Source organism: Bacillus sp. REN16 (genome assembly GCF_020731355.1).
Classification (GTDB): domain Bacteria; phylum Bacillota; class Bacilli; order Bacillales; family Bacillaceae_L; genus Ferdinandcohnia.
The window spans coordinates 1-53001 of record NZ_JAJFZK010000020.1; the positions used below are offsets into that span (position 1 = coordinate 1).

The following is a 53001-nucleotide window of genomic DNA, read 5'->3' on the forward strand; positions in this document are numbered from 1 at the left end:
CTTATTAACTCGGTAATTCTAAATCCCCCGCACCACCACCACAAAAAAGGAGCGAACACATGAAAATTATTCAACCTACTTATGAAGTGAACCCCCAAACAATGGCAATCCTTCCTGCAAGGGAAATCGAGTACTCGGCGATTGTCAAAGAGGAACACAAAATCATCTATGTCCGGCAAACACCATTACAAATCATCAAAGCAGCCTGCCTAGAAGGCGGCGCCACATACGAAGGCAGGCGAAAGGCCGTCACTCACTTAACTGGTGCGATTCAAAAGGTACCCATCCCTATTAACCCACGTAGAAACATCTTCGCGTTCCCCACTCACTCACCTACCGCTTTTGAGTGCAACTGGATCTTCTACCACCATATAAAAGCAATCGTGCCATCCCAACAAACAAGCAACACTATCCAATCCATTATCCATTTCAAAAATCAACAAGTGCTACCCATGAATGAATCTCACTATCTGTTAGAAAAGCAATACACACGAACCGGCATGTGCATCTTACAATATGCACCTCAAGAAAAAATGCACCCGTATACATTACTAGGAATCTAATCAGGTGGGACGATCCTGTCCCTCCGTCCTACTTATGGAAAAAAATAGGGGAACGGCGGAACCGTCCCCACGTTCCCCCCGGTGTATTTCACTTACGATGAAATGATGGAACAAATTCCTTTCCTCTCAAAAAGCACCATTCAAAGAACCATTCTAAAATTAGAAGACAACGGCTACCTGCATTCCGATAACTTCAACAAGTTGAAAATAGACAAAACAAAGTGGTATACAATCCTTTATGAAAATATAGAGAAACTAAAAATTGATAAAATGACCGATGACCATGCAATCGTTGCAGAAGAACCTTCCTCTTCAGACCATCCTGAACAAGTGGAGTATTCAGAATGGACAGACGAGATGGTCGATATGGAATGTCCATCAAGTAAAATTGGCACGCAGAGGAATTCAATCTGACCACACCAATACCAGAGACTACAACAGAGATTACTTCAAAGATTACATCAGAGACTTCTTCTTCTTCAGAAGATTTACAGCAAAACAGTGAAAAAGAAGACCCGTTCCAATTCTTCGAGGTAAATGGATTTGGAACAATCGGTGGCTTTCTAGCAAAAAAAATAAACATGTGGTGTATTGATCTATCGGACGACCCTTGTGATAGAAGCTATGAAACTGGCAGTAGAAAATTCATCAAAGCGCTGGAACTATGTAGAAGCAGTCCTACGTGACTGGAAGGATAAAGGACACCAAACCCTAGATGATGTACATGCTGCACGCCTTGCCTATAAAAATCAAATGAACCACCAATCTAGAAAAAAGCCGACCAGACATGAACTTCTTCCAGACTGGTATCATTATCGTGACCAAGATCATGAACCTGAACATACCCCTGACTTTGAAGAAAAGAAAAGAATACTTGAGGATCGATTAAAAAAGTATAAGGGACAAGAAACCTCTGACCCACTAAATCCTAGCTTCGAAGAGAAAAAGGCATTATTTGAGCAACGTTTAAAAATGCGGAAAAGTCTAAGGGTGATACTAATTAAACCCTCTTCATAGTTCCACCTACTCAAACAATTGCCAAAATGCCCCTGATCCTAGGTCGTAGGGAAAAATAAACGATCCAATCACATAGGCAATCATAAACCCGATAGCTGCTGCGATTATATTGTTTTCAATTGTTTCAATGCGTTTCTTGTTCATCCCTCGCCTTACCTCCCGTTTGTGAATAAACTGCCTTGGCTTAGGATGAAACCTCTTTGCGCGAATTATTCAGGTCGAAAATATACTAGCCAGAAACAAGGACACTTACTAACCCTAATTCCAACACAACCAAACAAGGGTTTGTTTGAAATTTGAAACAGTTGCGGCTGTATGTTTTTTCACATAAGCTTTAGTATTCACCATAACCTCGATGAAATGAAGGAAATTATTAGATTTTCTACAAGTAACAGAAAAATATCAATTGTTGCGATATTATAAGATATAGATAATTGCACATTTGACTGTAATGGAAAAAAATAGGCGAACACAGGAACCGTCCCCATGTTCCGAAACAGCTTTCTGCAAGGAGGTGGAAAAATTGCAGCAGATCAAAAAGTGGGTTTCGCTAGTAGTATTGAGTCTAATTCTTAGCATTTCTTTTGTGAATTTCAGTCCATTTTTTCATAAAAATGGAGGAGCACAGCCTGAGGTAAAAATTGTTTCTAATCTGGTCAAAAGAGAGCCGCCAGTACAGAAAATCAAAACCATTGATATCTATAAGAATCAGGTTTTTCGAGGTGACTTGCTGCTAGTTAACAATACCTTTCCGATTAAGCAAAATAGTATCAAAGAAGACATCGCACCGTTATCCTCAATAGCAGAAATGAAGAAACAATTTGGGACAAGCATTGATTCTATCTCCATATCAAAAGAGGTAGGACTCGCATTTTCCAACATGATGAAGGCGGCGAATAAGGATGGTTTGGTCCACTTTTCTGTGAATAGTGGGTTTCGCAGCTTTGAAGAGCAAGCAAGACTCTATAATGAGTTAGGTTCTGCTTATGCCTTGCCACCAGGATATAGTGAACATAATCTAGGGTTATCAATAGATGTTGGTTCAACCTTAATGAAAATGGAAAGTGCACCTGAAGGGAAATGGATGGAAGAAAGCGCTTGGAAATACGGGTTTATTCTGCGGTATCCAAAGGACAAAACAGATATTACTGGGATTGAATATGAACCATGGCATTTTCGCTATGTGGGTTTGCCCCATAGTGCGATCATGAAAGAAATGGACCTCGTGTTGGAGGAATACATAGAATATCTGAAAAAGGAAAAGACCGTGAAGACAACTGTTGATGAAAAAGAATACTTCATCACATACCACCCTGCTTCAGAAACAGTAAAAATTGTAGAACCAATCTTGTCTCAATATGAGGTTTCTGGGAACAACGTAGATGGTGTCATCATCACAAGATATCAGTAATACCACAGAAGGAATGCAGCAGACACTATTTTAGGCTACTAAATTAATAGTATAACAGTTGAATTCACACTCTTTCATACTTTACCCGAAAAAATCAAATAAACGTTTGTTTGAATTTGTTGTTTCGTGTTATTACTAACCTAGATCGCTAAACAAACATTTGTTTGAAAATGGAGTTTTTGAAAAATGCCAGATTAGTACAGATTTTCTTAAATCGTTTTATAGGTATTCTATTATAATAATTCGTTTTTATTAATAAAGTACCAGCTATACTGGGCATCGTTGTGACACCCCACTATGAATATTTGCATTATGTAAAAAATAGGCAAACAGTGGAACCGTCTCCATGTTTCCATGTTTAATTTTGTCGTTTTTTGTTGAAATAGCGCGACTTTTGTCTTATCCTATATAAGGAAAAAGAATTATATTTGAATGAGCTATACGATAAAGGCAAACTTATTGAAAGATAAGGACGCAAAGCTACGAACCTAAAGCAGCAATCCTGCAATGGTAGTCGGGTTACCGAAATTAGTGGAGAAAAGGTGACTCCCGTTTTATTTCGGTGTAGTCATCTTTTTTTGTTCAGAAGATTGGAACGAAGGAGGTGATTACTAAAATGATTAGAAAGTTGATACAAAATGAATTATTTTCACACTTTTTCCAGCCTATTATTGATATGCAGACATGGACAAGGATAGGTTTTGAAGGACTTATTAGAACCTCACATAATGTAAATACCGAAGAAACTTTTAACTTGGCAAGAACAGAAAAACAGCTTTATGAATTAGATTCGCGGTCTATTCACAAAGCTGTATTTACCTACCATTCGGAAGGATTTTCCAGAAAGGACGGCTATTTGTTTTTAAATGTATTTCCATCTACCATTACAAATACAAATTTTCTGCCCTTTATAAAGAAAATTATTACCGATAACAACTACTTTAGTCAACAAGTCATCTTTGAAATTAGTGAAATGGAAGCAATTACCGATTTCTCGAATCTAAAAAAGAATATTGCCGAATTAAAAACAGAGGGTATTAAATTTGCTATTGATGATGTGGGTAAGGGGAACTCTAATCTACGATCAATAATTGAGTTAGATCCTGATTTCGTTAAGTTGGATAAATATTTTTCTAACAACTTATACAGAGAACCCAAAAAACAAGAATTANTCTAGAAACGGAAATGGATTTAGCTATTTCAAAAGCCATTGGTGTTAAATATGGCCAAGGCTATATATTAGGGAGGCCTAAATCCCTTAAAGTTGTTTAATTGAGGTGACAATTTTTGAGCTACATCGTTTTTTCGCAAACTATTCTATTAGTTTTTTTGTTAATTTTATTTATTAGAGATGAACATAGATTAGTCAAGCAAACTCATTTAATTGAGACTTTGCATACCAATAACAAATCATTGAAAAGCCAACTAATGAAAGTAAAAAAGTTCAAGCCCCTTGAAAAAAGAGACTCTTTTAGAATCGGTCTACCTGGGATAGAAAGCACATTTACCCTTATAGATTTTGGGAACCATTCTTTAGGAGCATTAAAAAATAAGTCTTTCAATGGAATGATAAATGATATTAGTATTGGCGGATTAAAGTTTCATTCATCTTATGAATTCCCAGTTAAATACAATATTATAATGAAAATAAGCTTTACCCTTCATGGTGAAGAATTCGAATTAAAAGGTAAAATTATTAGAAGAGAAGATCATATAAAAGGTAAATCGGTTGCATACGGTGTCCAGTTTATTGATTTATCCATTAGTGACATTAAAAGATTAAGCGTAACGCTGCATAATTATCAAGTTGCACAAAGGAATAAAATTAGTTAAAAATAAAAACCACCCTACTTACTACGGAGAGGGGTGGTTTTCTTGTTCTCTAGTATGTTTTTACGAAAAAAGTAGTCGCTTACTTCGCGCACTACCCCTTTCAGAGCTTCTCGTAGAAATTCAAGAAATGTTTTCATGATCATCCCCTCCTCTCCATTACAGGAAGGAAGTGCGACAACCAACCACACTCCAATATTCAGCTGCATTCCCAATTTATTATATGATGCAAACATTACACTCTATCAATCTTCGACAAACTTCGATGCATCACTGTGACCTAGAATATGGGACGAGGGACCTGTCCCTCTGTCCCATTGCCTACGGGATCATCTTATAGGAATATATAGGCGATTGGTGTTGCGATAATTAAAGCAAGAACGGTACGTTGGAACCAAATAATGACTAGTTCAGACATTTTAATTGGAATGTCTGTTGCAACTATACAAGGAATTGTTCCTGCAAAGAATATGATAGAGGCAACGGTAACAATTCCGAGAACGAATTTCGTAATTAATGGAGCACTTACGATTAATAATGACGGCATAAACATTTCGACAATGCTTAGGGATGCTGCCTTGGCTGCCAACATTGGCTCTGGAATTTGAAGTGCATACGTAAATGGCAGAAATAGATATCCAAATATATCAAAGATAGGAGTATACTTTGATAATAAAATACCAATTAACCCAATGGACATACCAGTTGGTAGGACATTCATTGTCATCTTAAATCCATCTTTCATATTTGACTGGAGATTGGACAAGATACTAGGAGACTTACCGGCAGCATCCATCCCCTCCTTCCAAGCATTTTTAATTAAATTACTTTTCACTTCTGGCTCAAGGTTTGGTTTATTTAGATAAAATTCGGTACTTTTCTTACTCAAAGGTGGTATTCTGATAGAAATCATGGTTACTAGGAATGTAGTGACCAAAGCACTCCAAAAATATAAATTCCAAATTTCCATTAATCCTAGTGTTTTTGCAACTACAATCATGAATGGTGCGGACACCGTAGAAAATCCAGTAGCAATGATTGCCGCCTCTTTAATCGAATACTTTCCTTCTTTATATACTCGATTGGTAATCAATAGTCCTATCGAATAACTTCCTACAAAAGATGCAACAGCATCAACCGCTGATCGCCCAGGTGTCTTCCATACCGGCCGCATGATTGGTCTGCATAAAACACCAATGAATTCCAACAACCCATATCCAACAATCAATATTAAAAATGCAGAACCAATTGGAACTAAGAGGGAAAGAGGGATGATTAGTTTGTCATATAAGAATTGCCCTGAATCCTCAGCGAGAAGCCACCCTGGCCCCCAATTAAAATAGATAAGCGTTGCAAAAATTAAGCCGAGTACTTTAAAAATACTAAAAACAATATCGGTATTACTATTATTCCATTGTTTCGTAACAAAAGGATAAACAGCGCCTAAAAGAACAAGCATTAATGCATAAAAGGGCACAATCGAAGGAAATGTATTCCTTATTGCTGTCACTATATGGTCCAACATAATAGAGGAGGTTCCCCCTATTGTTACTGGGATAAAGAAGATAAAAATCCCCAACATACTTGCTAATAAAAATTTTGCAATATCCAAAACTGTATAACTTTGCAAATCAATTTTACCCTTTGCATCAATATTTGTTTGACTCATCCTATATCCCCCTTTGTTTCTTTTAATCCCCTGGAGAAATTTCCCAACGACATACATAGTCGAGGTCAGGCCCCGACATTACTAAGCATTTCTTTTAACCTTCAAATTCTTTCTGTATATCTTCAGTTCTTGAAGGAATAGTTCCTTTTGAATAGGATTGCATTTGATTATCTCCTTTACTTGCAATCTCTTCAAATGAGTAGTTCTCATCAAAAACAAGTCGTTTAAAAATACCCGCAAACAACATGATCATCACGATTAGAACAGGTAATCCGAAAATAGCAAGAAGTGTTTTCACACCCTCAATACCACCTGCCGTAACAAATATTACTGCTAAAGCACCCATAAGTGTACCCCAGAAAACCTTAATTGAAATTGGAGCTTCTTTTACATTGGAATCTTTCAATGACATGACCGATATAGAGGAAGTCATAGAATCGGCCATTGTTACGTACGATAACATAACTGTTAAAATGATAAGAGGTTGTATAATATTTCCTAACGGTAAAAACTCCGCAACCTTTAACATTACACCATCAAACCCTGCTGTGTTTATATAATTCATCATGTCAAACGCACCTGTTAATTGTAAATTTAAGGAAAATCCACCAAATGTTCCAAACCATAAGACAGCAAACATACCCGGAGCAATTAAATTGATTAAAATAAACTCTCTAATTGTTCGCCCATAACTAATGCGAGCCAGAAATAAACCAATAAGAGGTGAGAACGATAACCAATCAGCTAGATAGAATGTATCCCACCATTCTGGCCACATATCCGTATTACCAGGTGATAGAAAAACAGCTGATTCAAAGATATTATTAACGTAATGAACAAAACCTTGTGTTGTGAGGTCGATAATGTATCTAGTAGGTCCTGCGATAACCACAATCAGCATAAAAATAATAAAAATCCATGTATTTTTATCAGAAAGGAACTTTATTCCCTTCTGAAGTCCCGAAACACTTGAAATTGTATATATTACCGTAATGCAAATAGCAAGTAGAATCCAAACAACTGGACCTGACGGAATTCCAAACAGCATTTCAACGCCTGATCCTAACTGAAGAAGCCCATTTCCAAAACCACCTGCAAGACCTGAACATATAGCGATCAGGGCAATTATGTCGACAATATCTTTCCATTTACTTTTAAGAAACTTCTCTCCGTAGAAAAGAGTCATTCCACTACTAACTGTATTTGGCATTTTCATATTGTATACGGCATAAGCAATGGCTATTCCACATAGCGTATAAAGGGCATAAGGTGTAAAAGCCCAGTGTGTAAATGATTTTGCCATAGCAAATTGAATGGCGCTCGCACTGCCAGGCTCTAAGTCTACACCTTGTGGGACTTGATAAGTAAATAGGAGTGGTTCAATTGGTCCCCAAAACATAATACCTGTACCAATTCCTGCACAAAGAGCAATTGTCCAGTAGGCCCAGGTAGAAAGCTCTGCTTTTGCATCTTTACCACCGAATTTAATACGTCCTGTTTTTGAAAAAGCTAAGTAAACAATTCCAACTAGGAAAATCAAACATGTAATCTGAATGAAAGCACCAAAATACTTTGCTATAAAAAGATAGATATCCGTAACAAAGGTAGCAGTCGCATTGGAATTAATCATACTAGAACCAATAATGATTAAAAAAATAATGATCGGAACAGAAATTACCTTAAGACGAAACTTACTCATTAAATAACCTCCTTTTGGTTTAATTTTTCACATGACAAACGACTCTAAATACTGTTCTTTAAGTGTAATCCAAGAGGTAGAAGGATCCCTTAAAAGTATTAGCAATGCCGTTGCTTTATTTAGTAAAGTTTATACGGTTGTTTTATTAATAATCATGTTCTCAACAGCACGTACTTTTTCTGATGGGCTTATGAGTGAAACTGTTAAACTAGTCAATTCCTCCATTAAACTCTTTAAAGGACCTTTTAAAGTAACAGAAGAAAACGTTAAGGCACGCGTAGCGACTGTTAATTCAATCGCAATTATTAAACGCCAAATTTGCACCATTTTTTCCAATGCCTGTGCGGCTTCTGTCGCCATTGCTCCATAGTCTTCTACTCCTTCTGCAGCCATTCCGAATTGTGGTGACGTTACTTGTGCAAGTCTTGCAACTTTGCCAACCAGTGATAACACTGTATGATGCAAGACATCAAAGCCAGCATACCCTTCTTGAAAAGCTAATCCAGTTGGATATCCAGAGAAATAGGTAGTTAATAACTTTCCTACTCTCTTCTCCTGAAGTAGAATTGTTCTAAATAACGCATTACGCAAAGCATCACATTCAATGGTAAATTGGGTAGGATCAAAGTTTCCAATTGAAATTAACTCGGATGTTTCCTTTTTAAAAAATGGATTATCTAGTGGGTTGGATACTTCATCTAGCACACAAATTTCAAACCGATTCATATAGTTTAATAAAGCTCCTTGAACGTGAGGGACACATCGGAAAGAAAGGGGATCCTGTATACTTTTAGGCTTGTATTCAATACCCGAAATCAACTCTTGTATGCGACTACCAATCTCTGAAACTTCATTACCTCGAATTGTTAAAACATCAGACCGAAGCTGGGACGGATTTGCCTTGAATGCAATCCAGGATAGGGAAGTTGTCTTCAATGACCAATCCATATATGATTGTGCATCCCAAATGGCTAATCCGGCGATTGCAGCGGAAAAACTGTTTGTTCCAATTAAGGCTAATGCGTCCCTTGGTTGCAATATGATTGGCTTTAATCCGGCCATTTCTAACGCCTTACTTCCAGATACTTTCTCTCCCTTAATATAGGCTGTACCATGTCCAAGTAAAACAAGAGAGATCTGGCCAAGCTGGCCTAAATCTGCTTCGCCCACTGAACCCCACTTGTTCACTACTGGAGTAATGTCTGCATTTAGTAAATTAAGTAATGCCAGAAACGTTTCTGGAGAAATTCCCGACCCTCCCTGGGCAAGAGCATATAAACGATTAAATATCGTAGCCCGAATAACATCTTTTGATACTTCTGGTCCAACTGCACTTGCATGTTCTATAATAATCGCTTCATTATAATTCCTAAGATTTTCTTCTGATAATCGGATCTCTTTTTGTGATCCCAAACCAGTTGTTAATCCGTAAATGGAAGTTTCACTTTTGATAAATGATTTGACTTTATCATGTGCTTCCCGTAAATTTTTCATGACTTCTGCACTAACAGATACCTTTGCATTTTTCCTAGCTACACAAATTATGTCGTGTAATGTATTTCTCTTTCCTGTATCTATAAAAATGGTAGAATTAGAAAGTTCCAATATACTTCCCCCCTCTATTTTTGAATTTCACAAAAGTTCAAAAAACAAACGATTACCTCTGACCCGGTATTTTCAATCCAAATTGCTCCGCTGTTTCTATCGCTTTCTCATAACCAGCATCAAAGTGTCTAACTACTCCAATAGCTGGGTCATTTGTAAGACAACGTTCAATTTTCGCTTCAGCTTCGTCAGTCCCGTCCGCAATCACAATTAATCCAGATGACATCCACCCTTCTGAGTTCATTCCCGCTGAACCATGGACTGCCACAAGGTCTGCTCCCCCGCTCGTATTAAGTAATGCATTTAAAATGGGCCAATCGGCTACCCCATCCGTACCATCCTTCATCCCTTCTGTCTCTCGGTTTGGCATTGTAACAGATCCGGTATCCAAGTGATCTCGGCTAAAAGCAACAGGTCCTTTTAATTCCCCACGTCGATAGAGGTCATTCACGATTTTCCCGAACTTTGCCCTTTCTCCTAAACTGAGCCAACAAATCCGTGCAGGTAAGCCTTCAATTGGTACTACCTTTCTTGCCATCTGAATCCAGTTAATCATCGTTTGATTTTCTGGAAATGCCTCCATAATGGCATCCTCTGTTTTCCGCAGATCCTCAACATCCCCAGATAAACAAATCCAGCGGAAAGGACCTCTGCCTTCACAAAAATGCGGGCGGATATATTCAACAACAAATCCCTTTATTTTTTTTGAATATTGGTATCCAGCTTCTTCTGCCTGATATCGAATAAAATTACCATATTCAAAGACCGTGACCCCGTCATCCTTGAAACGAACCATTGCATCAATATGACGAACGATTGTTTCCTTTGCTTTTTCGATATAACCGTCTGGATCCTCGGTTCGTAATTCCTTTGCCGTTTCAACCGAATAACCAGATGGAATATATCCATACAATGGATCATGTGCAGATGTTTGATCTGTTACAATATCTGGGCGGAAACCAGATTCATAGAGTGATGAAAAGACGTCAGCTGCATTCCCTAAAATGGCAATCGATTTTGCTTCTCCCTTTTCTTTTGCATCTATTGCAAGCTGAATCGCTTCTTCAATACTTTCCGTAAAAGTATCACAGTAGCCAGTCTCCAAACGACGTTTAATTCTTTCCTTGTCTATCTCAGCGACTAGACAAACACCGCCTAATAACTTAACAGCAAGCGGCTGGGCACCACCCATCCCTCCAAGTCCACCGGTTAGTACGATCCGACCTTTCATTGAACCTTCAAAATCTTTTTTTGCACAGGCTGCAAAGGTTTCATAGGTACCTTGTAAAATTCCTTGAGTACCAATATAGCACCATGAACCAGCTGTAAACATTCCATTCATCATCAAACCTTGCTTCTCCATTTCAAGAAAACGACCAAACGTCTCCCATGATTTAACTAAATGAGCATTAGCAATCATGACTCTTGGTGCATAGCGATGTGTTTTTAAAACCGCAACTGGTTTACCGGATTGTACAATTAGAGTTTCATCCTCATTAAGGTTTTTAAGGGCATCTACAATCAGATAAAAACTATCCCAGTTTCTAGCCACCTTTCCGGTTCCACCGTAAATAACTAAATCCTGAGGACGCTCTCCATTATTCAACGTGTTCTCAAGCATCCTTAGAATCCCTTCCGTAAGCCAACTTTTACAACGCATTTCCTTCCCAATCTCCGGAACTGTCTTAAAACTCACTTTATCAATCCCCCTTCTAATATAGTTTTGGAAAAACTTTGTACCATATTTAAAATGGCTGTTGCACCTAGGGCAAGATCTTCCTTTTCTGCCCATTCTTCCGGACAATGACTTCGACCATCCCGACATGGAATAAATAGCATACCCACAGGCCCAATTAACGATATTTGATTTGCATCATGTCCGGCTCCACTCGGAAGTTCTATAACAGGATTCGTGACCTTCTCACATGATTCGCGCAACATTAATTTAATTTGATCTTGCACGACAATTGGAGTCGAACGTGAAATTGATTCAATTGTTACTTTTAATCCTCGACGATTCGAAATAGCATTTGCTTGTGTAATAAAATGTTCACACACCTTATCAATAACATTTGATGAAATACTACGAACTTCCACGGAAAAGGTCACCCTCCCAGGAACCACGTTTGAACCATTTGGAAAATTATTAAATTCCCCGACTGTTCCTACGACAGGAGCATCATAGGTTTCATTAGCAATCCTTTCTAACTGTAGAGACATTTCACATGCCCCATTCAATGCATCGTTCCTCATATTCATTGGCGTTGTACCCGCATGATTAGGCAGTCCTTCTACTGTCACATGATAACGTTGAATCCCAACGATTCCAGAAACAACACCCAATGAGGATTGTTTTTTCAGCAATACCGGTCCCTGTTCGATATGAAGTTCTAAATAAAGGGCGATTGTATCTGCTTTTCGTTGGATTGTATGAATTTCTTTTGGATTCCCGCCTGACCGTCTAATGGCTTCAGCTAATGTTTCTCCTGCCTTGTTCGTATATGAAAGCATATCTTCAGTCAAATTCCCTGACCAAGCGCGGCTGCCTACAGTGGACAAACCATATTCAGATGGTTCTTCCGCTGTAAAATCAACTAATTCAATTGGGTATTCAAGTATGATTCCTTTCTCATTCAAGGTACGGAGAACCTCTAGTCCCACCAACACACCTGAAATACCGTCAAACCTCCCGCCATCTTGTACCGTATCTGTATGTGAGCCGATAACGATTGGAGGTAAAGAAGGGTTTTGTCCCGCTCTCCGACCTATGATATTTGCTGCGGCATCTACCTCTATTTCTAACCCAGCGGCTTCCATTTTTCGAATTAACCAATCACGCCCTTCATTATAGAGCTTTGAAAAAGAACGTCTGGTCCAGGGTTGACCTGACTCTGTATACGTTGCTAATTCCATCACATCTTGCCATAAGCGATCCGCATTTATGATGTTCATTTCTATCACCTCCACAATTTTCATAATCTAGTAACTTAACAATTTACACTTGTACAGTCCCTTTATTACCTTTAATCGGAAGCAGTGAATCATGTGTTGCGCGAACAAAACGGCCCTGTCCTTGTGTTGAAACCACATTTTCTCCGTCATAAACTAGTTTTCCTCGTACAAATGAATGAGTGATTTTCCCTTTTGCTTCATACCTGTCATACAAGCTCCATCCCGCAAAGCTGTGTTGGTTTTCATTTTTTATGAGGAACGATTGGTTAGGGTCGATAATAACGATATCAGCATCTTTACCTACTTCTATTGAACCTTTCTGATCAGACAATCCGTATACACGGGCTGGGTTTGTAGACATTAAACGGATAAAATCAAAGATAGATAGTCTTCCTTCCATGACACCCTCTGAGAATAGAACTGGAAATAAGGTCTCAACACCTGGTGAACCAGAGGCATTTTCTAAAATTACCTCACTTTGTTTACGATCAAGCTGCCATGGAGCGTGGTCAGATGCAACAAAGCTGATATCCCCTGTTTGACACATTTCCCAAAGGGCTTCCATATCTTCCTTCTGACGTAGTGGAGGGTTAATTTTTGCTTTTGCCCCAAACGTTTTCATATTTTCTTCTGTAAAAGTTAAATATTGAATACAGGTTTCAACACTCACTTTTACACCTTCCTCTTGATATCTTTTAACAAGCTCTATCGCACGGGGAATTGTTGTATGATGAAAATGCAAGTGAACACCAGTCCATTTAGCAAGCTCTAGAGCCGTCGCAACAGCTGCTGCTTCGGCAACTGCTGGCCTTGCTTCACAATGAATCATCGGATCCTTTTGATCCTTGTCTTCCACTAGCTTAGAATAGTAGCGAACGATATCATCATTTTCCGCATGTAACCCAACTGCTCTTCCTGCTTCTTTTAATTCTTTAAAAGCTGCTACCATTTCACCTTCATGAATGCGTGGAAAACGATATGAATGTGTATTGAATGTTGACATCTTAAAACCACATGCACCCATTTCTGTTAGTTCATGAATAACAGATAAATCACCGCCTGGGCGAATAGTGGCAAGAACCGCAACATCTACATGCGCTTCATTTTGGATCAAATCAAGCTTCTTATTAAATTTTTCGGCACTCCAAACAGGTTCATCCGCATCATATGGCATCTCAATAATTGTAGTAATCCCACCTGCTGCTGCCGATCGGGTTGCGCCTTTAACTCCTTCACGCGGTTCGCTATAGCAGTGTACGTGGGCGTCAATTCCTCCAGGCAATATCCAAGAGCCATTCGTATCGAGAATTGAATCCGCCGTTACATCTTGATTTCCATCATAAATTGCTACAATCTTTTCATTATTTATCGCAATAACTGCGTTATCTGCTATTGTTCCATTTGGTAGTGGTAATTTCCCTTTTATAATTTGTTCATAATGTGCCATTAAGTGTAACTCCTTTCTTTCAAATGAATCGTTCCATTGTAATTTAATTTTTTCGAAATTAACAAACCCGCTTCCACAACAAGCTCTCCGTATTTTTCGATGTTTTCCATCGATATTCTCTCGGTAATGCCCAAAATACTCACTGCCCCAACAACATTAGCATCCTTATTAAAGATTGGAGATGCAACCGCACTCACTCCCAAATCAAGTTCTCCATGACTGATTGCATAACCTCGTCTTCTTGACTCCAAAAGCTCGTTGTTTAACGTTTCTTTTGAGGTTACCGTGGAATGAGTAAAAGCTTCTAGTGGTGTTTCGGTAATATAATCAAATAACTCTTTTTTTGGAAGAAAAGCTAGCATTGCTTTCCCTGTTGCAGCAGCATAGAGTGGAGAAAATCTACCTACCAAGTGTGTAACATGAACAGGTGCATCGCTTTCAACTTTATCTAAGCACTGCGCCTTGTCTCCTACAAGGGAGGAAAGAGTGACTGTTTCGTTACAAAGCCGTGAAAGCCTATCAAGCTCCGGTTTAGCAATTCGTTGTAAACTAATTGAAGAATCAAATTTGTCAACAATCATTTGAAATTCTTCAACCCGTAAACCATAGCTCCCATCGTCATACTGGTATACAAACCCTCTTTTTTGAAGAGTTTTTAAAATACGAAAAGTAGTGGGTTTATTGAATTTCATCTCCCCAGCTAATTCACCGACTGTAATTGATTGATTAATTTGTGCTAAATATGAAATAACTTGTAGTCCTTTATCTAATGTTTGAAGAATATCAGGGTATTTATCCAATCTAAGAAGCACCTCATTTAACATTTTTTATCAATTGCTTGGTTGTTTACTAGAATGAAAGACAATCTGTTTTAGTTTTTCAATTGCAAGGCTCTGCGGTCCATAAACCGAACACCCATACGTTTGCTCAAGTCTATCTGAAAATTCAACATCGTATCCATAACAGTCTAGAAAAACATAATCTGGTTGTAACGTCTCAATATGAGATTTCATTTGCTCAAGCGTATCAATTGCTCCCGGTTCTACAGTTCGAATGATTTTTTCTCCCTTTATAGCACTCCACTTTTTCTTTGTATCCTCCAACTGATCTTGTAATGGAATAAAAACTAATACTCGATTCGTGTCTTGTACTTCTCTGCCTTTGTCCCTCATTTCCAAAACTGGCTGCACAATTTGCATCCTTTTGGATGAACAATCGAACTCACCCATACAAAGAATGACCGCAGCCGATGAGACTGTTTCATATTTTTTAACTAATTCTTGCATTTTGGATTCAATATAATCATGTCCAATATTGGCAGTTCCGTATCTTGTTCGAACAAAAAGCAATGGTTCTCCCCCATGCTCTTGAAGCTTTAAAATTTCTTGCTCGGAAAGCTCGTCAAGTACTCCTACTAGATTCAGTTCCTGTTCAAATTTTGCATATTGAAATGGTCCAAGTAAATCAGGTCGTGGAGTTTGACCAATCGTGAATAGAGTAATCATCACGCACCTCCTATTATCATTTTTTTAGTTTAGCTGTATTTGGATATTGACTTGGAGGAGTATAGAATTGATTGATTCTTTCAACACCCTCGTCATATAAGCTTCTTAAATATGGTTTTAATTTTTCAGCTTGAATCATTGAATCATCATAAACCTTCATACCACGCTCAATCACGTTATATAGAACCTCGACATCTCTTCCCTCATCAAATTGTGTTGGTTTTCCATGGTCTAGGACAAGTTCTCCATCAACAAATACATACGTGATTTCTCCAAGCCCAACATGGACAAGTTGACGAGCCAACATACCTGGCTTTTGGAAACGAGAATCTCTCCTCATTACGACTAAGTCCGCTAATTTGCCTACCTCAATATTTCCAGTTTCATGATTGGTCAACATTCTTGCGCCATTTGTTACCGCCATATCAAAGGATTCTTCTCCGGAAATCCAATAATCTGGATTCGGTGTTGATAACCGATGAATAAGTGCGGCTAATTTCATTTGATCGCTAATTGAGTATGCATCACTGGAATCACCACCATCTGTGCCAAATCCGATATTTAGGCCCTCATCCCTTAAATGAAGAACAGGACTTAATCCACTACCTGTTCGTGAGTTGCTGCATGGATTATGCACAATATGTACGCCTCGCTCAGCTAGCTGTCTCATTTCTTGGGATTCAATCCATATGACATGTGCAGCAATAAAATTGTTGTGTAATGCTCCGATGCGGTCTAAATAAGCAATAATTCCTCCTTCAAAATTCGTTTGTGATTGGATACGTTGACGCCTCGTTTCAAGTAAGTGAGTATGTAATAATGTCTGATATCTGTGTGCTAATTCTACTGATTTCTCAAAGGTGTCTTTCTTGCAGAAGGTAGGGGCGCCTGGTCCAACAATTACTTGCATTCGCTCAATTCCATCTTTTCTTGCCATAAGGATTGACTCCTCGACAATTTGAAGCTGTTCATTTCCTGTAAGAGCTGGGGGCTTTTCAAAAATTTCTCGATGTTCCAAAGGAATTTGATATGACTTGAGACTATAATTTTCTTGCATGGATACATCCACAATGCTAGGGGCTAAAATCCCACGAATCCCACTTGTTTTTAACCCATTATAAGCGGACTCAATCGACTCACCAGTTAAAGCCGGACGTAAAAACATGTGGTCGAGCACTGTTGTCACTCCGTTTCTTAACAACTCCAATGCCGAAAGCCGTTCTATTGATTCAACCTCTTTTGGTGTTAAATTAACGGCTACATCTAATGCCGATTTAAATGGTACCCAAGGCTCTAATGGAAGATTATCGCGAACACTTCGCTGCCAATATTCCAACAGATGTGAATGGCAATTATGCAACCCCGGGAATATGACCATCCCTTGGCAGTTAATTATTTCTACCTTCCCATGAAGAAGATCCTCGTTTGGATCAATCTTTGATTTAACTTGTAAAATTCGGTTATTGCGAATCAATACATCTTCTTTCACCACATGCCACTCATTATTATTTTTCTTTAATATTTCGCCATCTTTTAATAAAAGATAATGTTCTTTATTTTTAACCATGTTTCCTCCTTCTATATAAAAATCCTATACTGCGTTGGTACTTCATAAAAACTAAAACCAATTTACGTTTCTATTATAGAAACACTCATTTCTATTTTTGGTATGTAGATTATAGAAAGAAACCTTCGGGGTGTCAATCATCTTTTTGAATTTTCTATAAATTATTTCGCATTTATTATACACAAGTAATATATTTTGCCAATTTTGTAATCGGGCAACGCTAGTGGAACTTTCCCTCTATCCCTGAAGCACAAAAAAACCCCTCTTCTAAAAATAGGAAGAGGGGGTAAATTACATATAAGTGACCTACTCTTCTTATCTACTAGCTTTAAAGCTACTGGAATTGGCACAGTTCTTAAATAAGTCCGCTGCCGAGGTATCAAAGGGCCAGTCCCTCCACCTCTCTGGATAAGAAAAAATCAGAAGTATTAAATTATGGAAATTACTTTACTCTATTAAAAATGAATTGTCAATAATAGTTAAAATTTTCTTGTAAGTTACTATTGTAAACAAAGTACAGCTCGTCTGTTTTCCTAATTGAGTGGGACCGAGGGACAGGTCCTTCGGTCCTATCGTAGAATACTAAATTAATAGTATAACAGTAGAGTTCACAATCCTTTATTCTTTACTTTAAAAAATCAAACAAACGTTTGATTGAATTTGTAGTTACTCGATATTATTGACTTAGGCCGTTAAACAATCGTTTGTTTGAAATTAGTGTTTTTGCAAAATGGTCGATTGGTACAGATTTTCTTAAATCGCGATATAGATATTCTATTATAATAATTTATTTTTGATGAAATATGGTGTTGATAATGATTTGGGACAGTGAACCAGTCCCTCAGTCCCTACAATTGCTCAATGAAATCTGCAAAGATTGTTTTTGTTTTAATGGCTTTTGCAAGGTTATGGGCTACTTTAATACTGATTCCCTCGATGTACAGATTATCTGGGTCTAAGTCCAGTTCACCTGGCCATGAAATTGTATGAAGTTCTGGATCTACATATACTTGTTCAAAAAACTCTTGATCTTTTAGCTTTTGTAAGACTCCTTCCATTTGTGGGTTGATGTCTACAAGTTTTCGGATCCCGTTATCGAACTCAATAAGCAGCCATCCTGTAAGACCTGGCACAACCTCAGCTTCCTTTATTAGAACCATAAAATAGCACCTCCTAAGAAAGTGGTGGGACCTTTTGAGGCAATTAATTCCCACCGCCTTCTAGTATATAGCGATTAAAAAAGAATTTATTCTAATTGATGCAATACAATTCGTCAAACCAACAATGGTTACCAATAATTCCATAAGATATCCATCAATCTTCGACAAACTTCGGGGCGTCACTGTGACCGTTCCCCACCCCTCCACAATACTTCCTCTTCTGTTCCGATGGTGTCCCTTCATAGTAATCCAGTATACTCCTAACATTCATAAAAGCCGGAATGTCTTTATTCTCATTCTTATAATACTTATAGCTACTCCACGGATAGTTTTCTGGCAGTTTTACCATTTTAGCCTCGACGGGATTGAGATGAATGTAACGGCTTACCTCCAACATGCCTTCCTTTGTCCCAATTACTTTGTCGTAAAAACGCTTCTCATATACATGGCCAGTGAGACGGTATTTTGTATTATGGTAATTGGCATAGCGTTTATTCATCAGGCCCATGATTTTGGAAATAGGTGTTTCAAATGAGCGTAGCTGTAAGTGATAATGATTGTTCATGAGGCAATAGGAGGCCATTTCAAAAGGTTTTTTTTCATAGAGTTGTTGAATGATGTGGAGAAACGCTTCAAAATCACTAGCATTTCGAAATAATGGATCTCTACGATTCCCCCGGCAGACAATATGGTAAAACTGCCCTGGTATAAAAATTCGTTTCTTATAAGGCATTATGTTTCCCTCGCAATCACTTGTTGTTTATTCAACTCCCATCGCCTAAGCGTCATCGCTTCCCAAATGGCTTGATCGGAAATCCTTTCATCTTCTGCCAAATCAGAAATCGTCCTTGCAAGGCGAATGATTTTTAGTTGAACACGGTTGCTCCAGCTTTGTTTGGCTGAAACATGTGTCAGCATCTTTTTCTGTTCCCCACTTAAAGAGCTCGTTTCCATTAAAATATCAAATGGTACTTTTGCATTGGTCACTTCTTGTTTAAATCGATCATGCTGACGTAAACGAGCACATTCTACTTGTTTTCGTATATCAGATGATGATTCTTGCTGCTTCGATGACTGGTTGATATTTACTGATTGTAACGACAACAGAATATCAATTCGGTCATAGATTGGACCTGATAGTCGATTTCGATAAGTCTGAATTTGTTTTTGAGAACATGTGCAGTAATGATGTGTGGAGCCTAAGTAGCCACATGGACAAGGGTTCATTGCCCCGATAAGGATAAAAGTTGAAGGATATGTAACAGTAGAATGAGCCCGACTAATCGGCACCGTTCCAGTTTCGAGTGGTTGGCGTAACATATCAAGTGTCTTCTTGGAGAATTCCGCAATCTCATCAAGGAAAAGAATCCCACGATGAGCCATTGAGATTTCACTTGGTCGTGGATTTAAGCCACCCCCAATAATAGATACAACTGATGCAGAATGATGTAGGTGCCTGAAGGGAACATTTTGATTCTGTGTACGTTTCTCACCCGCTAACTGATACAGACTAATCACTTCTAACTGAGCTTGATTTGTTAAAGATGGAAAATGGACGGAAAGGTTTCAGCCAACATGCTTTTTCCACATCCAGGTGGACCACTCATAAGGAGATTATGCTCACCTGCTGCCGCAATCTCCAAGGCCCTTTTAGCCTGTTCATGGCCAATCACATGACAAAAGTCCTTTTGATGGTTTTCTGAAGTTTGTATGGGCGGGGTGACAGAAGAGATTAAGGGGGAAAATGAAAATTGCTCTTGCCCTTCTAAGTGTTGGACGACCTCCTCAATATGGTGTACAACAATACATTCCATATCCTTGATCATATGAAGCGGCAAATCACAATCATACGGTACATACACTTTAGAAATCCCAACTCTTTTAGCAACAAGTACAGCAGGCAAAATGCCATCACCGCTTACCACCGTGCCATCAAGCGATAAACCACCAATGAATGCCACCTCACTCGAAATATCACTCTTAATCTCACCCAATTCCCTCAATGTTGCAACCGCAATTGCTAAATCAAAAAGTGCGCCATTTTTCTTTTGATCAGCCGGTGAAAGATTGACAACATCCTTCTTATCGGTCACATCAAGATCAAAATGAGCAATCGAAGCCAATACCCGCTCCCGTGATTCCTTTACAGACGCATCTGGTAGCCCTCCAATCATCTGGTAGCCCTCCAATCACCATCCCTTTCGTAGCATGCGTAATCCGCACCTCTACCTGAACACGGTAACCCTCTAGACCTTTTAAACCAATACTTGAAACCTTAACAGTCATACAGAAGCCTCCAATTATTTATTTTTAAAAATGCCGGAAATTAGATTCGTTATAAGAAAAATGCAAAAAGATTGGGCGAACCGGTGAATTATCACAGTTAATAGATTGAAAATTTCTTTCGGAGAATAACGGAGAACGCTTTTATAAATCCCCTATTCTACAAAACCATACAAAATCCTGCAAAATATGCAAAAAAAGTTTTATAAAGTAAACTAGCTATTCACAGTAACCAAACAGACTGCACTTTATATCATGGTTTATTTCATGTATAATAAGAATATACTAAAAAGACGAAGTGCTTGTAACCTCTACCGACAGGGTGGTGGTTGTCAAAACCTATTTTGTTTTTCGAAAACCACCCTGCTTACTACGGCGAGGGGTGGTTTTCCTGTTCTCTAGTATGTTTTTCCGAAAAAAATAAGCGCTGACTTCTCGCACTATCCCTTTCAGAAATTCTCGTAGAAATTCAAGAAATGTTTCCATGATTATCACCTCCCTTCCGACCCATGAAAGATCATGAAAGAAGAGCAACAACCAACCACCCTCCGATATTCAGTTTCAATTGCAGTTTACTCTATCCCGCTACCCTATATATCTACCAATCTTCGACAAACTTCGGGGCGTCACTGTGACGGTTCCTATTTTATAGAAATAGAGAGGAGATACCATATACCCCCATTCGATCACTTTATTCTTACATCATTTTCATACCTATCTGAAATCTTCGTTATTAATGTACCCACACCCCAATATATTAGTGCTACCATTAAAAATGCCTCAATAAAGCGAAAATTCTGGGCTGCCATAATTTTTGCTTTTGCAAATATATCGATTACTGTGATTAAAAAACCAAGTGACGTGGCTTTAATTGCAACTGTAAAAGAATTTGCGAAATCGGGTACTGCATGTACAAAGGCCTGTGGGACAATTATTCTCCAAAAAGTTTGAAAGAAACTGTATCCTAGAGAGTGGGCTGCCTCGATTTGTCCATAATCTACCGCTAAAAATGAACCTCGTATAATTTCCGTTTGAAAGGTGGATAATGTTAGGCTAACCGTGACGATTAAAATAATAACTGGCGATAAATTATCCATATTATAATTAATACCTAGTAGCGATACGACAATTTGCCCAATTGCTGGCAATGCATAGTACATTAAATATAAAAAAACAACCATGGGTGTCCCTCTCAAAAACAACTTAAATAATCCAATTAGTTGGGTCAATACTGGAACCTTATATTGTTGGATTATAGCCATAACCACTCCCAAAAGGGTTGATAAAACAAGTATTGTTATCGCTAATAGCAAGGTTTGGGGAAGTACTGTCAGTATCCCTAAAAACATATCGTATGAAGCTTTTAAGTCAAACATTTTTGGCCCCCTAGCTCGATTTCGTTATACCACTATCTGAATGATATTTCGCTGTTTTATTTTCAAACATTCTGACTAGCCCATCAGCTGTAAAACACATTGCAGAAAATATCAAGGCGATGATAAAGTAAATGAGTATTTGATTTGTACCGTAGGATCTCGCTATAAATAGTTCAGCACTTCCCATCACATCAATTACACCAATTGCAAAGATAAGTGAGGTGTCATGAATTAAATAAACTAAACCATTTCCGTATCCAGGAAGGGCGACAGGTATCATCTGTGGAAGGGTAATTCTGAAAAACTTTTTAGTAGGTGTATAGCCTAAACTGTCTGCCGCTTCATGTTGCCCTTTAGCAACGGATAGGTATGCTGGACGAAATACCTCGGATATATATCCTGAATGATAAAATGCCATGGAGATAATTGCAGCGTTTATTGGACTTACTTCCCCCGTAAAACCCATTAAACTTACAACTTTTGGAATACCAAAATAGGCAATAAACAGTAATATCAACCCGGGAACACTTCGGGCAAAAGAAACATATAAATCCGCTATTTGACTTATTACAGGAATCCTTTTTATTCTTACCATTGTTAACAAAACAGAAAATAGCAATCCAAGTGCCGCCGACATAATTATAATAATAATATTAATGGGTAAAACCCTTAAAAACTCCAGTAGTAATCCCTGCATGTCCATATGTAATTCCTCCCTCCAATGATGATTGTCTATATTTCGATTTGTGTATATAGTGTAGTATTGCTAGTAGATGTTTTGCTAGTTTGCGATGATTGGCTTCTTTAAATTAGAATTAATATCATTAAAGACATTGTCTTGCGAGGCATATCTATTTTAGTGTTTGTTTACATCCATATTCTCTTCTCACTATTTGATTCCCAGAATTAAAGGCTTCATAAAAGAGAATATGGATGTATCTAATTTCTTGAGGGGGCTCAATACTTAACTAAATAACCCCGGATAACAAGCTATTTACTAATGAACATTCCGATATCATTAATTAGTTTAATCATATTGGAATACATCTTCATCGTAAAATTCAATAGATAGCTCAGAGAGTGTGCCATTATCCTTCAATTCTTTTATACCTTCACTTACTGCATCTCTCAACTTCTCATTTTCTTCTGATTTGTGTATCATAAAGTAGGTTGGAATAATTTTTATTGGATCAGTAGCACGAACAGGTAAATTCTGTTCCTCTATGATCTTGATTTGTCCATAACTTGATGGATAAAACAATGCGTCATATTTACCGTTCCCTATTTCCTTAAGTCTGTCCGCAATAGGTATACCAACATCTGCTAATTCATATTCGAGTTTATATTCTGGATTTTCCTTTTCCAAGTCCTGAACCGCTTTCAAAGTTGCTCCGGCTGGTGAAAGTGGTGAAATTTTCTTTCCTGCTAAATCTTCCATTCCCTCTATACCACTATCTTCTCCAACATAAATTTTGATCAGAGCACGCCCATTAGATTCTTCAGGGATTAAATACTGTTCTTCACGTTCCTGGGTATAACCTAAACCACCAGCAAGCATGTCATACTTTCCAGTTGCTAACCCTGTTTCACCTGCTGAATCTTCAACAGCGATTAATTCAAATTCATAGTCTTCTAGTATTTTATCAAGTTCTTTTATTAATTCTGGTTCATAACCAGTAACTTCACCATCGTCATCTACCCAACTTAATGGTTTAGAAGTATGTCCAGTTGCTACTTTAATTGTTCTAACTTCTGAATCACTATCACTATCTGCTTTAGTTGTTTCATTATCAACTGAATCAGAATTACATGCAGCTAGTATTAAAACTAATATAAAAATAGTGAACGTAATTAACTTTCTCTTCATTGTAATCAGCCACTTTCTTTTTAAAATTGTTATTGTTTTTCTACATTTGCATAAAAGTTTTTCAGAAACTGTCTTGTTCTCACATTCTTTGAATTTCCAAAAATTTGTTCAGGAGGCCCTTCTTCTACGATGTGTCCTTTTTCCATAAAAACAACTTTATTCGAGATGCTTTTTGCAAAGTCCATCTCATGTGTCACTAAAAGTATCGTCATGCCTGATTTCGCTACATCTTCAATTACCCGCAACACCTCCTCTACTAATTCTGGATCAAGCGCTGATGTTGGTTCATCGAATAAAATCAACTCTGGGTCAAGCGCCAGACCACGTGCAATGCCTACCCTCTGTAATTGCCCTCCAGATAAACTAGAAGGATATTCATCTATTTTTTCTTTTAAACCAACCTTTTCTAATTCCTTATAACTTTTCTCGTATGCTTCTTCCTTAGATTTTTTTTGAACTGCTATTTGTGCATCCATCACATTTTGTATGACCGTTTTATGTTTAAAAATATTAAAATGTTGAAATACCATGGCAGTCTTTCGGCGAAACATAAGAATATCTTGTTTTTTTACATTTTTATAGTCTAGATATAAATCACCCAATTGAATTTCGCCTTCATATGGCTTTTCTAAATAATTAACACATTTTAACAAGGTTGTTTTACCTGTTCCGCTTGGTCCAATAAAGGACACTACATCCCCCTTGTTAACCGATAAATCTATTCCTTTTAAAACTTCATTATTATTAAATGAAATTCGCAAATTTTTTATAGTTAAAATAATAACCGCCTCCCCCAAACATTTTGTATAATACTATTCTGGTTTTAACACCTTTTGCATACTTAGTAGGTCCTCCTTGATTAGCCCATTAAAATGAATCCCTTCCTTTCTGTAATCACTATCCATCAGTAATGATGCCGTACTAATGATGGAATCAGTATACGGTGTTTCAACTCCCAATATTTTTCCTAGTTCTGAAATAGGAACAAGGCCAAATGGTATATCTTCTGTCATATACCTATAATTTAAGGTGGTAGGAGCTATTCCAGATGGGAATAATCCTGGTAAGGCTTCATACAGGCTTGGATACTCTTTATCATAAAATTCATTCAAGACAGTCAAAATACTTTGAGTATCAACTTTAAGTAAATTTGCAATTTGCAGTCTCTCTAAATCTATCTTTTCAACATAGTTAACTGAATAAGGTGACGCTCCATCTGGGTAAAATCGAAAAGTTTCTGCCACATCAATCCTTGCCGCGTTAAAAACGGTAATTGGAGGATGGATAACAAAATTTGAATTATTCAATGATGTTTCAAAAACACTATTTCCTGGAACTAATTGTGGAAACCTATTCATGAATGATGTCGCAATCGAATTCTCCCTGTTTAATGTACTGATAAGCACGTTATTTTTAATTTTACTTATATTTACTGAACCAGCATTATCCGCTAGACTAACAAAAGGCATGGCACTTGTTTCAGCAATCTTAATGTTTTTATCTTGAATTATTTCGGAACCTAATATCTGTTCACATTCTATCGCACCCCAATATCCAGGGAAAAACACAATGGTTTGATTGTTTTTCAAAAATGGTTTAATTTGATTTACAACTGGTTTATGTCCCATTGCAGTCGTAGATACAATGATAAACTCAGCATCCGAAATAACCTCTTCCATGGAAGTGAGCGCATTAAAGTGTGCTTTTCCGGAATATACCCCTGTAACTTCTAAACCCTCTTCTGATATTCTTTGCGCCTTATTTGGATCACGTGTATACAACCTCACGCTTTCCCCTTTTAATGTAAGATATCCCGCTATAGCTTGTCCTGTATTACCTCCACCAATTACGGCATATGTCATGTTATTTTCCTCCTTGCAAATTTTGTTTCCCAATCGATTTACATCTTGTACTATTAACCTATTTATTGTTAGCAGCCGATTCTTTGTAACTTTCGACTGTCTTTATTGCCTGGTTCATAGAGCCTAAAATATGTTTTTTAATTTCTGCTACTGCATTAACCTTATCTTTTTTAATTATGTAATCAAGAATATACCTATGTTCATCTACTGACTTTTTAGTATCAATAATATGCCTATGTGCCAAACGCCTGTATCTGTTGATTAAGCTGTTTAGCTGTGATAGAAACTTTACAGCTGTTTTATTTCGACTTACTTGATAAATATATTCATGAAATTGGCCACCAAGGTTATCGATTGTTTCATAGTTTTCTAAGTTTGCAGAGATCTTGAGTATTTCAACGAGGTATGTTAAGTGTTCAATTTCCTCTTCAGTAATATTATCAATCGCATCTTCAATTACAATTCCCTCTAAATTACTCCGTATAATAAATATTTCTTTTACTTCTTGGATGGATACAGGTGCAACGTTACTCCTACCATTCACATTTCGGATTACTAATCCTTCTATTTCAAGTCTTTGTAAAGACTCTCTCAGTGGTGTCCTGCTAATTCCTAACTCTTTTGCCAACTCATCTTCTACAATAGGTTGACCAGGTTCCAGAGTGCATTTTATGATTCTTTTCCTTAATTCCTCATAAGCGACATCCTTAGTTGAGACCCTACCAGTCCCTTTTTCCCCCTTCAATTCACTTCACCACCTTAAAAATAATTGTATGAATGTATACAATTATTTTAACACACACAATATTCAAAAAACAATAACAATTTGCAGACTATTCCTAATTTTCATACCCCCCATTAACACTTTTTATTATTGACTTCATGGTCATTTTAGATTTGACTGTCTGTGTCTGGATTAAAACCATCATCATATTCCTTAAACTCAACCGTTTTACAGGATGTTTTGAAGTGGATTATTCAGTTTAATTCAAACTCAAAGGGGGAGGATTTATGATTAAAAAAATTTGTAAAGCTTTTTAATTTTCTTACCTTCTGGTGTTGTTCAGAATGCGGTTCAAAAGTGACCCCATGATACTAGTTAGATAAGAAAACTATATACGGAATTATATCTATTCAAAAACACTATATATTGTATCTAATTCGTCTTTTTTATCTTCATATAATGATGTTTTTGCAAAAATAGATACTATGCGTGATAGATGTATTAATAAATGAAGCAAACAAAAAAGCTCGCCACCGTTTTAAGGTGATGAGCTTGTCGAGACGAATTTCTTCTATATTTATTACCCTACAACATTTTGAAATGGATCATTCGATACGCATTGCATCAGGATTAAGTGGGAATTGTAATTTTACATAATCATCAATCCACATTTTTATATCTCCTCTCTGACACTCTGTTCGCTGTCCATATACTCCTCACGTATCTGAGAAAGCGTCTTTCCAGTCTCTTTATGAACAGCAAACACATAAGTCTGAATGCTGGACCAACCAAAGAGCTCCTTTAACCATTTCTGCATGGAGATTTCTTCGCCATTAACCTCTACATTCCCATTAGCCAAGAGTGTGCCTTCATCATCCCGGCCTTTTGCAACAATTATATCACCAGCTTTAACAACGCCCCATTCGAGCATTTCATTAATTTTAGGCAGTGTTCTCCGTGTGAAGCCTTTTTTCTGTCTACTTTTTATTGGGCTGTCTAAGAAATTAACGTAATAATCTTTATATGTATTAACTGGCAAAATCTTTTCAATATTTATGTACACTTCATCCTGTATCTTAAAAGGAATCATTTTAAAACAGGTGATATCAACATTATTACTATTTAACCAGGCAACTGCTGATAAAGTTTGCTCATCATAATCGGATGCTACTAATATGATTTTTTGATTCTTGTTAAAGTTGCTTTCCGCACCATTTTCCCGCAAAAATTCCGTTAACTTCCGAGCCCCAAGTTCCACACTCGTTAAAAGACCGCTTTCAAATTCACTCCGATACTTCTCGATGTAGGGGGCATAAATTTTGTTTACTAAATCCTCGGGGTCTTCAATCGTTGCATAGCTTGCCGCATACCTGATGGCTTGAAATTCAAAGGCCTCTTTTCTTGCCTCAATGTCTTTGCGGTCCCGTTTAATCTCAACCAATACAATATTCCCTTTATTATCAACAGCGGTAAGATCACTAATGCCATGTTGGGCGTTCCTTACTTGTTTACCAACAATGAGCATCGATTCTTCTTCATCGCATATCATATCGATATTCTTTCGTAATAATTCTTCGATATCACTTTCTTTATAATTAAGCTCTGAAAAAGTCGTAGCACCTATTTTTATTGCCTTATCATTGGATACGTTGTACATAGTATTTGCCTCCCAATACGGACTAGCTATTTAGATCCTTTTACCATACCACAATTTCATAAAATTTAGCTAACAACGCAAACAAAAAAACTACCAAGTAGCTGTATAATAAAATACAATTACTCGACAGCGGGTGTCAGGCCCACTGGAAATTCCTCTGTCCCATTAATACTCCCTCACGTTTTGTTTTCTCCATTCAATTTGGTTATTTTCGTGTGAGCGGCTTAGTGTCATAGCTTCCCATATTGCTTCTTCTGATATTTGGTTCTCCGCACGCATATCTGATATTGTGCGGGCGAGGCGGGAACTTGAACCTTGGTAACCACAGGGACAGAGGTTCATGGCACCGATTAAAAGAAAGGCGGCTGGAAAGGTTACAGTAGAACGCGCTCTGCTAATCGTGACCTTTTGTGTTTCAATTGGTTGACGCAGCATGTCTAATGTTTTCTTAGAAAACTCGGCCATTTAATCTAAAAACAGGACACCACGATGTGCTAAGGATATTTCACCCGGCTTAGGGTTTTGTCCACCACCTATAATTAATACACTGGATGCGGAATGATGTGGATTGCGAAATGATGGTTGATTGATTCGTCCGATTTCACTGCCACCTAAATGATACAGGGCTAACTTTCTCCAACTGTGCTTCGTTTGATAAAGGGGGTAGAATCGATGGAAAGGTTTCAGCAAGTAAGCTCTTTCCACACCCAAGTGGTCCCGTCATAAATACATGATGTTCACCAGTAGCAGCAACTTCTAGTGCTCGTTTTGCGAATTCATGACCTATAACATCCCTAAAATCCCTTTCATATTCGAAGTTAGCCTCCAGAACTGGCTGAGGAGGAAGAAAAGGAAGAAGCAGTTGACCTGATAGATGTTGAGTGACTTCATGAAGTGAGGCAACAAACACGATCTCAAGCCCCTCCATTTTGATTTCCGGCAGATTGGGGTCAAATGGCATGTAAACGATCGTAAACCCTAATTTCTTCGCAGCCAATTCAGCTGCTGGCAAACCTTCAAATGGAAAAATGGAACCATCTAGGGATAACGCCCCAATAAAACATGTAGTTGCTGGAATTTTAACACGGATAACACCTGCACTTTAAATTGAATTCTCAACAAAATGCTGATAATTTAATGTAATTGGTTCTTGAAAATAGCGAAGTGTTTTATGAAGAAAAACGTGGTGATTATCGACTAGATTTACATAGGCCGGATAACTACTCCATTCATAGGATGATAGTTGCCTTACCATCTTAGCCTCAAGTGGATTTCGATGAATATAGCGGCATACTTCAAGAAAATACTGATCGGTATCTATGACCTCTGCACCATATCTCCCTTGGAAAACATGTCCATCGTAATGATATTTCTTGTTAAAATAAATAGCATACCTTGAGTGCATCTCTTTCATGATTAATTTAATATGGAAATTCGTTGTTTGAACTTGAAGATGAATATGATTGGTCATTAAGCAGTAGGAATGAAGTGTAAAAGGGTACATAGAACGTGTGAACTCGAGGGTTTCTAAATAGGAAAGATAATCATCACGTTGATTAAAAAGTGAAGACCTTCGGTTTCCCCTTGCAGTGATATGATACATAGCACCTGGAAACCAAACTCTATGCTTTCGTGTCATTCAATATCTCCTTCTCTTAACTATTTCTGTTTCCGAATCCAACTTATCAAATAAAAGGAACAAAGACTAAGAGCGCCACGTCCTGTGGCAACGTCTTTGTGACCCACGTCATGTGGGCCTCAACTTAAAAATAAAAATGTCGAACTTTAACATCAGGCAAAGTATAACAGCATCACTTACACAACTCTTTTCCTCACAAAATAAAATCAAACAAACGATTGATTGAATCACTAGTCTCAAGCTATCACTAGCCTAACCCCTTAAACAAACGTTTGTTTGAAATCACATTTTTCAAAAAGCACCCAATTAGTACAGATGGCATATTTCCCGCCAAAAAATGCAACTAAGCTATCAAACGTATTACCTCTGCATTTTTAAAAACTTTAGTACGGTAAAACTTTATCACTGCGGGGGTCAGGCCCCCCTTTTTCCTCTTTCACGGGTGTCACTGTGACCTAAAATTCCATCAAACAAAATCCGGACTACAGTTGAGCTTAAGGGCTTCCGGATTGAGGACTTCGAGGCAATTTCGGGATGTTTTGATGATCCCATCGTCGCGCAATTTTTTTAGGGATCGCGCAACCTCTAGCCTTGTCTCCCCAATGATCTCACCGATTTCTGCCTGGGTAAGGTTAATCCCCATCTTGTTCAAGTAGTGGGTATAGATGTAAACAATGTTGCAGGTTTTCACGAAGGCGGAATCATAGCTAAGGGTAAGCGTTTCGTGCATAAATAGATTGGAGTGCATGATGACATAATCCAGCATGGCTATGCCTAAATCAGTGTTTTCTTTCAGAGCCTGATGGAAATCTTTCGGCCGGATACGGATCGTGTCGATGTCGGTAATGGCCGTGATCGCGAAGAAATCGACATCAATTTGGAATGTTCCATTGATCGGTCTGCTTAAGGAGTAGGGACAAATAGAACCCTCGCCATGGAAGCAAATCGTCTTGCTGACACCTTCAATATGATTGACTGATAATCGGAAGATGCCTTTCTCTATATAGTACAAGTATAAGGGTTCGATATTATTGGTGATGACACTGCCTTTCTCTAGCAAATACCTTTCCCCGATTTCCAATAATAGAGGCTTAAAGTCTGTAAACTGATTTTCGAAAAATAAATTGTTTTTCAGCAAACTGGTCATTCCTCCCTCTATAAAAGTAATTCAATGAAAGCAGGTACATGGGTAGGAAATCCTGTCCCATTTTATTCATTATACTAAACCATTCTTTCTCTTCAATATCTCCTTTTCATAATTTAATGAAAATAATAAAAACTATGTATCAAATGATATAGAAAGCGCTTTCCTATTTTTGTACGATATAATTACGAAAACAGTTGTAAATAGCAAATGGACGGTGTTACAAAACTTCATTTGTATTGGCAACCTGGCTATATAAAAAGGATAGGAGGATGGGATTGCATGGAAATTATTTCTTTATTATCCCTCATCTTTGTCATCGCATTAGGGATTTACACGAAAAAGAATATAGGAATTCTCTCCCTTGCAATGGCAATCGTACTGGGAATGATCGGTGGGATCTCTAGCAATGATGTAGTAGCAGGTTTCCCCACGAGTCTATTCCTGAATTTATTTGGAATGTTTTTCTTCTTCGCGATTGCACAAAATAATGGATCTTTGGAACTGCTGTCCAAGAAACTGTTTGCCTCATTGGGCCGTTATGCCACCTTGTATCCTCTTATGGTCTTTCTAGTAAGTGCTTTTATCACCGTTGTCGATCCAGGTGGTTTGACTGGTTATGTGGTGTTGCCTGCGATTACCATGAGTGTTGGGTACCAGATGGGATACAACCCCATTCTAATCGGAGTGCTCACCATCTTTGGAGCGAACGCTACGCTTATGACACCAGTAGGTGTATTTGGGAATACAGCCAACTTGATTATCGAAGATGCTGGCTTTCCCAACTACGCGACACAAATTCTGCTAAATGGAGCCATTCTCTTCTCAATTGCGGGGATTTTAGCTTATATTGGGTTCCGCGGCTGGAAGAGAAACCAACATCCTGGCGGCATGTTGACTTTAGACGGAAATGCAGATCCAATCGACCTTCCCGTTTTTAATGGCAAGCAAAAACTGACCTTGCTGATGTTGGTATTAATGATCATCGCCATCATGTTTTTAAAAACACACGCAGGATTCACGGCGCTATTTTTCAGTATTATTCTGCTGCTGGCGAAGTCTGCGGACGAAAAGGATGCCTTTCTGGGTGTTCCCTGGGAAACCATTTTCCTCTGTATTGGGATTGGAAATCTCCTGAGCGTGATTGATTCGTTGGGCGGGTTATCCCTTTTGGCTAGCTTATTGTCTTCTATTTCAACAGAGTGGACATTGGCCCCTTTACTCGGGGTCACATCGTCGATTATGTCCTTCTTCTCCCTAGCGATTGCAGGACCTATTCCGACTTTGATCCCTACAATTGAAGCGTTGAATGCTTCGAGCGGGAATCCATTCCTAGATATGGAATTGATCAGCACCGTCATCAATGGTGGATTCACAGCTGCCATTAGTCCCTTGTCGCTGGGCGGCGCCATGGTTCTGGCAGCCTATGGAACATTGTTCAAACCAAGTGCTGAGGAAAGAACGAAAGTCTTTAATAAGTTGTTCCTAGTGGCCATCGGGATTTCCATCATCGCTGGAACTCTGGCCAATACCAGCATCTATAAAATCACGGCAGGCTTATAATTCTGCTTGCTCTTTGTCAATCAAAAGCTATCAAACTTATTTCCATTCGTTATTGAAGGAAGTGGTTCGAATCATAGAATCATTGAGACATGCTGAGCATAAAGTTTGATTCAGTCTACTATTGTAAGGAGGAGTAAAAAATGGATAGAAGTATTTTAATAGGAATGTATGATGTGCATGTGCACTGTGGACCATCCACAGCGAAGAGATCAGTGGATGCTGCGGAGATGCTTAAGTTGGCGGAAGAAGTCGGGTATGCAGGATTCGTCGTAAAGGATCACTATGTTCCTGCCCTCTTAGGAACGAAAATGGTGGAGAAACATTTAGGAAACGGGACCTGTAAGGTTTACGGATGTCTGGTTCTGAATAATGCCGTTGGTGGCTTGAATGTCAATGCTGTAGATAAAGCCAGACAAATGGGCACGGCCATGGTTTACTTACCGACTGTCTCCTCTAAAACGCATATCGACAATCACAAAGGATCGGGATTTGTTGGCGGCGCAGGTGCCTCGGATGTAGAAGAAGAGCCAATTGTGATCGCAGATGAAAATGGAAATCTCAATCCTAAAGTTGTGGAGATCATTGAGTACATGGCAAAGTATGATATGGTGTTGGCCACTGGACATGGCAATGAGATTGAAGTGGACGCAACCGTTAAGAAAGCTTTTGAATTGGGAATGAAACGTGTCCTGGTCACACATCCGCATTATCAAGTAGGAGCAACTATACAAGATATGAAGAGATGGGCAGAAATGGGTGCCTATATTGAAATTAACGCCTGTGTGTTTAAAGATAGCGGTTCGAAAGTAGAAGCCGTAACAGATCTATCCGTAGCAAAAGAGATGATTGATGCTTGTGGTGTGGACCGCATCATTATCGATACCGACTATGGTCAGGCTGCAAATGGCTCCCCGATTGAAGGAATGTATAATTTCGTCAATGCCCTAGAAGAACATTTTGGCATCACTGAAGAAGAAATTAACATCATGACCAAGAAGAATCCGAAAGAGCTGTTTAATTTCCAATAAGAACAGCAAACAATCATTCTATCAAACAGGAGGAATAAAATTGACAAAATTGGATTACGGGAATTTGGATAACCTACCTTGGCAATTTGTGAGAGAAGGCATCACACGGAAAGTATTCGGGATGGGCGCAGAAAATATCAACGTTACCATCAATAAAATTGAGAATGGCAATGAGAAGAATCCGCATTCCCATGAAAAAAATGAACAGATTGCGCTGATCTTGGAAGGGGAATGTGACTATTATGTCGATGGGCATCCATACCGGATGACCAAAGGTTCTTGGATTACCGTTCCAGCAGGTGTGGAACATTATATTGATGTCTACGACAGCCCTGTACCTGTGCTAAACATGGACATCTTCTATCCTCTTAGAGAAGAGTACAATGAATCCTACGGTAAATTCATTGAGAACTACCGTAAGTAAATACGAATCAAAGCCTTAGGTAATGCGACTGATTCGTTCGTTGTTATCAACCGCTTAGTTCAAAGGAGAGAGTATGAAATGAAGATGCGTAATTTGGTCAAAGAGAAGCTTGCGAAAAACGGGTATGTTTTGGGGGTGTTCGTGGCTTCTGGCTCCCCGACGAATGTAGAAATTTTAGGACTAAATGATTTCGATTTTGTCCTTATTGATAAGGAGCATGCCCAAACAGATATGGAAACCATGGTGAATATGATACGGGCCGCAGAACTATACGACATGGCGCCGCTTGCCCGCGTATATCATCCACATGACGGCCCAATGATGGCCCGAATGCTGGATGTTGGCATTCATGGGTTGATGATTCCCATGGTGGAGACGAAAGAGCACGCCCACTATATTATTGAAAATGTGAAGCTTGCACCCCTAGGAAAAAGAGGGATTGGTGCCGGCCGCGGACCAAGATGGGGATGGTATGAGAGTTACAACAAAGGCGAAGTGAATGATAACACCTATGTCATCATGCAATGTGAAACAAGGAAAGGCGTCGAAAATATCGAGGAGATTTGCCAAACACCGGGTCTTGACTGTATTTTCATTGGAACCGCTGATTTGTCGCAGGATATAGGCTGTTTTAGCGACAACAACAACCAGGAATTACAAGAAGCGATTGACAAAGTACTAGAAGCCTGTAAGAAACACAATATCGTACCCGGGATCGTTACCGGATCGGCGGAAGCAGCAACAAAACGAATTCAGCAAGGTTTCCAATTTGTGACCATCATGAATGACCTAGGGTTCTTTAAAAGCCAGACGAAAAACCAAATCGATACCGTTCGAAATCGTTTGTCGCTATAATTCAACTTAAACAAGGGTAAACAATAAACAAGGGGACGGTTCTTAGTGTTTTCCTATTTTTTCCACCATTAAAATTATGGGTAGGATTGTAGCAATAAGCGGCAACTTTTGCCGTCTCTACGCTTCTAATATAGGTAAGGATAGTCCCCTTTTTTTGCCTTATTTCATCTTACATATGGTCAAGCCTTAAAAACAAGGTTCAAAGAGATCCTCAATATCCTTGCTGCCTGTCGCATTGATATTCCTTAATTCCATTTACCTTTTGGAGTATTTCTTTTCTTTTTTCTTTGGGCAGGCTCTTTACATGTGGAATTTCCATTGCTCCTAGTAATTCCTTAATTTTTAGTCTTGCTTTTCATCGATTAGTCTTCTTTCATTCGTTGCCACTTCCAGAGATTGATCATTATTTGTTCTTTCATTAAATTCTTTAAAGAGGTTTGGAGCGACTTTGTTATCAGGAGAAAACATCTTTAATAGAAAATCACAATCCAGTAACCCTTGAGTTAGGACAATTTTTTTCAGTGTGGACTATCGTAGTTAAGGAGAGTGGACTTACATGGGTTAAGGCTATCCCTTTAACAAACAACGAACTTTACACTTTAAATAATGAAAATTACATAAATTACCGAAGTAGATCAGTTACTGATTTCTACTACCCATCTTCGACAAATTTCAGAGGGCCACTGTAACCATAACTTTACTTTAATACCGTAAACTTTATCATAGTGGGGTCAGGCCCCAAAATTGGAATAGCGGAATTGCGGACGTCACTGGGTCATATACATTTGTCCTTCCCTCAACCCTCTTCTCACAAGGAATAAATTCATGTATAATGGATATATAATAAAAAAGAAGAAGTGCTGATAACACTTCTTCTTTGCAACCTCTACCGTCAGGGTGGCGGTTGTCAAAAATGTATACCTATTTGTGAGAACCACCCTTTTGCTTCCTACGGCGCGGGGTGGTTCTCTTGTTTTCTAGTATGTTTTTTCGAAAGAAATAAGCGCCTACTTCGCGAGTAATTCCTTTCAAAGCCTCACGTAGAAATTCAAGAAACGTTTCCATGACTATCACCTCCTTTCTACAGAAGAAAGAAGTGCGACAACCAACCACCCTGCAATATTCAGTTGCTATTTCAGTTTATCATATACTACCATTCTTATTACATATCAATCTTCGACAAACTTCGGGGCGTCACTGTACCTGTCCCCCTGTCCCCCTGTCCCTCATTAACTATCAATCTTCGACAAACTTCGGGGCGTCACTGTGACCATAAGTGAAGAAGGCACATCGAGCGTTAAAACAGCTTGATGTGCCTTCTTTCGTACAAAATTTCCGGCTGTCCCCTTTAAGAACCGTACCGATGTATTCACGTGTTTTAATCCCTTATGCCCACCACATTTCTGGCATAGGTTCTCTGAATAAATTGTTTTTTAGTAAATTGATTGATTTGCTTAAGCCTTCATCGATAGATGCCAAGGAATCCTCGTGCTCAATGGAAAGAACATAATCGTATCCAATGGACCGAAGAACACTAATCATATCTTTCCAGACCTTCTCATCTTGTCCATACCCTAAGGACCTAAATGTCCATGCCCGGTCTAATACTTGACCATAGTGCTTTGTATCCAACACACCATTAATACTTATATTTGCTTTATCAAGATAAGTATCTTTTGCATGGAAATGGAAGATTGCATTTTCTTTCCCTAGGTACTTTAATGCTTCGACTGGATCCATCCCCTGCCATACTAAGTGGCTTGGATCAAAGTTAGCACCGATATTGTTACCAGCTGCTTTTCTTAATTTTAACAGTGATTCGGGGTTATAGACGACAAATCCAGGATGCATTTCAAATGCGATTTTCACGCCGTGCATTTCCGCGTATTTTGCCTCTTCCTTCCAATATGGAATAACAACCTCATCCCACTGCCAATTTAAAATATCCATAAAGTCTGGTGGCCAAGCGCAAGTCACCCAATTGGGGGCTTTTGCATTCAGCTGATCTCCTGGACATCCTGAAAATGTATTCACAATTGAAACGTCTAACATTTCTGCAAGAAGGACGGTTTTTCTCCAAACATCATGAGCCTCTTTCGCGATTCTAGGGTTGGGATGCAAAGGATTCCCGTGACAGCTGAGTGCACTTATAATTAAGCCACGCTTTTCAACAGCATCCTTTAAAGCTGTTGCCTTCTCGGGATTCCCCAACAATTCATCTGGATTACAGTGGCTGTTCCCCGGAAAGTTCCCGGTTCCTAGCTCGACTGCCTCAATCCCCATTTCCACGACTTTATCTAGCATATCCTCAAAGTGCAATTCTTGATAAGGTACTGTAAATAGCCCTACTCTCATACTGACACCCCCTGTTTTGCTTGGACTTTAATCCATTTGCTCTCATTACTACTTTGTAAAATAGCATCTGTAATACACATGGAGAAATGTCCATCCTCAAATGTTGCGAAATTAGGTTTATCCTTTTCGAGATTTTTACCATCCCTAATAAAAGAATAATAGTTTGACATCATATTTTTTAATGCATCTGGCCAACCTTCATTATGTCCACTTGGATGATGGATGGATCCTCTTGCTTCGGGTACGAATAAGGCTGCATCTGCAAGAAGGATTTCATTCGGTTTGTCGCGATGTCCAATCCATAATTTTTCAGGCTCTTCTTGATTCCAGGCAGCCGCTGCTTTACTTCCAGCGATTTCAAAGTGCAAATAATTTTTTCGACCAGCACTTACCTGAGAAACAGTGAATACCCCTCTTGAACCATCTTCAAATCGGACAAGAACTGATGCATAATCTTCTGTTTCAATTTGTACGTCTTCATATTCTACTTCCACTTCACCCTGTGAGCTAAATGTATTAATTGAAGACTTCGATTTCTTTCTAATTGGTAATACAGTAGCAAGATCAGCAAAAACTTCAACAATTTTTTTCCCAGTTACAAATTGAACCGTATCACACCAATGTGAGCCAATATCGGCAATTGCTCTCGTTTTCCCACCTAACTCCGGTTTCATACGCCAATTATAATCCGTTTCATAGAGTAACCAATCCTGTAAATATCCCCCATGAACGATATTAACTTTACCAAAGTCACCGTTTGCAATTTTTGAATGTAAGTTTTGCAAACTAGGGAATTGGCGATAATTAAAGTTTACACCGTGAACGACCCCGTGTTTTTTTGCCAAGTCAAGTAATTCTCTTGACTCTTGACTGTTCATTGCTAATGGCTTTTCTGAAACTACATGTTTTCCAGCTAAAATAATTTCCTTATTAATTTCAAAGTGCAGATGATTTGGAGTACAGTTATGTACAACCTGAATCTCTTCATCCAGTAACATTTCTTTATAATCTTTGAAGGCTTTTGGGATACCTAATTCATTCGCCTTTTCTTCTGCCTTTTCAAGAGATGATCCGGCAATTCCTACCACCTCAACAAAACCTAACCTTCTAATTGCTTCAATATGAGTAGGTCCAATAAAACCTGTTCCTATCACACCGACCTTAATTTTAAACATCCCGTCTCCTCCTGTCGTAATAGTTCATATCTGTATTATCTGCTTATCGCTTTACGTCCAAGAGCGACGGCTAAAACAATAATGAACCCTCTGATAATCATCTGCTGACTGACATCAAGACCCATAATTATTAAACCGTTATTAATAACACCAATCATTAATGAACCTACCACTGTACCAATAATTGTACCAACGCCTCCAGCTAGTGCTGTTCCCCCAAGAATAACAGCCGCAATAACTGACATCTCGTCACCTTCTCCAAAGGTATAACGACCAGCTTGCATTCTTCCTGCGTATAAAATACCTGCGAATCCCGCTGCAATTCCCGTTCCCATAAAGGCATACAACTTAACCTTCGCAGTATTAATGCCCGAGAATCTTGATGCACTTTCATTTCCACCCGTTGCTAAGATTTGTCTTCCAAATGATGTTTTACGTAAAAGAATGTGACCAACAACTGCTACGATTAAAGTCCAAATTAATAGAAGTGGGATAGGACCAATACCACCGGAACCAAAAAAGAAATTAAATGACTCATTTAAAATAGGAACCGGTGCTGTGTCCGTAATCCACATTGCAGTACCACTAATAATCCCCATTGTTCCTAGTGTAACGAGGAAGGATGGGATGTTTACTTTTGTAATTAATAAACCATTAATTAACCCAACAATTAAGCCTGTTGCAAGACCTGCTAATAAGCCACCAATAAGTCCAAATCCTGATTGAATCGCTAGTGCTGCCATAAGAGAGGATAGGGCTGTAATGGAACCGATTGAAAGATCAATTTCCGCAGAGGCAATAACAAAGGTCATAGCTACAGCCATTATTGTAATCATTGCCGTTTGACGTACAATATTCATCATATTTGCCGTTGTTAAAAATCCATCATCATGTAGAGTAATAGAAAAGTAGATTAATACCCCAACAAATGCAATGTATACAATATAATTCCGCCAGTCTAGTTTTGAAAGAAAACCTAATGATAGATTTGTTTGCTGATTATTAACCTTAATATCCTTGGATTGCATGTTGTAAAGCCTCCTCTGAATCAATTTCCTTACGTTTCATTTCCTTAAGAATTCTGCCCTCATGCATAATGAGTACTCGATCACTTACTGCTAAAAGCTCTGGCAGTTCAGAAGATATCACGAGAATAGCTTTTCCGTTATCTGCGAGTTCACGGATAATTTCAACGATTTCTGTTTTAGCTCCAATGTCTACTCCAATTGTCGGTTCATCCAAAATTAAGATATCCGGGTCATTTGCTAGCCATTTTGCTAAAACAATTTTTTGTTGATTACCTCCTGATAACAGTCGAGTTATTTTGAAGATATCATCTGTTTTAATGTTTAACTTCCTTACTAATTGCTCCGAAATTTCATTTGCCTTTTTATTATTAATAGTGAAGCCCTTTCTCACCTTAGATAGGATTGGCAAGATCATGTTATCTTTAACACTAAGATCTAACACAAGACCTTGAACACGTCTATCCTCTGGAATGAGCGCCAACCCTGATTTAATTGCATCTTTGGAGGAATGTATCGATTTTTTCTCACCTTTAATATGTATCTCACCGTTATCAATTGGATCCATTCCGAAAATGGCACGCGCAGTTTCAGATCTCCCGCTCCCCATTAACCCTGCAATCCCTAATATTTCACCAGGATATAGTTTAAAACTCACATCTTGAACTCTCCGCCCAGAAGCTAAATTTTTCACTTCCATTATTGGAGATACTTCAGTATCGTAGAATCTTTCAACCCACTCAAATGCCTTGTCCATCTCTAGACCCACTATATTTTGAACGACCTTATCCATTGTTATATCTTTAATATTCTCAGTAATGATATTTTTACCATCTCGTAGAATAGTAATACGGTCGCAGACCTCAAATATTTCTTCCATTCTGTGGGATATATAAATAATCGAGATTCCCTTACTTTTTAGCTTATTTATAAAATTAAAGAGAATTTTCGTTTCATTCTTAGTTAATGAAGATGATGGTTCATCCATAATCAAAATTTTTGCATCTTGGGAAAGTGCTTTTGCAATTTCAGTCATTTGCCAATAACCGACACCTAGATTCCCGACTAGTTCATTTGGTTCAATATCAACTTCCAATTCCTTCATTAATTCTTTTGTTTTTTGAATGGCTTCTTTATCATTTAACAATCCAAGGGAGTTTTTTGATTCTCTGGATAAAAAGATGTTTTGAGCAACAGTTAATGTTGGTATAAGACTGAATTCCTGAAAAATCATCGAAATATGATTCTTTCTTGAGTCCTTCATATCATTTATTATTACTTTTTCACCATTAATCAGAATCTCTCCGCCATCGGATTTATACACACCAGTTAAAATCTTCATGAGGGTAGATTTACCCGCTCCGTTTCCACCCATTAAAGCATGTACTTCACCTTTTCGGACTGAAAAATTAACAGAGTTTAACACATTGATTCCATTAAATGATTTGAAAATATTCTTCATTTCAAGCACATTGTTTTCCACAAATTCACCTTCTTTTAAGAGAGGCCACTCATTTGAGTAGCCTCACATTTCATAGATTTCAATTTACTAAAAAACGTATTATTTTACTGCAGATGGAACTTTCTCAAGACTTACCCATTCGCCTCTTTCAGCAGATTCCAAAATTGCATCAGCTATTAACTCAATGCGATAACCATCCTTAAAGTTTGGAGAAACATCTGTATCTTCAACAATAGATTTAAAGAAATCATGTGTTTCAATAATTTTTGTTTCACCATAACCAATGCCAAGTGCTGGAATTGGCCATAAAGCCTCACCATAAGGAGTTGATGGTCCTGTATATACGGTTCTAAATCCTTTTGCATCAGATGGATCATCAGCAAAGCAAACTTGTAACTCATCACGACGCTCATAGTTAAAGTAGATGGAACCTTTTTCTCCATGAATTTCAAATGTTAAGAAGTTATTTCGTCCCCATGCATTACGTGTTGCTTCAATGCTTCCAACAGCACCATTTTCAAATTTAATCATTGTCATGAACTCATCATCCACGTCAACGACACCCTTTGGTGCATCATCGTTACTCTTAACAGTACCTAATTTGTCAACCCCACCGGTTTGAATTGGTCTTTCTGGAATCCAAGTTTTTGCAAGTGCATTGACATCTGTGATTTCCCCAACAAGGTATCGAGCGAAATCAACAACATGTGTTCCAATATCACCTAAAGCACCTGAACCAGCAACCTTTTTCTGAAAACGCCATGATAATGGTGAATTTGGATCTGCTGACCAGTCTTGTAAATACGTTCCTCTGAAGTTAAGGATTTTTCCTATTCTTCCTTCTTCAATATACTGTTTCGCTAAAGCTACTGCCGGAGTTCTTCGATAGTTAAATGCCACCATATGCTTTACGCCAGCCGCTGTAACTGCATCTAACATCGTTTTAGCTTCCTCAGCTCCTAGAGCTAGAGGCTTTTCACAGATTACGTGTTTACCAGCTTTAGCCGCAGCAATTGCAATCTCTGCATGCGTATTATTTGGTGTAACAATGTCAATTACATCAATCTCTGGGTTGTTAACAAGGTCTCTCCAGTCGGTTGAATAATTTTCAAAACCTAATTTTGCAGCCGCATCTTTTGCGATTTCCTCACTAATATCGACTAAAGTATGACGATGCGGAATTGCCGGTGCTGGCCAAAAGAACATTGGCATCGCTGCATATGCTAATGAGTGTGCCTTCCCCATAAATCCTCCGCCAATCATACCAACATTTAATTTTTTCATAATTTATTCCTCCAAAGATAGTTATTATTTTACTGCGTTTTGAATTTCTGCCGGTGCTTCTTTTGAATAAACTAGTTTCCATGCTTCCAAAATATTTTCTTGCGTTACCTTTAAGGATGGAACAGCAACATATGCTGGTGCTTCTTTTCCTAAAAGACCGTATCCCGCTAAAATAGCCTCAGCAACCCCTTGGTCATATGGTAGCTGTGCACCTAGACCTTTGATGTTACCACCTTGCGCAATGTTTAACGCTACATTCGCACCTAAATCGATTGTTGTAACAACTAAATCCTCTTTTCCAGCAGTTCTTACTGCCGCTAGAGCACCTTCTGCCGGGACGTCCCAAACAACGAACATACCATCTAGATCCGGGTTAGTTGTTAACATACCAGATGCTACCTTATCGCCATCGCTTTCATCTGCAATACCACCACGTGCTACAATTTCTATATCTGGATACTTTTCTGTAATTGTCTTTTCAAAAGCTTCTACACGTTGAGCTGTTACAAAGAAATCCGCATCGTGATAAATAACGCCAATTTTTCCTTTTCCTCCAAGCTGTTCAGCCATGATATCTGCGGCAGCTATACCATTTCCATAATTGTCAGCAGAAACCACACTCACATAGTCTTTTCCAGCTTCCAAATTATTTGGTACATTATCCATAAATACAACCTTTACCCCAGCATCTGCTGCCTTTTTAAATGCACTCGCAGAAGAAACTGCATCTACTGGGATACCAACAATGATGTCAGGGTCTTTTGCCAAAACTGTTTCTATATCAGATAGTTGCTTTTCAGGTTTAAATTGCGCATCAGTGATTGCTACCACTTCAATTCCCATTCTTTCAAATGCAGCCTTTAGTCCGTCAATTTGAGCAGTTGCCCAGTCATTTCCTGCATAGTGCATTACAATTGCAGCTTTATAATTTCCCTCTTTAATTTTTGCGATTTCCTCTTCAGTAAGTTCTAAATTTAATGCAGGTTCCGCAGTCTCTCCGTTTGGACCTTTACTTAGGATTTCCTGATCACCAGGAATGTCCTGATTGATTGTTAATGGACCTTCATCCTTTAATGGAGTACTTGATTTTGCAGAAGGGTCTTCCTTTTCTGTAGAACCCTCCTGGCTACATCCCACTAGTGCGATACCAATCAAGGCAATTATTGCTAAAATTGATAGAATCTTTTTCATAAAATTTCCCCCTGTTTACCAATAATTTTTAGTTTTCATATTTTGAAAGATATTTTCTACTAATTTCCGCGCCTTCTTTTGGATTTGAATAGCTGTCTAATTCAACTGTAATCCAGCCTTCAAAACCTGCATCATTCAGGATGGCAACCATCTCATCGAACTTTTGATGACCAACTCCTAGTGGCTGGAATTCTTTATTTCCATAATCCTTGAAGTGAACATATTTGATACGATCTACGTATTTTCTAATAACTTCAACCGGGTCTCCTCCACCTGCTTCAATATGTGCAGTATCTGGACATAAATAAATCTTTGTTAAGGGCATTAACTTGTCCAATTGTTCCGGTGTTTCAACACAAGTTCCTAGGTGTGGATGATAGCTTGGGGTTAAATTATATTTTTCTGCAATTTCAACCACTTGGTCAAGTGCACTTGCTAGGTCTGAGAAATCACTTTCCAAAACACCTTCAGAACGAACTGCTCCACCCCCGATTACAAGATGTTCAGCTCCAACTTCAGCAGCAAAAGCCGCCACTTTTTCAATCTTTTTTAGTTCCTCATCTAAAATTCCAGAATAAATAAAGTTTCCACCTGTATAAACTCCTACAAGCTTTAATGAATTCTTTTCTAATAAAGAAAGAAATTCTTCTTTTCTATCTATGTACTGCAAAAGGTTTCCATCAAACAATTCAATTCCATCATAATTTGCACTAGCAATATCCTGTGCTGCCTCTTCAGTTGATCCATTAGCAAGGTAGAGTACATCTTTGATGGAAGTAACACCACCCGGATGACCAACTACTCCTCCCCAAGTGTTTGTCTGATAACCAAATTTGAATGTCATGTATATCTCCTCCATTTTAGAATCTCTAGATTAATAGAAATGTGATTCCATGTACTTTTCTTTATCACCACCTTTAGATCTCGGCAATTTAAGGATTGTCATGTGAATTTTTGTAATCGATTACAATTAAAACTAAGCAACAACCATTAAATATGTTGTAATCGATTGCATTTATTATTAAATTACTAGTGGAAAATTATAATTTACATTCTCCACATGAATCTCTAACTATTAATTTATCCTCTAATATAAATTGACGATTTTTCAACTCATTATCATTCAACAGCATTATAAGCAATTCCATTGCCTTAGATCCTATCTCAAACGCTGGTTGAGCAATAGTAGTTAAGGGTGGTTCAATTATTGAAGCGAATCTGATATCATCAAATCCCACTACGGAAATATCCTCTGGAACTTTCAAACCCATTGATTTAATTGCTTTAACAGCTCCAATAGCCATTTCATCACTCGCTGCAAAGACTGCTGTTGGAGGATTAGCGGATGCTAGCAATTTTGTCATCAAATTATAACCACTTTCAAATGTAAAATCACCTTCTTGTACAAGGAACGGTTCTAACGGCAAATCGTATTGAGACATCGCTTGCTGAAATCCCTTTAATCGATCGCGTCCCAACACTACATCTAGCGGACCTGTAATAGTTGCTATTCTCTTATGATTTAGCTTTATTAAATGATCGGTTATTTTCCTTGCACTACTTATATTATCGATTGAAACCGTTGGAATCGTGGCACCTTCAATATATTCACATGCAAGAACAACCGGGAATTCATTTGCAATACTTTCTAAAGACTCTTTATCACTTCTTGCTGTTAATAATATCAAACCGTCGGCTTTTCTTTGCCGCATGATATTTAGGTAATTCGTTTCTTGTTCTACTTTGTTTATGATATCGCCTAGTAAAACTTGATAACCATTATGTAATGCCGTTTCTTTAATTCCACGAAGAACTTTAGAGAAAAAAGGGTTTGATATATCGGAAATAACAACCAGAATTGTCTTTGTCTCCATCGTTCTTAGTTGTCTTGCCAATAAATTAGGTTGATAATCTAATTCTTTTATAGCTTCTAAGACCTTCACCGCTGTTTCCTTCCTTACGGAAACACTATTCGTTAAAACCCTCGAAACCGTGGCTGTCGAAACATTAGCCCTTTTTGCAACATCTGCTATTCTTACCATACTCTCTCTCTGTTTCCTTTCTCTATCATCCTCTTGATTCAAATTGTAATCGATTACAATTTGAAAATCAACTATTTTTGCAAAAAATTTATAATATATTTTTAAATAAATATATTTAAAGTCTGAAAATAAAGCTTTTTGTAACCTTTTTTACTGTTTAATAACTTTTTTAATCGGATTCCCGATGACTTTTTCCACATTTGTAGACCTAAAAAGATATTTTTCAAAGCTATAATGTAATGGATTACATTTAATGTTTTGTTTTGAAAGGTTTATAAATTCCTATAAATTTATTTAAAACTATCAAACTTTATATAAATATAGAACTTTACTAGGATAACAAGAGTTGGGTAGTGTTTCAAAAGAATCCAGTATACATTATTTCCGGATACTAAATTAATAGTATAACAGTTGAATTCACAATCCATTATTCTTTACCCCCAAAAATCAAATAAACGTTTGTTTGAATTTTTAGTTTCGCTATATCACTGACCTAGATTGCTAAACAAGCGTTTGTTTGAAATTGTGGTTCTTGAAAAACGCCCGATTAGTACAGATTTTCTTAACTCGCCTGATAGGCATTCTATTATAATAATTCGTTTTTAGTATAAGATTCCCAGCTATACAGGGCGTCGCTATGACACCTTGCTGATGAAAAATTACGTTATGGAAAAAAATAGGCGAACACAGGAACCGTCCCCATGTTATCACTGCGAGGGTCTGGCCCCAAAATTGGCCCCAAAATGAGTGGAACCGCCCCCTTGTTTCCTGTTATTATTGAATGGTATAACTAAAATTATCCTGATTTCCGTAAGTCTTTAATAGCTTCCTTCAAACAAGCGTTTGTTTGAAGGCTAAAGCAGTTGGGGCTGTAGTGGTAAATTGTCAAACAAACATTTGTTTAAATAGCTTTGGGGCATCACCGTGATTATCTCCTACTTGTCTCAATGGAAAAAAATAGGCGAACAGCGGAACCGTCCCCTTGTTCTGCCCTTGTTCTGAGGTGAATTCATATTGAACATTCAAAAACTGCATAGTAAAAATGTTTTGCTGATTCGTATTTTATGGGGATGTTTTATACTATGTATGTTTGTCCAAGTTATAAAACATAAGGACCCTGTTTTCATCGGTATCCTTTTTGGTAGTGGGATTTTGGTATGTGGAGCATTATCAATATTTGTTTTCAAGAAACTTTTTATTAAGCAAACAATGTATTTATGTGTAATGGGGATGTCGCTTGTTACAATTGTCCTTATAGACAATGAACCTGTTATCTCTAACTTCTACCTCATTTTTTTAGTCATTTTTATTTTAACTTTATATCAGGATTATCGCCCGATCATTTTAATGACCATCCTGAGTATTTTTATTGGGGCACATTATTATCAATACGGAGATCGTCTTAATTATGTTTATCGTGAAGGTGACTTTTCCTACTTTTTGTTTACACTCTCTGTTACTTTTATCGTAGCTTTCCTGCAAATTCGTTATAGCAGAGCGGTAAAAAGAGCTGATGATGCAAAAAAAGAGGAAGTAAAAAAGGATAACGAAGAACAAATTTTAGCACTCATCAATTCAATGCCTGATTTAATTTATATTCAGGATGGCGCAGGAAGATTTATTGAAATGAATCAGTATGCTAAAGCTTTATTTAAATTGGAGGATATTGATTATCGTGATAAGCGTTTAGAAGAGCTTTTCACCAAAAATGAATGGTTTAAACACTTTCAAACTTGCTTTTCCAACGATGAGATTGCTTGGGAGAAGGGTATGCCTTATAGATTCGAATTAGACCTTTCAATTGAAAATCATTTCTCCGCTGTTTTTGATATTATGAAGGTTCCTACTTTTTTTGCAGATGGCAGCAGGAAAAACTTATTGGTCATCGGACGCGATATTACAGAACAAAAGAAATCGTATGACCTTTTTTTAAAATCAGAAAAGCTTGCTGTCGTAAGTGAGCTTGCTGCTGGAGTTGCACATGAAATAAGAAATCCTTTAACTTCTATAAAAGGCTTTATGCAGCTAGTTGATCAAGGTGGAGAATTTAAGCGTGATTACGTACAAGTCATGTTAAGTGAAATATCGAGAATGGAGTCTATTGTTTCCGAATATCTATCCTTGGCTAAACCAAACGAAAACTCACCAAAATCTCTTCAACCTATTGATACTCTTGTTAGAAATGTAATGACTCTTTTCGAGAGTCAGGCAAACCTGAAAAATATTATGATTCATTCAGAAATAGAGCATTCTAACCAAATATTGTGTAACCCGAATGAAATTAAACAGGTTTTTATTAACATACTGCAAAATGCGATCGAAGCGATTGGATCCAATGGGGACATTTTTATCTATTTAAAGAATATCGGCGAAGACGGAGTAGAAATTACCTTTATTGACAATGGATGCGGGATCGAGAAAGAACGATTAATGAAGATAGGTGAACCCTTTTATTCAACAAAGGAAAAAGGAACAGGACTTGGGCTGTTAACTTCCAACCGGATTATGGAAAGCCATAATGGATCGATCAAGATTGATAGTGAAGTAAATAAAGGGACCGAAGTGAGAGTTTTTTTGCCCACTAGCCAATCCAAATAATAGTCTATGCGTTAAAACAAATCGGCACCCTCCTACTATTTGGAGAGGTGCTGTCTTGTTTCTCAGGTTTTCTCGCGCATAATACCCTATACTTTTCTTTTGTAAAATCCTACCGGGTGTCGGGCTCAATGGATCGTTCCAATTTAGTTTAAAATCTGTGAATTAGGGTATTTTAACAATACACGTTGGGAAAGGAAGGATAAAAAAATGATTTGGACAATTATCGGTATTTTACTTATTCTTTGGATTCTAGGATTCGCTTTCCATATCGCCGGCGGATTAATTCATATTCTACTCGTAATTGCTGTTATTGTACTCATTGTTAAATTGATTCAAAGAATGGGAGCCAAAAAATAGATGGGTTTTTTGAAAAAGGAACCATGCTTGGATTGTTAACCTCCAACCGGATTATGGAAAACCACAAAGTGACTGTAAAGATTGATAATGAGGTAAATAAAAGGACCGAAGTGAGAGTTTTTTCCCCACTATCCAATCTTGTCATGGTTAAATATTATATCGTGGCGTTCGGGGGAACATTATAAAATAGAGTTGGAAAAAAATAGGGGAACGGTGGAACCGTCCCCTTGTTTTCCGTCCCCTTGTTTTATGTTTCGCTTTTCAATAACTCTGCTCAACTACAAGCTTTGCCCTATCCCCTCTTGTAATAATGTGAGCGTATTCAATTATGTTATCTTTGTCGTCATAGGTTCTAGATTCTGATAAGAATGTTGGTGAACCCTTGGGGATCTTTAGATAGCTGCTTGCTACTTCATCGGACAACTTGGGCTCAATTAATTCAGTCCCGCGGGCAATCTTGATTGAGTACTTTGAATGTAAGGTTTCAATGAGCGAACCTTTACATTCCTCAACTGTAAGTCCCGGAGCAACTCTCCAAGGGATATAGGATGTAATGTATTGAATCGGTACCTTGTCCGCATACTGTATCCTATATAATTTGATCACTGGATCCATTTCTGCGATTTGCAGGGTAGATGCAATGGATTGATCAGCTGGGATAACCACAAGCCCTAACACCTCTGTTTCAGTGTTTTGTCCTCTCATTTGAAGTTCTGCAGAACTTCGGAATTTCTGGTTACGCGATGAAGCTGATATTTGATCTAATGAGACAAATGTCCCTTTTCCCTGAATTCGACTCACATAACCTTCATATTCTAATTGCTGTAATGCCAAGCGAACAGTCGTCCTGCTTACTTTATATTCCTCACAAAATTCACTTTCCGTTGGTAATTGATGATCAACCTCGTAATTTCCAGATTTAATTAGTTCAATAATTTTATTTTTAATAGTGGTATATAAGGCTACCCCTTCGCTTTTGTTCAATCAAGGGACCTCCTTTAAAAGTTATCATAGCTCTATCATATAACAATTGTTGTAACATTTGAACAAAAATTACACACCTAACAGTACGGATTGACGATATAAGAAGGGAATCATCCTTGGTATAACCAATAAGGTAACTACAAATTAAAGAATAAAAATACAATTGACAATATTAATAACAAGATGATAAATTCATTATAACAATATAAAACATTTTTATATTTGTAGTAACAAGTGATGAGGACAGGCTGTTTGATGACACAATAATTTTTAAAATAATTTATAGAATTACCTCGTATTTCGTTGTTTCAATTTGTAACCGTTATCGTTCATTATTTTATTTTTATATTTAAGACCCTAACATCAAACACGCAGTGATTATTCTGTGCCGCCTCTACTTCACTTTAATGACTTTTACTTTACCTAGGTTGGGGCTTGCCCCTAAAAAAAGAAAGGAAGGCAATTAGGTTTAAAAAAGCATTTCAGATTTTACAACAACTTGGACGGGCTTTGATGACGCCTGTTGCCGTTTTGCCGGCTGCTGGACTATTGCTCCGATTTGGTGACACGGACTTATTGAATCTGCCAATAATAAAGGATGCAGGGGGCGTGATTTTTGATAACCTTCCGCTCATTTTTGCTGTCGGTGTCGCGATAGGTTTATCCGGCGGAGCCGGTGTGGCAGGTTTAGCTGCTGTTATCGGGTATTTGATCTTAACAAAAACACTCGATAACATGGGAGCCTTACTCGGTTTGGAGCCCCCTTATGAGGGTGCAGAACACTTGATTAATATGGGGGTTTTTGGTGGCGTTATCATAGGCTTACTAGCTGCCTTCTTATATAATAAGTATTCAAAGATAGAATTACCTCAAGTTTTAGGGTTCTTTTCAGGAAAACGATTTGTACCCATTATTACATCAATAAGTTCATTATTTACAGGTGTTGTCTTTGCATTCTTATGGCCACCTATTCAAAATGGTATTAATGCTTTAAGTACATTGATTTCAGATTCTACAATTGGTTTATTCTTCTATGGAACCATCTATCGGTTATTAATACCATTCGGTTTACACCATATCTTCTACACTCCATTCTACTTTATGATGGGTGAATACGTAGACCCAAATACAGGTAATATTGTCACTGGGGATATGGCTCGATTCTTTGCTGGAGATCCTACTGCTGGTAGATTCATGATGGGGGATTTCCCATATATGATTTTCTGTCTTCCAGCAGCAGCTTTAGCAATGATTCATGCTGCAAGACCCGAAAAACGCAAAATGGTTTCCGGTATTCTTATTTCAGCAGCATTAACATCGATGCTAACAGGGATTACGGAACCAGTAGAATTTGCATTCCTTTTCGTCGCACCGTTACTTTATTTAGTTAACGCCATTTTAGCTGGTAGTATGTTTGTCATTATGGATCTCTTCCATGTTAAACACGGTTACACTTTCTCAGGCGGCGGAATTGACTATGTCTTAAACTATGGTCTGTCAACAAATGGGTGGGTAGCCATCCCAGTGGGTATTGTTTTTGGTATTATATATTATTTTCTGTTCCGTTTTGCTATTAAAAAATGGAACTTACAAACCCCGGGAAGAGAAATTACCGAGGGAGATACTGACGATCAACCAGTAATTAATGGCGATGACCTAGCTTACGATGTCCTTGAGGCATTAGGAGGTAAAGAAAATATCGCTCATCTCGATGCTTGTATCACTCGCTTACGTGTAACAGTTAACAACCCAGCAAATGTTCAAAAGGAACAGTTGAAAACACTTGGAGCCGTTGGTGTCTTGGAAATGGGGAACAACTTCCAAGCAATCTTTGGTACCAAGTCAGATGCCTTGAAAGATGAAATTAATTCTGTCATAGCAGGCGGCAGTAATAGACCAAAGCGGAATCAAGAAGAAATGAAGGCAGAAGCAGAAGTAGCAGCTGCTACAATACCTGTCAAAACGATTACGGATACACTTGTTTCTCCTCTAACTGGAAAAATCATACCGTTATCGGAAGTACCTGATTCTGTTTTCTCAAATATGATGCTCGGTGACGGAATTGCGATAGAGCCCACTGACGGAACTATTGTAGCTCCAGTTAATGGAGAAATAATTACGATATTCCCAACTAAACATGCTGTTGCCATAAAAAGTGATGCAGGAGCTGAAATCCTTATTCATATCGGAATTGACACGGTTGAACTAAAGGGAGAAGGCTTTGAAACACTTGTTTCACCAGGAGATAAAGTGACACAAGGGCAGCCAATTGTTAACGTTGATTTTGAATCGATTAAAGTCAAAGTACCATCTATTATTACACCAGTTGTTATAACAAATTTATCACCAGAAAATCATTTAGACCGAAACATAAATGAAAATGCTATTGCTGGCGAGACAGTCATACTTGAAATTAAATCATAACAACCATTATATAAAACCCAAGGAAAGTCCCTTGGGTTTTTCTGATTGGGGGAAACAGTATTGAACATGATTATAGAACAACTTACTAAGCAGGATATTGAACAATTGATCTTACATACAAAAATGCAGGGATGGGCGTATAATCGACAGGAATTAGAAACATTATTTGCGATAGGAAAAATCTTCGGACATAAAAACAAACAGAACGAAATTGTATCATGTGCTGCAATCATTCCTTATGATAACAACCGCATCGCATCAATAGGAATGGTTTTGGTGAATCAACATTATAGAGGACTTGGATTAGGTAAGGAAGTTGTCCTAAGCTGCATAAACGCAGTACCTGCGGAAACCCCCATTATGCTAGTGGCATCTGAAGCCGGTAAGCCGTTGTATGAAAAATTAGGTTTTACGACTATTGACGTTGTACACAAAGTAGTAACTATACCAAGAACAGAACCCACAGCCTCTGAACTAGAAGTTAAAATAACTTCTTTTCAAAATCAGGATTTCGATGAAGTTGTTAAATTAGATGAAGAAACTTTCGGAGCTAATCGAAAAGAATTAATCACCCACAGATTAAAACAAGCAAAAAAATCAATCATTGCAAGGAACAAGAACGGGAAACTTATAGGGTTTGGTTTATGCATTCAAATAGATAAAGGACTGGTAATCGGCCCTATCATTGCACCAAATGATCAAATTGCTCTCCTCCAAGTAAATAAATTAGCCGATAAGCATCAAGGCAATATAAGAATGGATATACCAGCAAAGCACGAATCGTTTCTCAAATTAGTTGAACAACAAGGAGATATAGAAATAACCACACGCCCATTAATGGTTAAGGAAAAAGCAAACTATCCCGCAAACAATCGCGCCTTTTATGGGATGGCTGGACAAACGTATGGATAATCTTCTCTAGCACATTCGCACAAACTCAAGGTTGGACCGTCCCCTTGTTTCGCAAAATTAAAAATGAAATTAAATGAGTGGAACTGTCCTCTTGTTCCCTGTTAATACTGAATGGTATAACTAGCATTATCTCGATTTCCTTAGTTTCTTTAATAGGTTCCTTTAAACAAGCGTTTGTTTGAAGTTTGAAATGATTGGGGCTTTGGTGTTGAATCGTCAAACAAACATTTGTTTAAATAACTTTGGGACGTCACCGTGATTATCCTCTATTTTTTTTGATGGAAAAAAATAGGCGAACAGCGGAGCCGTCCCCTTGTTCTGCTTGAAATTTGGCCCTCACTCAAA

At 38.0% G+C, this 53001-nt stretch carries 45 protein-coding genes, 2 pseudogenes and 2 riboswitches; of the genes and pseudogenes, 14 read left to right on the forward strand and 33 right to left on the reverse strand.

Features of this window, described 5'->3' with window-relative positions; translation table 11 throughout:
* Positions 1-59 precede the first annotated feature (59 nt).
* The 3 genes from LKW28_RS19795 to LKW28_RS19805 all read left to right on the forward strand — a co-directional run bounded on the left by LKW28_RS19795 (position 60) and on the right by LKW28_RS19805 (position 1580).
* Positions 60-563 carry a competence protein ComK gene (locus tag LKW28_RS19795; protein WP_229142149.1) on the forward strand — a complete coding sequence of 168 codons (504 nt, stop codon included), beginning with the start codon at positions 60-62 and terminating at the stop codon, positions 561-563.
* Between the two features lie 105 nt (positions 564-668).
* The gene (locus LKW28_RS19800; protein WP_229142150.1) at positions 669-977 is read left to right on the forward strand and encodes a hypothetical protein; all 309 of its coding nucleotides are present in this window, start codon (positions 669-671) and stop codon (positions 975-977) included.
* Positions 978-1187: 210 nt separating this feature from the next.
* A complete protein-coding gene (locus tag LKW28_RS19805) occupies positions 1188-1580 on the forward strand; it encodes a DnaD domain protein (RefSeq protein ID WP_229142151.1) in 393 nt (130 codons plus the stop codon).
* Positions 1581-1586: 6 nt separating this feature from the next.
* Here the strand turns inward: LKW28_RS19805 and LKW28_RS19810 are convergent, their stop codons facing one another.
* Entirely contained in the window at positions 1587-1724 is a 138-nt protein-coding gene (locus tag LKW28_RS19810) for a hypothetical protein (protein ID WP_229142152.1), read from the reverse strand.
* Between the two features lie 388 nt (positions 1725-2112).
* Between LKW28_RS19810 and LKW28_RS19815 the strand changes: the two genes are divergently transcribed.
* The 3 genes from LKW28_RS19815 to LKW28_RS19825 all read left to right on the forward strand — a co-directional run bounded on the left by LKW28_RS19815 (position 2113) and on the right by LKW28_RS19825 (position 4824).
* The gene (locus LKW28_RS19815; RefSeq protein ID WP_229142188.1) at positions 2113-2991 is read left to right on the forward strand and encodes a M15 family metallopeptidase; all 879 of its coding nucleotides are present in this window, start codon (positions 2113-2115) and stop codon (positions 2989-2991) included.
* Positions 2992-3430: 439 nt separating this feature from the next.
* Positions 3431-3518, forward strand: a riboswitch (cyclic di-GMP riboswitch).
* 89 nt (positions 3519-3607) lie between these two features.
* Entirely contained in the window at positions 3608-4168 is a 561-nt protein-coding gene (locus LKW28_RS19820) for an EAL domain-containing protein (protein WP_229142153.1), read from the forward strand.
* Positions 4169-4278: 110 nt separating this feature from the next.
* Complete coding sequence (locus LKW28_RS19825) at positions 4279-4824, forward strand: PilZ domain-containing protein (protein WP_229142154.1); 546 nt, start codon at positions 4279-4281, stop codon at positions 4822-4824.
* A gap of 331 nt (positions 4825-5155) precedes the next feature.
* Here the strand turns inward: LKW28_RS19825 and LKW28_RS19830 are convergent, their stop codons facing one another.
* From LKW28_RS19830 to LKW28_RS19935, 23 genes and pseudogenes are all read right to left on the reverse strand, one after another.
* Positions 5156-6403 (reverse strand): YjiH family protein, encoded by a 1248-nt coding sequence (locus tag LKW28_RS19830; protein WP_229142189.1) that lies wholly within the window; start codon positions 6401-6403, stop codon positions 5156-5158.
* 181 nt (positions 6404-6584) lie between these two features.
* On the reverse strand, positions 6585-8189 hold the full coding sequence (locus LKW28_RS19835) for a BCCT family transporter (protein ID WP_229142155.1): 1605 nt from the start codon (positions 8187-8189) through the stop codon (positions 6585-6587).
* A 129-nt stretch (positions 8190-8318) separates the two neighbouring features.
* The gene (locus tag LKW28_RS19840; protein ID WP_229142156.1) at positions 8319-9794 is read right to left on the reverse strand and encodes an aromatic amino acid lyase; all 1476 of its coding nucleotides are present in this window, start codon (positions 9792-9794) and stop codon (positions 8319-8321) included.
* A 52-nt stretch (positions 9795-9846) separates the two neighbouring features.
* Positions 9847-11454, reverse strand: a complete 1608-nt coding sequence (gene hutU / locus LKW28_RS19845; RefSeq protein ID WP_229142190.1) for a urocanate hydratase — start codon at positions 11452-11454, stop codon at positions 9847-9849.
* Positions 11455-11486: 32 nt separating this feature from the next.
* Positions 11487-12746 (reverse strand): Zn-dependent hydrolase, encoded by a 1260-nt coding sequence (locus tag LKW28_RS19850; RefSeq protein WP_229142157.1) that lies wholly within the window; start codon positions 12744-12746, stop codon positions 11487-11489.
* A 43-nt stretch (positions 12747-12789) separates the two neighbouring features.
* Positions 12790-14193: a dihydroorotase gene (locus LKW28_RS19855; RefSeq protein WP_229142158.1), complete on the reverse strand. Its 1404-nt coding sequence runs from the start codon at positions 14191-14193 to the stop codon at positions 12790-12792.
* The gene (locus tag LKW28_RS19860; RefSeq protein ID WP_229142159.1) at positions 14193-14993 is read right to left on the reverse strand and encodes an IclR family transcriptional regulator; all 801 of its coding nucleotides are present in this window, start codon (positions 14991-14993) and stop codon (positions 14193-14195) included. The genes LKW28_RS19855 and LKW28_RS19860 overlap by 1 nt, the downstream gene beginning before the upstream one ends.
* Before the next feature lie 30 nt (positions 14994-15023).
* Complete coding sequence (locus LKW28_RS19865) at positions 15024-15698, reverse strand: AroM family protein (RefSeq protein WP_229142160.1); 675 nt, start codon at positions 15696-15698, stop codon at positions 15024-15026.
* A gap of 16 nt (positions 15699-15714) precedes the next feature.
* Positions 15715-17265 carry an amidohydrolase family protein gene (locus LKW28_RS19870; protein WP_229142161.1) on the reverse strand — a complete coding sequence of 517 codons (1551 nt, stop codon included), beginning with the start codon at positions 17263-17265 and terminating at the stop codon, positions 15715-15717.
* A gap of 312 nt (positions 17266-17577) precedes the next feature.
* Positions 17578-17680, reverse strand: a riboswitch (SAM riboswitch).
* Positions 17681-18113: 433 nt separating this feature from the next.
* Complete coding sequence (locus LKW28_RS19875) at positions 18114-18425, reverse strand: DUF2442 domain-containing protein (RefSeq protein WP_229142162.1); 312 nt, start codon at positions 18423-18425, stop codon at positions 18114-18116.
* A gap of 154 nt (positions 18426-18579) precedes the next feature.
* Positions 18580-19158 (reverse strand): transposase, encoded by a 579-nt coding sequence (locus LKW28_RS19880; protein ID WP_229142163.1) that lies wholly within the window; start codon positions 19156-19158, stop codon positions 18580-18582.
* Positions 19158-20711, reverse strand: a pseudogene (locus tag LKW28_RS19885) (YifB family Mg chelatase-like AAA ATPase). The gene LKW28_RS19880 and the pseudogene LKW28_RS19885 overlap by 1 nt, the downstream one beginning before the upstream one ends.
* Positions 20712-21394: 683 nt before the next feature.
* Positions 21395-22084 carry an amino acid ABC transporter permease gene (locus tag LKW28_RS19890; protein ID WP_229142164.1) on the reverse strand — a complete coding sequence of 230 codons (690 nt, stop codon included), beginning with the start codon at positions 22082-22084 and terminating at the stop codon, positions 21395-21397.
* Positions 22085-22094: 10 nt separating this feature from the next.
* Positions 22095-22787 (reverse strand): amino acid ABC transporter permease, encoded by a 693-nt coding sequence (locus LKW28_RS19895; protein WP_229142165.1) that lies wholly within the window; start codon positions 22785-22787, stop codon positions 22095-22097.
* Positions 22788-23111: 324 nt separating this feature from the next.
* Positions 23112-23951 carry a transporter substrate-binding domain-containing protein gene (locus LKW28_RS19900; RefSeq protein ID WP_229142166.1) on the reverse strand — a complete coding sequence of 280 codons (840 nt, stop codon included), beginning with the start codon at positions 23949-23951 and terminating at the stop codon, positions 23112-23114.
* Positions 23952-23980: 29 nt separating this feature from the next.
* A complete protein-coding gene (locus LKW28_RS19905; RefSeq protein ID WP_229142191.1) occupies positions 23981-24730 on the reverse strand; it encodes an amino acid ABC transporter ATP-binding protein in 750 nt (249 codons plus the stop codon).
* Positions 24731-24763: 33 nt separating this feature from the next.
* Entirely contained in the window at positions 24764-25813 is a 1050-nt protein-coding gene (locus tag LKW28_RS19910; protein ID WP_229142167.1) for an NAD/NADP octopine/nopaline dehydrogenase family protein, read from the reverse strand.
* 58 nt (positions 25814-25871) lie between these two features.
* Entirely contained in the window at positions 25872-26558 is a 687-nt protein-coding gene (locus LKW28_RS19915; protein ID WP_229142168.1) for a GntR family transcriptional regulator, read from the reverse strand.
* 652 nt (positions 26559-27210) lie between these two features.
* Positions 27211-28194, reverse strand: a complete 984-nt coding sequence (locus LKW28_RS19920; protein ID WP_229142169.1) for a hypothetical protein — start codon at positions 28192-28194, stop codon at positions 27211-27213.
* Positions 28195-28359: 165 nt separating this feature from the next.
* Positions 28360-28899 (reverse strand): annotated as a pseudogene (locus LKW28_RS19925) (ATP-binding protein).
* Positions 28796-29206, reverse strand: coding sequence for an ATP-binding protein (locus tag LKW28_RS23060; RefSeq protein ID WP_267498082.1), 411 nt, complete (start codon positions 29204-29206; stop codon positions 28796-28798). Before LKW28_RS23060 ends, LKW28_RS19925 begins: the two are co-directional and overlap by 104 nt.
* Positions 29207-29296: 90 nt before the next feature.
* Positions 29297-29833: a transposase gene (locus LKW28_RS19930; RefSeq protein WP_229142170.1), complete on the reverse strand. Its 537-nt coding sequence runs from the start codon at positions 29831-29833 to the stop codon at positions 29297-29299.
* 466 nt (positions 29834-30299) lie between these two features.
* Positions 30300-30971, reverse strand: a complete 672-nt coding sequence (locus LKW28_RS19935; protein WP_229142171.1) for a Crp/Fnr family transcriptional regulator — start codon at positions 30969-30971, stop codon at positions 30300-30302.
* 288 nt (positions 30972-31259) lie between these two features.
* Between LKW28_RS19935 and LKW28_RS19940 the strand changes: the two genes are divergently transcribed.
* The 4 genes from LKW28_RS19940 (at position 31260) to LKW28_RS19955 (ending at position 34847) form a co-directional block, all read left to right on the forward strand.
* On the forward strand, positions 31260-32540 hold the full coding sequence (locus LKW28_RS19940; protein ID WP_229142172.1) for an SLC13 family permease: 1281 nt from the start codon (positions 31260-31262) through the stop codon (positions 32538-32540).
* Positions 32541-32680: 140 nt separating this feature from the next.
* Complete coding sequence (locus LKW28_RS19945; protein ID WP_229142173.1) at positions 32681-33568, forward strand: DUF6282 family protein; 888 nt, start codon at positions 32681-32683, stop codon at positions 33566-33568.
* Between the two features lie 40 nt (positions 33569-33608).
* The gene (locus LKW28_RS19950; protein WP_229142174.1) at positions 33609-33992 is read left to right on the forward strand and encodes a cupin domain-containing protein; all 384 of its coding nucleotides are present in this window, start codon (positions 33609-33611) and stop codon (positions 33990-33992) included.
* Positions 33993-34070: 78 nt separating this feature from the next.
* On the forward strand, positions 34071-34847 hold the full coding sequence (locus tag LKW28_RS19955; protein ID WP_229142175.1) for an HpcH/HpaI aldolase family protein: 777 nt from the start codon (positions 34071-34073) through the stop codon (positions 34845-34847).
* Between the two features lie 1386 nt (positions 34848-36233).
* Here the strand turns inward: LKW28_RS19955 and LKW28_RS19960 are convergent.
* The 8 genes from LKW28_RS19960 to LKW28_RS19995 all read right to left on the reverse strand — a co-directional run bounded on the left by LKW28_RS19960 (position 36234) and on the right by LKW28_RS19995 (position 45381).
* Entirely contained in the window at positions 36234-37202 is a 969-nt protein-coding gene (locus LKW28_RS19960) for a sugar phosphate isomerase/epimerase family protein (RefSeq protein ID WP_229142176.1), read from the reverse strand.
* A complete protein-coding gene (locus tag LKW28_RS19965) occupies positions 37199-38377 on the reverse strand; it encodes a Gfo/Idh/MocA family protein (RefSeq protein ID WP_229142177.1) in 1179 nt (392 codons plus the stop codon). The genes LKW28_RS19960 and LKW28_RS19965 overlap by 4 nt, the downstream gene beginning before the upstream one ends.
* A 35-nt stretch (positions 38378-38412) precedes the next feature.
* Positions 38413-39405 carry an ABC transporter permease gene (locus LKW28_RS19970; protein ID WP_229142178.1) on the reverse strand — a complete coding sequence of 331 codons (993 nt, stop codon included), beginning with the start codon at positions 39403-39405 and terminating at the stop codon, positions 38413-38415.
* On the reverse strand, positions 39386-40885 hold the full coding sequence (locus tag LKW28_RS19975; RefSeq protein WP_229142179.1) for a sugar ABC transporter ATP-binding protein: 1500 nt from the start codon (positions 40883-40885) through the stop codon (positions 39386-39388). The genes LKW28_RS19970 and LKW28_RS19975 overlap by 20 nt, the downstream gene beginning before the upstream one ends.
* Before the next feature lie 78 nt (positions 40886-40963).
* Positions 40964-42148 (reverse strand): Gfo/Idh/MocA family protein, encoded by a 1185-nt coding sequence (locus tag LKW28_RS19980; RefSeq protein ID WP_229142180.1) that lies wholly within the window; start codon positions 42146-42148, stop codon positions 40964-40966.
* Positions 42149-42172: 24 nt separating this feature from the next.
* A complete protein-coding gene (locus LKW28_RS19985) occupies positions 42173-43339 on the reverse strand; it encodes a substrate-binding domain-containing protein (protein ID WP_229142181.1) in 1167 nt (388 codons plus the stop codon).
* 28 nt (positions 43340-43367) lie between these two features.
* A complete protein-coding gene (locus LKW28_RS19990) occupies positions 43368-44183 on the reverse strand; it encodes a sugar phosphate isomerase/epimerase family protein (RefSeq protein ID WP_229142182.1) in 816 nt (271 codons plus the stop codon).
* Between the two features lie 196 nt (positions 44184-44379).
* The gene (locus LKW28_RS19995; protein ID WP_229142183.1) at positions 44380-45381 is read right to left on the reverse strand and encodes a LacI family DNA-binding transcriptional regulator; all 1002 of its coding nucleotides are present in this window, start codon (positions 45379-45381) and stop codon (positions 44380-44382) included.
* A 1014-nt stretch (positions 45382-46395) separates the two neighbouring features.
* Between LKW28_RS19995 and LKW28_RS20000 the strand changes: the two genes are divergently transcribed.
* Positions 46396-47979: an ATP-binding protein gene (locus LKW28_RS20000; protein WP_229142184.1), complete on the forward strand. Its 1584-nt coding sequence runs from the start codon at positions 46396-46398 to the stop codon at positions 47977-47979.
* A gap of 207 nt (positions 47980-48186) precedes the next feature.
* The gene (locus LKW28_RS20005; protein WP_229142185.1) at positions 48187-48336 is read left to right on the forward strand and encodes a lmo0937 family membrane protein; all 150 of its coding nucleotides are present in this window, start codon (positions 48187-48189) and stop codon (positions 48334-48336) included.
* A gap of 261 nt (positions 48337-48597) precedes the next feature.
* Here the strand turns inward: LKW28_RS20005 and LKW28_RS20010 are convergent, their stop codons facing one another.
* Positions 48598-49320, reverse strand: coding sequence for a GntR family transcriptional regulator (locus LKW28_RS20010; RefSeq protein ID WP_229142186.1), 723 nt, complete (start codon positions 49318-49320; stop codon positions 48598-48600).
* Positions 49321-49833: 513 nt separating this feature from the next.
* On the opposite strand from LKW28_RS20010, the gene ptsG reads away from it, so the two are divergent.
* Positions 49834-51744 carry a glucose-specific PTS transporter subunit IIBC gene (ptsG, locus tag LKW28_RS20015; RefSeq protein WP_229142187.1) on the forward strand — a complete coding sequence of 637 codons (1911 nt, stop codon included), beginning with the start codon at positions 49834-49836 and terminating at the stop codon, positions 51742-51744.
* A gap of 66 nt (positions 51745-51810) precedes the next feature.
* Entirely contained in the window at positions 51811-52656 is an 846-nt protein-coding gene (locus tag LKW28_RS20020) for a GNAT family N-acetyltransferase (protein ID WP_229142192.1), read from the forward strand.
* Positions 52657-53001 lie beyond the last annotated feature (345 nt).

What these genes read in the sequence shown, in the direction of transcription:
- LKW28_RS19795 (WP_229142149.1), top strand. Translation starts at nt 60, where the DNA reads ATGAAAATTATTCAACCTACTTATGAAGTGAACCCCCAAACAATGGCA.
- LKW28_RS19800 (WP_229142150.1), top strand. Translation starts at nt 669, where the DNA reads ATGGAACAAATTCCTTTCCTCTCAAAAAGCACCATTCAAAGAACCATT.
- LKW28_RS19805 (WP_229142151.1), top strand. Translation starts at nt 1,188, where the DNA reads ATGAAACTGGCAGTAGAAAATTCATCAAAGCGCTGGAACTATGTAGAA.
- LKW28_RS19810 (WP_229142152.1), bottom strand. Translation starts at nt 1,724, where the DNA reads ATGAACAAGAAACGCATTGAAACAATTGAAAACAATATAATCGCAGCA.
- LKW28_RS19830 (WP_229142189.1), bottom strand. Translation starts at nt 6,403, where the DNA reads ATGTTGGGGATTTTTATCTTCTTTATCCCAGTAACAATAGGGGGAACC.
- LKW28_RS19835 (WP_229142155.1), bottom strand. Translation starts at nt 8,189, where the DNA reads ATGAGTAAGTTTCGTCTTAAGGTAATTTCTGTTCCGATCATTATTTTT.
- hutU (WP_229142190.1), bottom strand. Translation starts at nt 11,454, where the DNA reads ATGCGTTGTAAAAGTTGGCTTACGGAAGGGATTCTAAGGATGCTTGAG.
- LKW28_RS19850 (WP_229142157.1), bottom strand. Translation starts at nt 12,746, where the DNA reads ATGAACATCATAAATGCGGATCGCTTATGGCAAGATGTGATGGAATTA.
- LKW28_RS19855 (WP_229142158.1), bottom strand. Translation starts at nt 14,193, where the DNA reads ATGGCACATTATGAACAAATTATAAAAGGGAAATTACCACTACCAAAT.
- LKW28_RS19865 (WP_229142160.1), bottom strand. Translation starts at nt 15,698, where the DNA reads ATGATTACTCTATTCACGATTGGTCAAACTCCACGACCTGATTTACTT.
- LKW28_RS19870 (WP_229142161.1), bottom strand. Translation starts at nt 17,265, where the DNA reads ATGGTTAAAAATAAAGAACATTATCTTTTATTAAAAGATGGCGAAATA.
- LKW28_RS19875 (WP_229142162.1), bottom strand. Translation starts at nt 18,425, where the DNA reads ATGGTTCTAATAAAGGAAGCTGAGGTTGTGCCAGGTCTTACAGGATGG.
- LKW28_RS19880 (WP_229142163.1), bottom strand. Translation starts at nt 19,158, where the DNA reads ATGCCTTATAAGAAACGAATTTTTATACCAGGGCAGTTTTACCATATT.
- LKW28_RS19890 (WP_229142164.1), bottom strand. Translation starts at nt 22,084, where the DNA reads ATGTTTGACTTAAAAGCTTCATACGATATGTTTTTAGGGATACTGACA.
- LKW28_RS19895 (WP_229142165.1), bottom strand. Translation starts at nt 22,787, where the DNA reads ATGGACATGCAGGGATTACTACTGGAGTTTTTAAGGGTTTTACCCATT.
- LKW28_RS19900 (WP_229142166.1), bottom strand. Translation starts at nt 23,951, where the DNA reads ATGAAGAGAAAGTTAATTACGTTCACTATTTTTATATTAGTTTTAATA.
- LKW28_RS19910 (WP_229142167.1), bottom strand. Translation starts at nt 25,813, where the DNA reads ATGACATATGCCGTAATTGGTGGAGGTAATACAGGACAAGCTATAGCG.
- LKW28_RS19920 (WP_229142169.1), bottom strand. Translation starts at nt 28,194, where the DNA reads ATGTACAACGTATCCAATGATAAGGCAATAAAAATAGGTGCTACGACT.
- LKW28_RS19930 (WP_229142170.1), bottom strand. Translation starts at nt 29,833, where the DNA reads ATGACACGAAAGCATAGAGTTTGGTTTCCAGGTGCTATGTATCATATC.
- LKW28_RS19940 (WP_229142172.1), top strand. Translation starts at nt 31,260, where the DNA reads ATGGAAATTATTTCTTTATTATCCCTCATCTTTGTCATCGCATTAGGG.
- LKW28_RS19945 (WP_229142173.1), top strand. Translation starts at nt 32,681, where the DNA reads ATGGATAGAAGTATTTTAATAGGAATGTATGATGTGCATGTGCACTGT.
- LKW28_RS19955 (WP_229142175.1), top strand. Translation starts at nt 34,071, where the DNA reads ATGAAGATGCGTAATTTGGTCAAAGAGAAGCTTGCGAAAAACGGGTAT.
- LKW28_RS19960 (WP_229142176.1), bottom strand. Translation starts at nt 37,202, where the DNA reads ATGAGAGTAGGGCTATTTACAGTACCTTATCAAGAATTGCACTTTGAG.
- LKW28_RS19965 (WP_229142177.1), bottom strand. Translation starts at nt 38,377, where the DNA reads ATGTTTAAAATTAAGGTCGGTGTGATAGGAACAGGTTTTATTGGACCT.
- LKW28_RS19970 (WP_229142178.1), bottom strand. Translation starts at nt 39,405, where the DNA reads ATGCAATCCAAGGATATTAAGGTTAATAATCAGCAAACAAATCTATCA.
- LKW28_RS19980 (WP_229142180.1), bottom strand. Translation starts at nt 42,148, where the DNA reads ATGAAAAAATTAAATGTTGGTATGATTGGCGGAGGATTTATGGGGAAG.
- LKW28_RS19985 (WP_229142181.1), bottom strand. Translation starts at nt 43,339, where the DNA reads ATGAAAAAGATTCTATCAATTTTAGCAATAATTGCCTTGATTGGTATC.
- LKW28_RS19990 (WP_229142182.1), bottom strand. Translation starts at nt 44,183, where the DNA reads ATGACATTCAAATTTGGTTATCAGACAAACACTTGGGGAGGAGTAGTT.
- LKW28_RS19995 (WP_229142183.1), bottom strand. Translation starts at nt 45,381, where the DNA reads ATGGTAAGAATAGCAGATGTTGCAAAAAGGGCTAATGTTTCGACAGCC.
- LKW28_RS20005 (WP_229142185.1), top strand. Translation starts at nt 48,187, where the DNA reads ATGATTTGGACAATTATCGGTATTTTACTTATTCTTTGGATTCTAGGA.
- ptsG (WP_229142187.1), top strand. Translation starts at nt 49,834, where the DNA reads ATGACGCCTGTTGCCGTTTTGCCGGCTGCTGGACTATTGCTCCGATTT.
- LKW28_RS20020 (WP_229142192.1), top strand. Translation starts at nt 51,811, where the DNA reads ATGATTATAGAACAACTTACTAAGCAGGATATTGAACAATTGATCTTA.